The following is a 52,213-nucleotide window of genomic DNA, read 5'->3' on the forward strand; positions in this document are numbered from 1 at the left end:
GTGCGGGGGTGGATGGTGCAGGGGTGGGGGGCGTCATGCGGTCACGCTACCAGTTGCGCAGTTCGAACTGTACAGTCCACACTGCACAGGCCAGACTGCACAGCATTACCTGTGCATCTCCGTGGACCATCGAAAGGACCCTCGATGCAGCTGACCAAGCACGCCCACGCCTGCGTGGTGCTCACCCAGGACGACACCCGGATAGCCGTCGACCCCGGCACCTTCACGCCCGACGCCGCGCAGGTGGTGGCCGGGGCGGCGGCGGTGCTGATCACTCACGAGCACTTCGACCACTTCGACGAGGAGGTGATCGCCGCCGCCCTGGCGGCCCGGCCCGAGCTGCGGGTCTACGGCCCCGAGTCGGTGGTCGGGCGCTGGACGGCGGCCCGGCGCGGACAGGTGACGGCCGTCGCCGCCGGGGACGCGTTCGCCGTCGCGGGCGTCGAGGTCACCGTCCACGGCGAACTGCACGCCGCCATCCACCGCGACGTCCCGCGCGTCGCCAACGTCGGCTACCTGGTCGACGGGCGGGTCTACCACCCGGGCGACGCCTACCACGTGCCGGACGCCCCGGTCGGCACCCTGCTGCTGCCCGCCGCCGGGCCGTGGACCAGGACCGGCGACGCCGTCGACTACGTCCGGGAGGTCGCCCCCGGACGGCTGGTGCAGATCCACGAGGCGATGCTCAGCGAGATCGGCCAGCGGTCCATGGCCACCATCCTGAGCCCCGCGATGCTCAGCGACGTCCCGCTGGAGATCGTGCCGCCCGGCGACACCGTCGAGGTGTAGCGCCGCCGGGCGCCCCCGGCCCGGTCAGTGCGGGAAGGCGCGGGGCGGGCGCAGGCGGGGCAGGTCCTCGCGGAAGTCGGCGATCACGGAGGCGATCTCGCGGGTCGTGCCGGCGTTCTCCAGCCGGTCCAGGTAGAGGTGGCGGGCGGCGAGCGCCTCGACGGTGGCGCCGAAGTAGAGCGTCATCAGCGGGTTGATGAACAGCGTGCTGTCCCGCGCGCTGGAGCGCGGCGAGGTTCTCCAGTACCAGGCCGTGGCTGACGCCGTGGTGGGCGTCGATGCCGAACCCGAGGCAGGCGACCAGGCGTTGCGGCACGTTCCGGAGTCCGGCGACCGCGGCCAGCGAGGCCATGTCCTCCTCGGGGGTGCCGAGTCCGGCCTCGTCGCCGCGCATCAGGATGTCGGTGCCGCCGTCGACCAGCAGGATCGCGTCGACGCCGAGGCGTCGCACCAGTGCCCGGTACGCGGCCCGCAGCGGCTTCACCCCGGTCGAGGCGAACGCCCAGACGGTGTCCGGCAGTTGGTGGTCGCGCAGCCAGCGGGCCAGCGAGAGTTCCGGGAACTGCCGGTCGGCGCAGCGGGTGTCGGGCGTGATCCGGGCCAGGTGCGGGCCCGCCCAGGCGCTGCCGTCCAGGCCGTGGAGGTGGGTGAACGACAGGTTCGCCAGGTGCACTTCGCGCCCCGCGGCCCGCAGCGCGAGCGCGATCGGCAGCCCCGCGTACACGTCGTGGCCGCCGCCCGCGCCGGCGACCAGGATCCGCTCCGCGGCCAGCAGCCTGGTGAGCAGGGGAGGTTGGAGAAAGGCGTCGGTGGTCATCGGGTGCGGACGGTAGCAGCCGGGCCCGATCGGGCGGCAGTGGTTTTCCGCGCCGGGCGGCGGGCCCCGGGGCGGAGCGGCCTCAGTGCGGGAAGGCGCGGGGCGGGCGCTGCCGGGGCAGCGAGTCCTGGAAGCGGCTGATGGCGGAGGCGACCTGGCCGAGCAGCACGGTGTTCTCCAGCCGGTCCAGGTAGAGGTGGCGGGCGGCGAGCGCCTCGACGGTGGCGCCGAAGTAGAGCGTCATCAGCGGGTTGATGAACAGCGTGCTGTCTTCTCCAGTACCAGGCTGTGGCTGACGCCGTGGTACGCGTCGATGCCGAACCCGAGGCAGGCGACCAGGCGTTGCGGCACCTCCTGCAGCCCGGCGACCGCGGCCAGCGAGGCCATGTCCTCCTCCGGAGTGCCGAGTCCGGCCTCGTCGCCGCGCATCAGGATGTCGGTGCCGCCGTCGACCAGCAGGATCGCGTCGATGTCCAGCAGCTCGACCAGCGCCCGGTACGCGGCCCGCAGCGTCTGCACCCCGGTCGGCGGGAACGCCCAGACGGTGTCCGGCAGTTGGTGGTCGCGCAGCCAGCGGGCCAGCGAGAGTTCCGGGAAGTACCGGTCGGCGGAGCGGGTGTCGGGCGTGATCCGGGCCAGTTCGGGGGCCTCCCAGACGTCCATCCCGAGGCCGTGCAGGCTGCTGAACGAGGAGTTCGCGAAGTGCACTTCGCGCCCCGCGGCCCGCAGCGCGAGCGCGATCGGCAGCCCCGCGTACACGTCGAACCCGCCGCCCGCACCGGCGACCAGGATCCGCTCCGCGGCCAGTAGCCGGGTGAGCAGCGGGGGCTGCAGGAGACTCGTCACCAGCGGAAGGTACCAGGCGGCCCGCGTGACCGGTGCGGGACGGGCAGCGGCCGGTCGTCCGCTCCGCGCCGGGGCGCTGCGGCGGTTCGGGCCGCTCGCGGCGCCCGGCCCGGACGAGGGCGGCGGACCGTTCCGCTGCCGCGATCTCGACGAGGGCGCGGACCTGCTCGGCGCGATCGGTCCCGCAGCCGCAGCCGCAGCCGCAGCCGCCCTGCCGCGCCTGCGCGGCCGCGCTGCGGGACGTCGGCGGCGAGGGCGAGGGCGAGGCGGTGGCGGTGCCGGGCGTCCTGCTCCCGGCCCGGGAGGCGCGTCCGCGTCGTGGTGCCCTGCCCGGAGCGGATGGGCCCGCCCGGCCCGCCCCGGCCCGCCCGCCCCGCCCGGCCGGGGTGGTCTGTTCGGCCGGAGCGACCGGGACGGGGAACTGCGGCGCGCCTGCCGGGCCGAGCAGGTCGGGGCCGGGCGGGGGTCAGTGGGAGAGGACGTCCTTCAGCGCGTCCGGCGTGCGCCCGATCACGGTGTAGCCGTCGTCCGCGGTGATGATCGGCCGCTGGATCAGCTTCGGGTGCGCGGCCAGCGCCTCCACCCAGCGCGCCCGGTCGGCCTCCTCCCGGCCCCAGGAGCGCAGGTCCAGCTCCTTGGCCACGGCCTCGTCCAGGCGCGCCACGTCCCACGGCTCCAGGCCCAACCGGCCCAGCACCTCGGTGAGTTCGGCGGCCGTCGGCGGCTCGTCCAGGTAGCGGCGGACGGTGTACTCCACGCCCGCCGCGTCGAGTTCGCCCAGGGCGGTGCGGCACTTGCTGCACTGCGGGTTGATCCAGATCTCCATGGCCGTCCAGCCTACCCAGCCACCGCCCGCCGACCCGCTCGTCGGCGCGCCCCGGACCCGCCCGCCGATCCGCCCCGGACCCGCCCCGGACCCGCCCGCACGGTGACGCAGCTCACGGCACCTCCCGCACCCGGTCGGAACAGGCCGAAGGTCCCGAACCGTCGGGACCTTCGCGGGCGGTGACCCGGCCGGGCCGCACGCGACGATGGAGGGAGCGCCCTACCCGCACCGGCTGTCGAGGAGGCCAGCATGACCGCGCCGCCCGCCCCCGCCGCCGCCGACCGCGACCGGCACCGCCCCGCCGTACCGTCCGCGCCCGCCGGGCCGTCCGGTTCGTCCGGGGCGGCCGGGGCCCGGTGGGAGGCGGCGATGGCCCGGGCGCTGCGCACCCCCACCTGGGTGCGGCTGCTGCCGGTGCTGCTGGTGGTCGCCGACCTCGTCATGGAGTGGTCCATCCCGCGCTCCGTCGCGGCGGGCTTCCTGCTGACCGTGATCCCGGTGGTGGTCGCGTTCAGCAGCGGCCCCGGGCTGGTCGTCGCCGCCACCGTCGGCACCGTCGCCCTGCAGGCGCTGCTCGCGCTGCGGGCCGGACACTTCACCGAGCAGCACCACATGTGGACGTACCTGGCCACCGCGCTGGCCGGCACGCTGGGCGCCGGGCTCGCCCGGCAGCGCCGCCGCCAGACCCGCGACCTGGTCCGGGTGCGCGCCGTCGCCGACACCCTCCAGCACACCGTGCTGCGCCCCGTCCCCGCCCGCGCCGGGGGCCTGCGCACCGCGGGCCTCTACCAGCCCGCGCAGGCGGACGTCGGCATCGGCGGAGACCTGTACGAGGTGTGCGAGACGGAGCACGGCACCCGGATCCTGCTCGGCGACGTCCGCGGCAAGGGGCTGGACGCCGTGCGCACCGTCGCCGACGTGATCGGCGCGTTCCGGGTCGCCGCCCACGAGACCGCCGAACTCGGCGAACTCGCCGACAAGCTCGACCGGCACGTGCGCCGCGGCGCCGAACAGGACGGCGACCGCGAACTGTTCGTCACCGCCGTGCTGCTCCAGCACCGCCCCGGCGCCGACGAGATCGCCCTGGTCAACCGCGGGCACCTCGCCCCGCTCCTGCTCGCCCCCGGCAGCGTCGGCACCGTCCCCTGCCCCGAGGACCTCCCGCTCGGCCTCGGCCACCTCGCCGCCGGCCCCGCCGCACCGCCCGCCACCGTCCCGCTGCCGCCCGGCCGCACCCTGCTCCTGCACACCGACGGCCTCACCGAGGCCCGCGACCGCACCGGCGCCTTCTACCCGCTCGCGGCCCGCCTCGCCACCCTGCCCGCCACCGATCCGGACGCCGTCGTCACCTTCCTCGACCACGACGTCCGCCGCCACGCCGGTTCCCTGACCGACGACGTGGCGGTGCTCGCCTTCGCCACCACCTGAGCTCCGAAACCTTCCGCGCCGACCGGGCCCCGCACGGCCCGCGCGCGCCGCCGGACGGGCGTCCTAGGAGCCGTTGGTCACCGAGTTCTGGATCGCTCCCACCGTCAACTGGTGCTCGGCCAGCACCTGGTCGTAGGTGCCGTCGGCGATCAGCCGGTTCATCGCCCGCATCAGCACGTCCCGCAGCTGCGCGTCGTCCTTGCGCAGCGCGATCCCGAACGGCCGGGGCTGCAACTGCGGCCCGCCGATCTCGAAGGCGTTGCCGTTGTCGACGGTCTGCACCGCGTACGTGGCCTTCGGGTAGTCGGTGATGTACGCGTCCGCCGGGCCCTTGAGGTTCTGGATGGCGGCGTTGTCGCTGTCGGTCTCCAGCAGGGTCAGCGCCCCCTTGCCGTTGTGGTCGCAGGCCGTCCTCTGCTTGGTCACCAGGTCGTCGTGGGTGGTGCCCTTCTTGACCGTGACGGTGTGCCCGCACAGGTTGTCGATGTCGACGATGCGCTTCGGGTTGTTCTTGTCGACGGCGATGCCGATGCCCGCCATGAAGTAGTCCACGAAGTCCACGCCCGGGTTGACCTGCACGCCGTTCTTGTCGACGCCCTCCTCGCGCTCCCGGGTGTCGGTGATCCCCGACATCGCGACGTCGTACTTGCCGCCCAGCAGCCCCGGCAGCACGTTCGCGAACGGCCCGGCGTCCTGGAACTCCACCCGGACGCCCAGCAGCGCCCCCAGCTTCTCCGCCAGGTGCGGGTCCAGCCCGTCCGGCTCGTTGCGGTCGTTGCGGTACACCACCGGCGCGGCCGTGAACGAGGCGCCCACCGTCAGCACACCCGACTTCCGCACCCGCTCCGGCAGCAACGACCGCAGGTCCACGTCCTCGTGCGAGGAGTCGCCGATCCCGACGACCCCGCACCCGCTCACCAGCAACATCCCGCCCACGAAAGCGGCGAGCGCGGCGCGCCCCCGCCCGTCCATCCGAACCATGTCGTCTCTCCCCGTGGTCGACGCGGAACACGACAAGCCCAGGGACGACGGACGGCACGGCAACACGACCGCACGGAACGCGGCATGGCAATACCGAGGAAGACCCCTCGGCCGGCCGCCGTTCCGGCTAGATCGCCCCGACTATAGCCAGCATGGTCACGACAGCCTAACGCCACCCTCCAACTACCGTCAGTCAGTCCCGCCATGACGCCCGATCAGCCCTGATCGGCCCCGATTCGTCCTCACGCCCCGTCAGGCAACCGGGGCACCCGGGCGAACGCGGCCCGGATCGTCTCGGCGGGGTCGGCGACGGGGATGCCGAGGCCGTTCAGCCAGCCGACGAGGGTGCGCAGGCTGCAGTCGTTGTCGAGGGCGGTCTCGACGAGGTACTGGAGGGGGTGGTCGATCTCGTCCGGGGTTTCTTCGCCCGTGTCCGTATGGATCATCCGCAGAGCGGTGGCCGTGGTGAGCCCGGTCGGCAGGCGGTCGTGCGTGACGGGGATGCCGAGGGACGTCAGCCGCTGGGCGACCGCACCGGGCGACTCGTCCAGGCCGCGGGCGGCGAGGAGGACGCGGCAGAACGGTACGGGTCGGCCCACCTCCAGCCCCACCCAGTCCAGCAGACTGTTGCCGCCGAGGAGTTCCCGGTCGAGGGCGGTGAACTGGCGGGGTACCCGGAGGTCGGGGAGGAGGCCGTACTTCAGGAGGGACCGCAGGTGTTTCCGGAGCATCGGCAGGTCGTGGTGGATCCCGAAGAACCACGAGTACTGGGGGCCCAACGACAGGTCATCCCCCGAGCCGGCGAAGGCGAGCAGGTCCTCCGGATCGGCGTCGGCCGGAAGGTTCGACGGGACGCGAAAGCCCAGCTCCCCGAACCGCACCGCGAGTTCGGCGGGAGTGCGGCCGGTCTTCTTGGCGGCGTACAACAGATTCAGGAGCGGCAGCGGGCAGTCCTGGTCGTGCCAGGGTGCTTTCCCGTCGGCATTGACGCTCAGCAGCACCGCATCGCGGTCGGAGAGCGGTGCGAGGCGTCCAGCCGCCTGTACGCGGAGACCGTACGACTCCAATTGCTCCCGGGCAACGTGGAGGGGCAGTCCCGCGGCCCGGGCGGCCTGGACCAGCTGTCCGGGCGGAACCGGTCGGTCGCTGGGGAGGACGGCCTGCGGCCCCGACCGGAGCAGCGGGTCGTCCTGCGCGGCGACGGCGAGCCGGACCGCTTCCTCGGGGACGCGGTACCCGAGGGCTCGCAGTCGATCGGAGACTTTCCCGACGGTGCCGCCGCCGTTCTGGGACAGCACGGACAGACAGGTGGCGGACACCGGTTCGGCCAGGAAGGGGTGTGCGAACCAGGAGATGTGGCGCAGTGGCAACTGCGGCTCGGCCAGGGCCACCTCCGGCTGCCAGGACCGCAGGTCGACCTCGGCAACACCCAGTTCCACGTACCGTCGGGCCAGTGTCTCGAACGGAACTCCGAAGGCCGCGGCGTGGTCGGCCAGTTGGGGGAACTCGATTTTGTACTTCGGCCAGCGATTCGCGGGTCGGCCGATGAGCAGGTCCTGGTCGGACGGGACCGCGGCGCAGACCCGGATGGGGAACCTGAAGATGTCCGGGAGTTCGGAGGCCAGGAGCCGCAGCGCTTCCGGGGGCCGGTGGGCCAGCAGGCGCCACAGGTAGACGTGGTCGGGTGCGTAGCCGCCGGGCGCACCGGAGTTGGCGCGTCGAGAGACCAGGCGCTGGTCCCAAGGGAACCATCCGGTCTGCGAAGTGCCGAACGTCAAGCCCGTGCCCTGCAACTGCATCCCCGCGGCCGACAGGTGACCCGTGACCAGGTCGGCCACCTGGGCATTGGTATTCGCCACCAGGGACAGCCACTCGATGTCCAGCGGCGAGCCGTACTCCTCCAAGAGGGCGGGGACAGCACCCTCCAGCAGCTTCGCGAAGGTCGGCGACAGGTCGTCGAGGACCGTCGTGCGGTCGACGGACATGGTCGTCGGAGCGTTCGCCCCACGCAGGTTGACGACTGCACCGGTCAATCCGGAAGAAGTCCGCCCGAGCAGGCCCCGGCGGGTCGCGGGGCGCGTCACCAGGCCGTCGACCAGGATCCCGCCGCCGCGCTCGCACCACACGACCTGACCGTCGTCGACCGGGCCGGGGGCGTGCAGCAACATGCCGTGAGCGTCCAGCCCCAACTGTTCGGAACCGCCCCGGTGCTCCCTGGCGCGCAGCACCCCCGGCTGCCACTTCTCGCTCCGCTCCCCGTCCTCCGCCACCGTCGTGAACTCCGCGATGCCCAGCAAACGCCGCAGCACCCCCACCACCGACCAGTCCGCCCCCAGCTCCTCCCGCAGGTACAGCCGCACCCGCGTCCCGGGCTCGGCCCGGTGGCGGCCGGTGTCGACGATCCGGAAGAGGTGTTCGGGGCCGCAGATGGCGACTTCCAGGGCGGGGCCGAGGGTGCCTTCGCGGGACATGCGGGTGGTGGTGACGCGGATCTCGTCGGCGAGCATGAAGTAGCTGAGCACGCCGATGCCGAAGCGGGAGTTGAGGTGGAGCGGGATCGGCGGGTCGAGGTGTTCCCAGTCGGCGCGTTCGAGGATGAACTCGGGCTGTTCGGCGAAGCGTTCGCCCGCGCGGGAGAAGACGCCGCGGAGTTCGCCGTCGCCCATGCCGATGCCGTTGTCGGTGCAGTCGAGGTAGCGGCGGCCGTCCTCGTCGGTGCCCTGGGTGAAGCGGATCCGGCCGTCGAAGGGGAGGGCGCCGCCGCGGGTGCGGTTCAGGTAGGTGGTGCGGGCGGCGCGCAGGCGGCAGGCGTCGAGGGCGTTCTGGTAGAGCTCGCGGACGGCGAGGTCGCGGTCCTTGTAGAGCTGGACGCCCATGGCGAGGCCGAGGACGCGGTGGCCGTCGGCGCGGAAGCGGGCGTGGCTGGTGAAGACGTCGGCGGCGGCGGTGACGCGGTCGGCGGAGAGGCGGGTGGGCAGGGCGGGGACGGGGGCGTTGCGTTCGTGGACGGTGCGGCGGATCGCGTGCAACTGCTCGTCGGCGCGGACCGCGTACTCGCGCAGGGCTTCCACGACGGCCTCGTGCCGGGCCTCCGCGCGCAGCACCGGGAGGTCCCGCGGGCCGCCCCAAGTGGCGTTGTCCAGGCAGGACTTGAGTTCGGCGAGGTCGACGGGGTGCGGGGTGGCGAGGTGTTCGGCGACGATCGGCGGCAGGGCGGTGGACGGCAGGGCGAGGGTGTGGGCGAGGGAGAGCAGCAGGGCGGCGCGCTGGTCGCGGATCTGCTGGGGGCCGGGGCCGGAGCGGACGCCGTCGTCGTGGGGGAGGGCAGCGAGGTACTCGGGGTTGCCGACCTCGGGGCCGCGGCGCAGGCCGTGCAGCAGCGGGAGGATCCGGCCGGGTTTCAAGGCGTCGCCCAACTCGCCGACGGAGGGCCCGAGTTCGGCGAGCATGGTGGCGGTGCTGCCGCTGTCGGCGAACTCCCGCTGCTGGGTCAGCCAGCGGTGGAACAGCCACCAGCCGACGTCCCGGGCGGTGCCGGGGCGGCGCCGGGCGCGCTGCACCAGCTGGTCGGCGCCGCCGAGGAACGCCCGGTAGGCGGAGCGGTCCCGGTCGGCGCAGGGGGCGGGGGCGGGGTCGAGGTCTCCGGGGCGGGCGTCGAGGTGGAGTTCGACCCGCCGCAGGTAGTGCACCTGCTGCAGCAGCGGCACCAGCACCAGGACGGCGGCCTCGGCCGGGTACAGGTCCAGGGCGGGCGGCCCGCCGGACGGCCCGCCGGGCGGCCCGCCGGGTTCGCCGAGCAGCCACTCGACCTGGCGGACGAACCGTCCGGCGAACTCCGGTTCGTACCACGGGTCTTCGGCGGTCCGCCGGGTCAGCCGGTCGCGCAGGGCGGCGGCCGCGCCCGCGACGGCGGCGGCGTGCTGCCGGTGGTGCGCGGTGCTCCGGGTCGCAAGGACGTGGTCCCAGACGGGGGAGTCCCGCACCAGCGCCGTCCAGGCGTCGGCCGTGGCGTCGGCCGTGGTCTCGGCCTCGGCCGGTGGCGGTGCGGCCTGGTAGACGTTCAGCGTTCCGACGGACCCCGTCTGGACGAGCGTCCCGACCCGGGCGTTCTCGTTGCTGTTGTGCGTGTGGCTCTGTTCCAACGCTGCCGCTCCCCTCGGTACCTCCGAATGTAGAGCAGTCGGGCGGCCCTCCAGGACCGTCTTCAGGACCAGGCGGGGTCCTCGAAGGTCGGCACGGTGTCGGGCCCGCCGTCCTTGCCGGTCGGCAGCGGGCTGGGGGCGGGGCCGAAGGGGGCGGTGCTGCCGGGGTCCTCCACCCAGGCGTCGGCGACCACGGTGACGTTGCCGACGGCGCCGACGGTGACGGTCACGCCGGTGCCGTCGGGGGCGGCCGCGGACGCCTCGTCGGGGGAGTCGTCGGTGTGCAGGGTGTAGCCGCGGCCCTTCCAGTAGGCCCGGACCTGCTCCAGCAGCCGGGGCTGGTTGGCGGCCGAGACCTTGGTCAACACGTAGCGGCGGAGCGTGAGTTGGGCGGTGCCGTCGTTGTCGCGGGCGGCGTTCTCGTGCGGGACTGCGCGGAACGCGTCGTCGGCCCAGTGCACGGCGGGGGTGAGGGCGCCGGTGGTGCCGTCGACCAGCTCCTGCAGCTTGCTGCGGGCGGTGTCCAGCGCGACGACCTGCCGTCCGCCCGCCCCGCCGGACCCGCCGGAGTCGCAGCCCGCCGCGCCCAGCCCCAGCAGCAGCGCCGCAGCGGCGCCCGCCACCCGCACCCGCACCCGCACCCGTGCCCGCACCCTCATCCCGAACTCCCTCTCCGTACGCTCCCCCCGGACCCTAGACCGACCAGAACGGGTCCTGCCGCCGGGGCATGGTGTCCATCGCCCCCTCGGGCCCGATCGGGACGGTGCTGGCGCCGCCGAACGGGTAGGAGGTGCCGGGCGCGGCCAGCCCGTCGACGCGGGCGAGCAGCGTCCCGTTCCCGGCGAAGCCGATCCTGAACTCGGCCGTCCCGTGCGGGGACTTGGCGCGCAGGACGGGCAGCACCGGGTCGGCCTCGCCGTCCACCGCCCAGCCGCGTTCGTGCCAGGCGCGGGCGAGTTGGGCGAGCAGCTCGGGGTAGCGGTGCTCGGCGACCCGGGTGAGCAGGTAGCGCCGCTTCTCCAGGTGCGCGGTGCCGTCCGGTTCGCGGGTGAAGGCGTCCTCGTGGGCGACGGCGACGTACGGGCCGTCGGCCCAGTGCACCGCGGGGGTGAGTGCGGCGGGGGCGGAGTCCAGCAGCTCGTCCACCGCGGACCGGGCCGCGAGCAGCTCGGGCACCAGGTCGTCGTTCATCGGTACTCCTGTCCGGACACCCGGTCGCCGTGGCCGGAGACGATCAAGGCCATGTTGCGCAGCGAGTGCCCGTCCCGGCCGTCGCCCTGGTTCCAGTAGTCGGAGTGCGAGTCGAAGCCGAGCGGTCCGTCCGCGACGTCGAAGCGGTGCGCCCCGAACTCGCTGCTCGCCGGGTCCTGGCCGAACCACAGCTCGTGGGGGTCATCGTGCCCGGCTATCTTGTCGCCGATGAAGCCGCCCGCCACCGCGCCGAGCGGACCGGCCAGGACGCCGCCGATGCCCGCGCCGATGCCGATGCCCTTGGCCTCGTCGTGGCTGGGCAGGTGCGAGACCGGGTCGTGCTCGGCGGCGCCGACCCACACGTGGCCCGTGCCGACGCCCAGTTGGGAGGCCTGCTGGGCGCCGGTGCCGGGGGAGCCGACCAGGATGACGTCGTCCGCGGGGATGCCGCCGGGGCGCTGCGCGGCCTGGCCGACGGTGAACGAGCCGTACGAGTGCCCGAGCGCGGTCAGGTGGGCGGGCTCGCCCTCGTGCGAGGCGCGCAAACCCTGCAGGAAGCCCTGGTAGGCCTCGCCGCCCTGCTTGGCGCGGTCCTCCCCGGCCACCGCGAACATGTCGGGGCTGACGCCCTTGATCTGCGGGGTGTCGTAGCCCAGCCAGGCGATCGAGGCGGTGGAGCGGCTCGGGTCGAGGTCGTGCGCGGCCTGCCACAGGTCGCGGGCCCGGTTGGCGTCGCCGCCACCCATGTTCTTGACCTCGGTGTTCAGGCCGGGCACGTACGCGACGACGTCATCCGCGGTGTCCGGGTTGCCGTAGGCGATGGCGGCCCGGCCCTGGCCCTGGTCGCCGATGACCATCAGGTAGGCGGGCGGCTGCTTGCCCTGGTCATCGCGCAGGCGGTCCTGGATGGCCCGGAAGCCCTCCAGTTTCTTCTCGTCCCAGTCGGAGAGGTCCTGGCGGGAGGACAGGTCGGCGACCATCCGGTCGAGGTTGATCCGGTTGGCCTGGTCGCGGGCGGGCGTCGGCATGCCGTCCCGGTTGCCGAGTTCGGCGGGGTACGCCTGGAGCAGGCGCTGCTGTTCGTCCGGCGGCAGGGCCTTCCACCAGGCGTTGACCTCGGTCGGCGGGGCGTCCTTGCCGGGCATGCCCGCGTGGACCAGGTCCTCGGGGCCGCCGAAGGGGTTGAGGGCGCCGAGGACGGCGCTGTTGAGCCGCATCGCGGCGGTGCCGGGGTCGAGTCCGGCACCGGTGCGGGCGTCGTCGGTGTACCGGCGCAGGCGCTGCGCGGTGACCTGGTCGGCGTGCGCGGCCTCGGTGAGGGCGTCGGCGATCCGGTCGCGCAGGTCGGTGCCCTGCCGGGCCCGGTCGGGCGCGTCGGGGTCGTGGCGCTCGGCGGTGCTGGGCGGCGGCCAGGAGACGCCGCCGTCGTCGGCGACGGTGAAGCCGTGCGCTTCGGCGTCGGCGAGCGCGGCCCGGAGCTTGGAGCGGGCCAGCAGGAACGCCTCGGCGCCCTCCCGCAGGACGGGGGCGATCCGGGCCAGTTCCAGGTGCGCGGCGGTGAGCTTGCCGGTGGTGCGGGAGAGCGACTGCCGGCCGCGGTCGGCCGCGGTGCCGGTCCAGCCGGAGGCGCTCACCCGGCCGTCGACGCCGTTGCGCCAGGTGTCGGCGTGGCCGGAGAAGGCGGTGGCCAGCGCGGCGTACGCGTCGGCGGCGGTGAACAGCCGGTTCGGGTCGGCGTCGCGCAGGGTGGGGACGTCCATGCTCACCGCCCCGCCAGGCCGCTGGCCGCGTCCTGCTCGGCGCGGCGGTAGTTGGCCGCGGTCTGCCGCAGGTTGTCGCCCTGCCGGTCCATCTCGGCGGAGAGGTCGTCCAGCAGCCGCTTCCACTCGTCGGTGCAGGCGTCCAGTTCGCTGCCGGTGCTCCAGCCGCGCAGCCCGCCCTCGGCCTCGTCGGAGGCGCCCAGGACGCGCGACGTCCCGCCCGGCACCTGCTCGGCGACGCTGCCCGCGGTCTGCGCGGCCCCGTCCAACTCGTCCGGGTCCACCTGGAACCCGCCGCCACTGCCGCCGCTGCCGCCGTCCGGCCCCACGCTCAGCACGCCATCCCCCACCACCGATGTCGGTCCGACCACTTGAGCGCGCCATGCTAGCGAACGCACCGGCCGCAGCCACCCGCGTTCACCACATTCGCACCTGCTTCCGCCCGCCCGTCGCTTGCCCGTCCCTTGGGCGCCGCTTTACCGGACCGGGAGGTGCGTCCCCGAGCCGCGGGCCCGGGCTGACGGTGCGTCAGGACGCCCCGGACAGCGCCGGGGACGGGGCGGCGTCGGCGGCGGGCGCGGCGGCGGGCCGCAGCAGCAGGGCGACCAGGACGGCGGTGGCGGCCAGCGCCGCGGAGCCGCAGCGCAGGGCGAGGTGCAGGGCGTCGACGAACGAGGCGTCCACCGCGGCCAGGACGGGCGCCGCCGGGGCCGCCCCGGTGCCCGTTCCGGCGTGGCCGGTGAGCGCGGAGACCGCGTGCGGCACCCCGTCGGCGGGCAGGCCCTGCCGGTGCAGGGCGGCGGTCAGGGCGCCGGTCAGCCGGTTGGTCAGGACGGCGCCGAGGACGGCGATGCCCAGCACGCCGCCGAGTTCGCGCAGCGTGCTGACGGTGGCGGAGGCCATGCCGGTCTGCGCGGGGGCGACCCGTTGCAGCACCGCGATCGACACCGGCGTGAAGGTCAGGCCCATGCCGGAGCCGAGCAGCACCAGCGTCCACGCGTACGACCAGTAGTGCGCCTGCCCGGAGTACAGCGACAGCCCGCCCAGGCCGACCGCGCACAGCGCGATGCCCAGCACCAGCGGCGGGCGCGCCCCGTACCGGGCGGTCAGCCGCCCGGACAGCGGCGCCGCGAACACGATCACGGCGCTCAGCGGCAGCCCCGCGTACCCGGCGTCGGTCGGCGTCCAGCGCATCACGCCCTGCAGCATCAGCGGCAGGAAGAACATCGCGCCGAACATCCCGAAGCTCACCATCAGCCCGCTCAGCAGCGCCCCCGCCATCACCCGGTCGCGGAACAGTCGCAGCTCCAGCATCGGTTCGGCGACCCGCAGTTCGACCACCGCGAAGAGCGCCAGCAGCACCACCGCGACCGCGCCGCAGGCCAGCACCCGGGCGTCCGTCCAGCCCCGGCCCGGGCCCTCGACCAGCCCGTACACCAGCGCGCCCAGCCCGCCCGCGGACAGCAGCAGGCCCGGCAGGTCCACCCGCCGCTCGCGCGGCGCGACCTCCGGCAGCACCCGGTACGCCAGCACCAGGCCGACCAGCCCGACCGGGACGTTGATCCAGAACACGCTGGCCCAGCCGAACGCGTCCACCATCGGGCCGCCGACCACCGGCCCGACCGACAGGCCCAGCGCCGACACCCCCGACCACAGGCCGATCGCCCGGGCCCGCTCCTTCTCGTCCGTGAACACCTGCCGCAGGATCGCCAGGCTGCCCGGCGTCAGCAGCGCCGCGCCGACGCCCTGCAGCATCCGGGCCGCGACCAGGGCGCCGGTGCCGCCCGCGAGCGCGGCCGCCGCCGAGCCCAGCGTGAACAGCGCCAGCCCGATCCGGTACACCCGGGTGCGGCCGTGGCGGTCGCCGAGGGTGCCGCCGGTGAGCAGCAGGGCCGCGTAGACCAGGCTGTAGCCCTCGGCGACCCACTGCAGTCCGCTGATGCCCGCGTCCAGGTCCCGGCCGATCCGGGGGAGGGCGATGTTGACGATGACGTTGTCGAGCATCGCCATGAACATCGTGACGCAGAGCGTGGCCAGCGCCTGCCACCTGTGCCGGTCGTTCCTGGTGTCCACCGTTCCCCCTCCGGGCGTGCCGAGTGGCCCCTAACAGTGTTAGGGGCCGCGATCGCGCAGCCAGCATCGCCCTAACGGTGTTAGATTGCAAGCGCGAACCGTCCGCCGCCCCCAGGAGCACCCGTGGCCCAGCCCCCCTCGCGCACCCTCACCCGCGAGTGCATCGCCGCCGCCGCCCTGCGCGTCCTCGAACGCGAGGGCCTGGCCGGGCTCTCCATGCGCAAGGTCGCCGCCGAGGTCGGCGCCCAGGCCGCCTCGCTCTACTGGCACGTCCGCAACAAGGAGGAGATCCTCGACCTGCTGGGCGACGCGATCATCGCCGACGCCGAGGTCCCGCCCCGCACCGGCGACTGGCGCGAGCAGTACCTCGAGTACGGCCGCCGCTACCGCGCCCTGCTGCTCGCCAAGCGCGACGCCGCCAAGGTCGTCGCCGGACGCCTCTCCACCGGCCCCCGCGTCCTCGCCGTCCTGGAGGACCAGCTCGACCGCCTGCGCAGCGCGGGCTTCACCGACGCCGACGCCGCGATGGCCTCCTACCTGCTCTCCGCCTACGTCCAGGGCTTCGTCCTGCAGGAGCAGTCCCCGCTCTCCGCCGCCGAAGCCGCCGGCGCGGGCCGCGGCCGGGCCGCCCGCGCGGCGGGCGACGTCTTCCGCGCCCTCCCCGCCGAGGACTACCCCCACCTGGTCGCCCTCGCCGACGACCTCGTCGACCCCGACATGGACACCCGCTTCGAGTTCGGCCTCCAACGCATCGCGGACGGCCTCGCGGCCCTGCTGTAGCCGCGCCTCCAGGGGCTCGGGGAACGGCGAGTCCGCGCTGCTGGCGGCCGGAGCCCGTCGATGCGTCCGTGCTGCTCCGGGCCGCCGTCACAGAACCCGAAGCCGATGCCGATGCCGCGCAACGACAGCGCACCGCCGGCAGCCCCGGGCCCGCCGTTCCCCGGGCCCCTGGTTCGTCCCCCTTCGTCCGTCTACGCCCCCAGGTACGGGCTGTACAGCGCCGACAGGAACCGCGTCGCGAGCTGGTCGCGCAGCTGCGGGGGCAGCGCGTCCAGCAGGCGGTTGACGCCCGCCATGCGGGTGGCGGCCTCGGGGGAGAGGTCGAGGCCGGTGGCCGGGAGGAGGGCGGCGAAGGTCGCGTCGTCGAGGGCGGTGAGGTCGAGCCCGTCGAGCAGGCCGAGGATCTCGGTGGGCGGGGCGACCGGCCCGCGGGCGCGGACCGCGTCGACGCTCCCGCGCAGCGCGCCGAGCAGCGCGTCGACGCCCTCCCCACTGACGCCGGTGAGCGTGACGTGCAGGCTGGCGGGCAGGCCGTCGACGCTCAGCTGGGGCTGCAGGAAGAAGCCGCGGGCGCGCGACTCGTCGGCCAACTCCCAGAGGTCGACCGGGTCTTCGCCCTCGGTGCCGATCGCGACCAGCGTCGCGTCCGGGGTGCCGAGCACCCGCAGCCCGTCGATCCGCGCGACGCCCGCCACCAACCGCCGGGTGGCGTCGAGCGCCGCCCGCCCCAGCTCCCGGTAGCCGTCCGCCCCGAGGGCCTGCAGGGTGGCCCAGGCACCGGCCAGCGGGCCGGCGCCCTTGCTGCTCTGGACGGTGGAGTTGACCACGGGGTAGCCGGGCCACTGGGCGCAGGCGAAGTACGCGGCGAGCCGCATCGCCTGGTCGCGGAAGAGCAGCACGGACGCCCCCTTGGGCGCGTACCCGAACTTGTGCAGGTCGCAGGAGAGCGAGGTGACGCCGGGCACCGACAGGTCGAACGGCGGCACCTCGGCCCCGGCCTCGGCGAGCCAGGGCAGCAGCCAGCCGCCGACGCAGGCGTCGACGTGGCAGGGCAGCCCGCGTTCCGCGGCGTCCGCGGCGATCGCCGCGACCGGGTCGACCACGCCGTGCGCGTACGAGGGCGCGGAGGCGACCACCAGGACGGTCCGCTCGGTGCAGGCCGCGGCCATCGCCTCCGGCACGGCCCGGAAGGTCGCCGGGTCGACCGGCACCGCGACGACCTTCACCTTCAGGTACTTCCCGGCCTTGAAGAACGCGGCGTGCGCCGTCGCGGGCACCACGACCTCCGGTTCGGCGACCTCGGGCCGGGCGTCCCGGGCGGCCTTGACGGCGAGCAGGATCGACTCGGTGCCGCCGCTGGTGAAGATGCCGGGCGTGGCGGCGTCCCCGCCGAGCCGGGCGGCGACCGCGCCGACCACCTGCCGCTCCAGCGCGACGATGCTGGGGAAGGCCGTCGGGTCGAGCCCGTTGACCTCCAGCATGGCCAGGTAGGCGCCCTCCGCGGCGGCCCGCACCTCGGGCCGCCCGGCGTCGTAGGTGTAGGCGGTGGTGCGGCCCCCGCGGGTGGGCAGGTCGGCGGCGGTGAGGGCGCGCAGCTCGGCGAGCAGCTCCTCGGCGGGGCGCCCGGCGTCCGGGAGCGCGGACTGACGGTCCGTCATGAAGGTTCTCCAGCGAGTGAGTCGACGACAACGGCGGGGGCGGCGGCCCGGCGGCGCCCGTACGCGCGCAGGGCGGGCAGCGAGGCCAGCATCAGCAGGGCCGGGACGAGGCTGAAGCCGAGCAGGACGCCGTCCAGGGCGGCCGGGGTCTGCGCGACGGGCCGGTCGGTGGTGGAGGAGGCGAACCCGGCGGCGGCCAGCGCCAGCGAGAACAGGCCGGGTCCGGCGGCCAGGCCCGCGGTCTCGCCCGCCGTCCACAGCCCGGTGAACGCCCCGGACTGCAGCCGCCCGGTGCGGGCCGCGTCCGCGTGCACGGTGTCCGGCAGCAGCGACAGCGGCAGCACCTGCAGCGCCGCGTACGCCACGCCCAGCAGCGCGCACAGCGCCAGCACCGCCCCGACGTGCACCGCGCCCGTCCCGGCGGCGGGCCACAGCGCGGCGGAGGCCGCCGCGAACAGCGCGGTCGCCGCGCCCAGGCAGCGCAGCCGCCCCCACCGGGCCGCGGCCCGGCCCCACAGCGGCACCGCGACGGCGCTCGGCGCGACCAGGCAGACGAACAGCACCGAGGTCAGCCCGTACCCGCCCAGCCAGTACGTGGCGGTGTACGGGGCCGCGGCCAGCATGATCGCCACCGCGGCGGCCTGCAGCACGAACGCGCCCAGCAGCGCGAAGAACGCCCGGTTGCCGCGCGCGGTGCGCAGCGCCGCCCGCAGCCCGAGCGGCTCCGGCCCCGGCCGGGCGGGCACCCGGCGCGAGCCCAGCGCGGGCACCAGCAGCGTCGCCAGCAGCAGGACGGCGACCACCGCCGCCATCACCGCGTACCCGCGCCGCCCCTCCCCGGCCAGCGACACCAGCGCGGGGGCGAGGCCGCCCGCGACCAGGATGCCGACGGTCAGGCAGACGATCCGCCACACCGTGATCCGGGTGCGCACCTCGGGCCGGTCCGACATCTCGGCGGGCAGCGCCACGTACGGCACCTGGAACAGGGCGAAGGCGCTGGAGGCCAGCACGAAGGTCACCGCGACCCAGGCCGCGGCGCCGGAGCCGGTCAGCGGGGAGAGGAACATCGCGGCGAACGCCACGGGCAGCGCCAGCGCCCCGGCCAGCAGGATCCGGCTGCGGCGGCCGGTGCGCAGCGCCTCCCGGTCGCTGGCGGCGCCGACGGTCGGGTTGAACAGCGCGTCCCAGGCCTTGGGCAGGGCGACGACCAGGCCGGCCACCCCGGCGGGCACGCCCAGCGCGTCGGTCATGAAGTACAGCAGCAGCAGACCGGGGACGGTCGAGTGGATGCCCGTCCCGACCGAGCCGATCGCGTACCGGGCGAGCTGCCCCCTGCCTGTGCCGCCGTCGCCGACCCCGCCGCTCACCACCCGCCCCCGATCCCCAGCTCGCGCAGCACCAGGCCGTGCAGGTGCGCCCGGAACCGCGGCACCTGGGCGCGGATCATCGACCGGCAGAAGCCGTGCACCGTCCACAGCACCGTCCACACCGCCAGCTCGGCCCGCTCCGGCGGCACCCCGGGCAGCGCCCCGGCCAGCGCGTCGCGCACCGACTCCAGCAGCGGCCGGGCGTACTGCTCCTCCAGCCCGGCGAACTCGGCCGCGTCCGCCAGCCAGCGGCGCATCCACAGCGCGGGGACGTGCGGCTGCTCCAGGCAGAAGTCCAGGTACCGGTCGGCGAAGGCGACCGCCGCCCCCGCCGGGTCCGTCCCGGCCAGGGCCGCGAACGCCTCCAGCGCCCGGGCCACCGCGGCCCGCTCCGCCTCGTGCGCCCGCCGCATCACCTCGGCGTACAGGTCGGCCTTGCCGCCCACGTGGTACGCGACGGTGGCCACGTTCAGCCCCGCGGCGGCGGCGATCGTCCGGGTGGTCGTCCCGTCGTACCCGTGCTCGGCGAACAGCGCGGTGGCGGCCGCGACGATCCGCTCCCGGCTCAGGTCGGCCTGGCTCGGCGGCGCACCGGGCGGCGCATCGGGAAGTGGTGCCTCGGTCATGGCGGGGAGCGTACGCGCGCCCTCTCCATCAATCAACCGTTTGATTGATGACGGCTGCATGAAATCCGCAGCGTTCGCGGACGCGGACGGCCCCCGCCGCGCGACGCGACGGGGGCCGTGCCGGGACGGGCTCAGCAGTGCGAGACGGCCTCGCAGTCCTCCCAGCGGGTGCCGGTGTAGCCGTCCTGCGCGGGGACGGTCAGCGACCGGGCCTTCTGCTGGGTGGCGGCCGTTCCGGCGGCGGTTCCGGCAGCGGCGGGGCCGGTGGCGAGGCGGACGGCGATCGCGTCCAGGACCGGGCGGGGGCTGGTGCCCGCGTAGTCGTTGATCAGGACGGCGAAGACCAGGCGGCGGCCGTCCGGCGCGGTGGCGTAGCCGACCAGGTTGTCGACGCCGCCCATCGAGCCGCTCTTGGCGTGCACGTTGTTCTCGGCCGCGGTGCCGCGCATCCGGGCGGCCAGCGTGCCGCCGACCAGCCGGGTCGGGTTGCCCGCCACCGGCAGCGCCTCGTACCAGGCGCCGAACCAGGGCTTGTCCTGGGCGAGTTCGAGCAGTCCGGCCATCTTGGCGGGGGTGGTCAGGTCGTAGCGGGACAGGCCGGAGCCGTCGACCTGCCGCCCGGCGGGGGTGGACAGCCCGTTGGCCTTCAGGAAGCCCTGCACCTGGGCGACGCCGGTGGCCCAGTCGCCGCGGCCGCCCTTGACCTTGCCGATCTCCTTGGTCAGGTGCTCGGCCATGCCGTTGTTGCTGAGCTTCAGCATCGGGACGATCAACTGCGCCAGGGTCTGCGACCGGTGCGACACCAGCGGCTGCGAGGCCTCCGCCCCGCCCGCCGCCTGCACGCCCCGCATCACGCTGACGCCGTGCCGGGCCAGCGCGCCCGCGAACACCTTGCCCGCGTACGTCGACGGGTCCTCGACCGTCACCCACGAGGTCACCGGCGCGGCCCCCGCCGCGATGCTGCCCGACAGCGCCAACTCGTTGCTGCCGCGCCGCCGTTCCACGTCCACGCTCGAACCGCTGCCCGCCGCACCCGTGCTGACCTTCCCGGTGAACGCCATCGGCGCCTCCGCCGGGTCCAGGGTGACCTTCGCGGCCTCCCCGGCCGCGCCCGGCGCGACCGTCACCCGCACGGTGTCCATCAGGTACTCGGGGTCGTCGGCGACCGTCAGCCCGGATATCTGCGGGCTGTACGAGTACGGCTCGTCGTCCCAGGCCCAGCCGGGCCCGAGCGGCGTCGAGTCGTACCGGCTGCCGTCGGCCAGCACCCGGCCGGTGACGGTGGTGACCCCGGACGCGGCGACCTGCGCCGCCAGGTCGTCGAGGTCGGTGGCCAGCAGGGTCGGGTCGCCGCCGCCGCGCAGCACCAGGTCGCCGACCACGGTGCTCCCGTACCGGGTGCCGGTGCTGCGCACCTCGGTGGTGAACCGGTAGTCCGCGCCGAGCAGGTCGAGCGCCGCGGCCGAGGTCACCGTCTTCAGGGTGGACGCCGGGGTGAGCAGCGCCTGCGGCTGCCGCGCGTACAGCACCTGGCCGGTGGCGGCGTCCAGCACCTCGATGCCGGTCTGGGCGTTGGCCAGCCGGGAGTCGGCCAGCAGCGCGTCGAGGTCGGCGGTGAGCGTGGCGTCGGCCGGTGCCGGGTCGTCGGCCTGCGCGGAACCGGCGAGCAGGGAGACCGCCAGGACCGCGGCGGCGAGCGGCAGGCTGCGGCGGTGCAGGTGGTGCAGGCGGTGGCGGGACGTGCGTCCGGGCAAGGGAGCTCCAGGGTGCGGATCGGCCGGGGAACGCGTCACCCACGCCCCCGTTTTGCCATGGACATTACCATTTGACGGGGTATCAGCCGATTGCGGACCCCCGGCCCCCGTCCCTCCCTGTACACGCGCCACCGCGCCGAAAGGTCGCGCCCGCGGGCCCCGATAAACTCGGCATCCACGCGAAGGGCCGCGCGACGGCAGCCGCGCGGCAGCAACCACGCGACGGCAGCCGCACGGCAGCGACGGGCGCGACGGCGACGGCACGACGGCACGACGGCACGACGGCGACAGCGACAGCACGACGGCACGGGACGGGCAACATGGCAGCGCACGCAGGGCTGACGGTCGAACGCATCACCCGCGCCGCCGCCGAACTCGCCGACCGGGTCGGCATCGAGAAGGTCACCGTCTCCGCCCTGGCCCGGGAGTTCGGGGTCAAGGACGCCAGCTTCTACTCGCACGTCAAGAACCTGCGGGAGATCCGCACCCGGGTCGCGCTGCTCGCCTCCGACGAGATGAACCAGGCCCTCGCCGCCGCCATCGCCGGCCGCTCCGGCGCCGAGGCCCTCACCGCCTTCGCCGACGCCTACCGCGACTACGCCCTGGCCCACCCCGGCCGCTACGCCGCCACCCAACTCCCGCTCGACCAGGCCGACTTCGCCGACACCGCGGTCCTCGCCCGGAGCGTCGAACTCACCTACGCGGTCATGCGCCACTACCGCCTCGACGAGCCCGCCCTGACCGACGCGGCCCGCCTCCTGCGCAGCACCTTCCACGGCTTCGTCGCCATCGAGGCCGCGGGCGGCTTCCACCACCCCCGCGCCGCCGCCGACTCCTGGCGGCGCATCACCGCGGGGCTCCACCGCCTCCTCGCCGCCTGGCCCTCCTGACCCGCTCCGCCGACGCCGCCACGCGCGTCCCGGAATTCACAGGGGCCCCTCCGCTCCCGTTCTTCCCCACGCCCTCCGGCGCAATCGCCAGGAATGCGTATTGACGCGCTCGCGACAGGGTGGGAATCTTCAATCGCCCGCGCCTCGGCGAATGCACGGACTCCGTGCGCCAGGTGCTTTTCCGGCGACGGTCGACCGACGAGTCCCTTCGCCTGCGCTCCGCCTTTCCCGAGGGTTGGCTTCGTGCTGCCGTTTTCCGGCAGTATTTCTATTTCCGCAGGTCATAGGTGGTTCTAATGGCTCCATTTCACCCTGTTGACACGCCTGTAACGCGCAATTCATGATGGGACCGCCGCGAAGGGGAGGGAAGGAATTCTTCCGCCCCCGGTGGGGGGATCCGCCGGATTTCCCGTCCGATTCGAAGGAAAGGACAGATCATGAAGAAGATCGTCATCCGCAAGGCCGGCTCCGTCCGTCTGACCAGCGCCGCCCAGACCCTCTACGGCTGCAACTGTGCCGCCGTCTGAGGTCTGACCGCCTGGTAGCGGGGCCGGCCGCCGACCGCGGCCGGCCCCGTCCCCGCTTCCGCCCGGGAGGACGACAGATGCACCCCTCGCCCAGCAGCAGCCCGGCCCCCGCCGTCCCGGAGTCGACCCTCCCGGTCCCCGCCGCCCCGGAGTCGACCCTCCCGGCCCCCGCCGCCCCGGACCTGGACCGGCCCGTCGCGCTGCACCCCCTCGTCTACCTGGAGGAGGGCGACGAGGTGACGGTGGGCCGGGTCGACACCGACTCGTACGCGGTCCTCCCGCCCGACGGCGCCCGGCTCGTCCGCTGGCTCGCCGAGGGGCTGACTCCGCGCCAGGCCGCCGAGGCGTACCGGCGGGAGTACGGCGAAGGCGTCGACGTCGCGGACCTGCTCGCCGGGCTGGACGAACTCGGCTTCGTCCGCACCGCCGCCCCCGCCACCGCCGACGGCGCGGACGGCGCCGCGGACGGCACCGCCGCCCCGGAGCCCCCGCCGCGGCCGGTGCGCTGGCAGCGGCTCGGCCGGGCCGCGTTCAGCCCGCCCGCCTGGGCCTGCTACCTGCTGCTGGTCGGGTCCGCCGCGGTCGCCACCGTCCGGTCGCCGGACCTCGCGCCCCGCCCGTCCAACGTGTTCTTCAGCCCGTACTTCACCCTGGTCGCCCTGGTGCTGTTCGTCGGCCAGTTCCCGCTGATCCTGGTCCACGAGGGCTTCCACGCCCTCGCCGGGCGGCGCCTCGGGCTGCCCACCCGGCTGCGGATCGGCCACCGCCTGATCTTCGTCGTGCTGGAGACCTCGCTGGACGGCCTGGTCGCCGTCCCCAGGCGCCGCCGCTACCTGCCGATCCTCGCCGGGATGCTCGCCGACACCGTGCTGACCGCCGCCCTGACCCTGACCGCCGCCGCCACCCGGCACCCGGACGGCACGCTCGACGGCACCGGGAAGCTCTGCCTCGCCCTCGCCTACGCCACCCTGCTGCGCCTCGCCTGGCAGGCGTTCCTGCACCTGCGCACCGACCTGTACGTGCTGCTCGGCACCGTCCTCGGCTGCCACGACCTGCACGCCACCGCGCAGGGCGTGCTGCGCAACGCGGTGCGCCGCCGCACCGGGCGCCCGCCGCTCGACGAGTCCGGCTGGCACCCGGCCGACCGCCGCGCCGCCCGCTGGTACGCCTGGCTGATGGTGGGCGGCTACGCGTTCTCGCTGACCGTCTTCGCCGCCGGGGTGCTCCCGGCCGCCGCCCGCTTCGTCACCGGCACCGTGGACCGGCTCGGCGGCCGGGCCGCCACCGGCGAGTTCGTCGACTCCGCGGTCTTCTTCGCCCTGACGGTCCTCCAGCTCGCCGCCGTCGCGCACCTCGCCCTGCGCGACCGGCGCCGCCGCCGCGCCGCCGCCTGACCCGCCGCCCCACCCGTCCCCGCCCGCCCGCACCGCACCCCCGCCCGCCCGCACCGCACCCCGTCTGCCCGCACCGCACCGCATCCGGACGAAAGGCACCACCGCCATGGCCGACCACCGCCACCACTGGGTGCGGGCACCGCACCGCGCCGCCCGCACCCGGGCCCGCGCCGAGCTGCCGCTGCCCCCCGCCCTGGCCGCCGCCCCGGCCGCCGTCAGCGCGGACCGGCGCCTGCGCGGCCCGTACACCGCCGTCGGCACGCTGCTGCGCGCCCTGGTGCCGGACGCCCTGGAGCGCTGCCCCGAGGCCGTCCGGCGGCACGACGTGGAGATCCTCACCACCACCCCGGAGCTGCGCGGCGTCGTCCCCGCCACCCGCGAGACGCTGACCTCGCTCGCCGTCCCGAAGGAGCGCACCCGCTACTACTCGCGGCTGCGCACCCTGCGGATCGCGAACGGCCTGGTCGAGTTCCTCACCGCCTACGCCCGCGCCCTCGGCCCGGGCCCGCACACCCTGGTCGTCGAGGACGTCCACCGCGCCGACCCGACCGACGGCGAGTTCCTCGCCGTCCTGCTGCGCCGGATGGACCCGGCCCTGCTGACCGTCGTGGTCGGCACCGACGACGGCCCGCCGGACGCCGCGAGCAGCCCCGCCGAACCGCTCGCCCCCGCCCTCGCCGCGCACTGCGCCCGCACCGACGCCACCGGAGGGCCCGAACCCGTCCCCGAACGCGGCGCCGAGCTGGCCGCCCGCTACGTCCACGAGGACGGCACCACCGACGACCCGGCGGCGGCCCGCGCCCACGCCGAACTCCCCGCCCCGCAGCGGCACGCCCTGCACGACGCCCGGCGCCGCGAACTCGAAGCCCTGGACGAGCCCTCGCTGCGCCTCGGCGCCCTGCTCTGGCACGCCGAACAGGGCAGCGACGCGGCCGGCCTCGGCGCCGACCTGCTGCGCGAGGCCGCCAACCTCTGCTGCGACCTGGGCTTCTACGACGCCGTCCTGGACTACGGGACGCGCGGCGCCGCCCTGGTCGACCACGCCACCCACCCCGTCCACTGGTGGACGTTCATCGCCAAGCCCGCCACCGCCCTGGCCGCCCTGGAGCGCACCGACGGGATCCTCCCGTACTACGAGGAGGCCCGCGCCACCAGTACCGACCCCGACATCCACCTGCAGTGCGCGTACGGCACCGCGATGCTCTACACCCGCTTCCTGACCGGCGAGCACCGCGACTACCGGCTCGCCCGCGGCTGGATCAACACCGCCATCGCCCTGGCGGGCCAGCACCCCGAACCCAAGGAACGCGCCTTCCGCACCGCCTTCAACCGCAACGGCCTCGCCCTGATCGAGGTCCGCGAGGGCCGCCCCGAGGCCGCCCTCGCCCTGCTGGGCGCCTGCATCGCCGCCCTCGACGCCCTCCTCGCCCCCGGCGAACACGCCCTGCACCGCTCCGTCCTGGTCCACAACCGGGCCCAGGTGCACGCCGGACTCGGCCGCCACGAGGACGCCGTCGCCGACTACACCGCGGTGATCGCCGTCGACCCCAACTACGCCGAGTACCACTTCGACCGCGGCATCGTGCTGCGCCGCACCGGCCGCCTGGACGAGGCGCTCGCCGACTTCGAAGCCGCCGTCCGGCTCTCCCCGCCGTTCCCCGAGGCGTACTACAACCGGGCCGACGTGCGGGCCGAACTCGGCGACGTCAAGGGCGCGGTGGACGACTTCGGGTACGTCCTCGAACTCGACCCGGCGTTCGTCGACGCCCGCCTCAACCGGGCCAGCCTGCTCGCCGAACTCGACGAGACCGCCGCCGCCCGCCAGGACGTCGAAGCCGGCCTCGCCACCGCCCCCGACCACCCCCAACTCCTCGCCCTGAAAGCCCAGTTGCTCGCCGCCGAGGGCTACGCCGAGCAGGCCGCGGCCGCCTGCACCGCCGCGCTGGCCGCCGACCCGGAGTTCGCCCCCGCCTGGGCCCTGCGCGGCGAACTCGCCTACGCCGCAGGAGACTTCGACGCCGCCGCGGCCGACCTGGAACGCGCCGTCGCCCTCGACGACGACCCCGGCATCCGCTTCAACCTGGCCGTCGCCTACCACGACTGCGCCCGCGACACCGAAGCCGTCGCCCTGCTCGACGCCGTCGTCACCGAGACCGCCGACCCCGCCGCCCACCTCCAACGCGCCAAGTCCCTGCACCGCCTGGCCCGTTCCGCCAACGCCGAGACCGGCCTCCTGCTCGCCGCCGTCACCGACCTCGTCCTCGCCGCGGGCGCCGACGACCCCGAACTCGCCGCCGAAGCCGGCCAGTTGCTCGCCGAACTGCGCACCTGACCCCGAACGCCCGAATGACCCCGAACGACCCCGAACGCCCGAACGACCCCGAACGCCCGAACGACCCCGAACGCCCGAGCTGCTCCGAACGCCCGAGCGGCCCGGACCGCACCACGTGCGGTCCGGGCCCCTGGCGCGCCTACCAGCCCATCTACCAGCCCGCCTACCAGTCCGGCTACCCGGCCGACTCCCGGACCGGGACGTCCGCCGTTCCGGCCGGAGCCGACGGCGCCTGCTCCGGCGCCGGTCGCAGCGGCCACCAGAGCGATCGGCCGAGCAGCGCCGCCACCGCCGGGACGACCACCAGCGAGAGCAGCAGCGCGGAGAGCAGGATCCCGAGCGTCAGCGCGAAGGCGATCTGCTCGCTGCCGGGCGTGGTGGCCAGGCTGGCGAACGAACCGCCCAGCACCAGCCCGGCGGTGGCGACGGCGGGCGCGGTGTGCCGGACGGCGCGGGCCACGGCGGCCCGGGCCGGGCCGGGGCGGCGCATCTCCTCGCGGATCCGGTCGGTGATCAGGATGTTGTAGTCGGTGCCCAGCGCCACCACGAACAGGAACAGCACCAGCGGCAGGGTGAAGGCGACGCCGGGCCGGTCCAGCAGGTGCTGGAACACCAGGGTGGCGCTGCCCAGCGTGGCGGCGAACCCGAGCCCGACCGAGAGCAGCAGCGCCGCCGGGGCGAGCAGGCTGCGCAGGAGCAGCAGCAGGATCAGCGCGATCAGCGCGGCCGCGACCGGGAACACCACCAGCAGGTCGCGGTCGACCGCGTCCGCCACGTCGGCGAACACCGCCGCGGTACCGCCGACGTGGGCGCTCGTCCCGGCGGGGGAGTGGGCGGCGACGGCGGCCCGCAGCGGGCCGGACACCAGGGCGCGGGCCTGCTCGCCCTGCGGGTCGGCGGTGGGGTAGACGTCGATCCGGACGGCCCGGCCGTCCGCGCTGCCCACCGGGTCGGCGACCTGCCCGACGCCCGGCACGTCGCCGAGCGCCCGGGCCAGGCCGGAGAAGGCGGCGGGGTCGACGGCGCCGCCCCCGTCGGCGGTGGCGTACACGGTGGCCGGGTCGGACACGCCCGCCGGCAGGGAACGGGAGATCTCGGCGGCGGTGGCGGCCGCGGGCGTCCCGGAGGAGCCGCCGAGGCCGTAGTCCATCCGCATCCCGACCAGGCCCGCGGCCAGCGCGCCGAGCAGCGCGACGGAGGCCAGCAGCGCGGCCGCGGGACGGCTGGCCACCAGCTCGCCGAGGCGCGCCGCGACGCCCGGGCGCGGCTCCCGCCGCAGCGCGCGCGAGGGCCAGAACATGCCGCGCCCGCAGGCACCGAGCAGCGCGGGCATCAGGGTCAGGCTGCCCAGCAGCATCACCAGCACGGCGACGGCGATCGCCGGGCCGAGCGAGCGGAACTGGCCGAACCCGGCGACGCCCAGGGTGGCGAACGCGGCGACGATGGTCAGCGCGGCCGAGGTGATCGCGGTGCCGACCCGCCCGGACACCTCGGCGGCGACCGAGCGGGCGGGCGCGTCCGGGCGGGCCCGCAGCACCTCGCGGAACCGGAACAGCAGGAACAGCAGGTAGTCGACGCCGATGCCGAGCAGCACCACCGAGATCAGGCCCGGGGTGGAGGCGTCCAGCCGCAGGCCGGTGAGCTCGGCCAGGCCCGCCACCGCGCCGCCCGCCGCGCCGCCGATCAGGGTCACCGCGAGCAGCGGCAGCACGGCGGCCAGGACGCTGCGGAACACCAGCACGTTGAGCAGCACGATCAGTCCGACGACCAGGGCGCCGCCGACGGCGGACGCCGTCCGGTTCGCGTCGGCGCCGTCCGCGGCCTCGGCCAGGTTGCCGGTGAAGCCGGTGCGCATCCCGGCCGCGGCGAACCGCTCCCGGGCGGAGTCCCGGAACGCCCGGTAGACGTCCTGCACGCCCTCGTCGGCGGCGTTTCCGGCCAGTTCGACGGCCAGCAGTTCGAAGCCGCCGTCCGGGGCGACCATCGCGGGCGCCACCTGCGGGGTCTGCGAGCGGTCGGTCACCAGGAAGGCCGGCTCGTCGCCCTTGCGCGGCATCACCACCCGCTGCCGGGCCAGCCCGGCCGCCTCGGCGTCGATCCGCTGCCGGTCGGCGTCCGTCAGCGCGGCGCCGTCGGCGCGGGCGACCAGCACCGTGACGGTGGTGGCGTCGGGCCGCAGCCCGAAGTGCTCCTCGGCGATCCGCAGCGCCGCCGCCGAGTCGTAGCGCGCGGGCAGGAAGTCCGCGGTGCTGCTCCCGGTGACCCGGGCGAACAGCACCGGGGAGACCCCGGCCAGCGCGACCCCGAGCACCGCCCACAGGGCGATCACCTTCCAGGCGTGTCTGGTGGAGAATCCGGTCAGTGCGCGGATCACGGTCGCCCTCCGTCTGCGTGGCTGCTGGTGGACGGCGGTCGCCGCCCGATGACAGACCATCAGCCCGGGTGCCCCCGCGGCGTCGGGGCGACGGACGATCCGCACCGGGGCCCGCGGGCCCCCACCGCCCCCGCACCCGGGACCACGCTCCCAGGACCGCTCGCCCCGGGAGGGGACGTCCGCCCCGTCGGGCCGGTGCCAGAATGAGGGCATCGGGGCTGGTCAGTGGCAGCGCGGCCGCACCCGGGGACACCGGCGGGACACCAGCGGGACACGGGGGACGGACATGGGACGACCACAGCAGGAGCCGGGCACCGCGGCGGCGCGGGACGGCGTGCCGTGGACCCACGCCGACGCCCTGGTGGCGGTGGCCGCGGGCGTGCTCGACGCGGTCGGCAACCTGCTGTTCGGCGCGCTGGACGGCGAACGGGGGCCGGGTCTGCCCGTCTTCCTGCTCGCGCTGCTGGCCGCCCTCCCGCTGCTGGCCCGGCGCAGCCGCCCGGTGCCGGCGCTCGCCGCGGTGCTGGTGCCGAGTGCCGCCGCCGACCTGCTCGGCCCCGGGACGCCGCACTTCGGGGTGGTCCTGACGGTCGCGCTGTACTCGGTGGCCCGGGTGAGCAGCCCCGCCACGACCGCCGCGGCCGTCCTGGCCACCTCGGTGGCGACCGTCCTCGGCCAGGGCCACTTCCGGGTACCGGCCTGGGACGTGGCGGTGTCCGCCCCGTGCTCCGCGCTGCTGGTCGCCGCCGCCGGACTCGCGGTCGCCCGCTGGCAGCGCGAGGTCGCGGCCAACCGGCAGCTGCTCGCCGACCGCGCGGTGGCCGAGGAGCGCCGCCGGATCGCCCGGGAGCTGCACGACGTCGTCGCCCACCACATCACCACCATGCAGCTGATGGCGGGCGGCGCCCGCGCCAACCTCGCCGACCCCGAGGTGGTCCGGGACGCCCTGGTCACCCTGGAGTCCTCCGGCCGCCTCGCGCTGCGCGAGATGCGCCAACTCCTCGACGTCCTACGGGCCGGCGACGAACCGGACGCCGTCCCGCCCGCCCCGCAACCGGGCGCCGACGACCTGCCCCGCCTGCTGGAGGAGTCCCGCCGGGCCGGGCTGCCCGCCGACCTCACCGTGCGCGGCGAGGCCCGCCCGCTGCCGCCCGCCCTCGGCCTGACGGTGTTCCGGATCGTCCAGGAGGCCCTGACCAACGCCCGCAAGCACGCCGGCCCGGCCCGCGCCACCGTCCACCTCACCTACCGCCCCGACCTGCTCACCGTGCACGTCCGCAACGACGGCCCCGCCCCCGCCCCCACCCGCCCCCCGGCCGACCGCGGCGGCCACGGCCTGATCGGCATGCGCGAACGCGCCGCCCTCCACGGCGGCACCCTCACCGCCACCCCCCACCCCGACGGCGGCTTCGCCGTCCACGCCGAACTCCCGCTCCCCGCCGACGAATCCGCCGAGCAGTCGGCCCAACTGCCCTCCTCACCCCCTCAATCGCCCGGCCCGTCCCCCCAACTCCCTTCCCCCTCCGGTGCGTCCACCAGCCCCTCCACGGAGGCCCTCCGATGACCCCGATCCGCATCCTGGTCGCCGACGACCAGCCGCTGGTGCGCCGCGGCCTCTGCCTGATCCTCTCGCCCGACCCCGCCTTCACGGTCGTCGGCGAGGCCGGGAACGGCGCCGAAGCCGTCGAACTCGCCCGCCGGCTGCGCCCCGACGTGGTGGTGATGGACATCCGGATGCCCGTCCTCGACGGCGTCGACGCGACCCGCGAACTCGCCCGGGCCCTCCCGGACTGCCGGGTCCTCGCGCTCAGCACCTTCGACCTCGACGAGTACGTGGTCGCCGCGCTCCGGGCCGGTGCCTGCGGCTTCCTCCCCAAGGACGTCTCGCCGGAGGAGCTCGCCGCGGCGATCCGCACCGTCCGCACCGGCGAGGCGGTGGTCGCCCCGCGCCTGCTGACCCGCCTGATCTCCACCTACGTCCGCACCCCCGCCCCCGCGACCCCGCATCCGGCCCCCGCCTCCGCCTCCGCCGATCTCACCCCCCGCGAGACCGAGGTCTGGCGCCTGATCGCGACCGGTCTCGACAACGACGCCATCGCGGGCGCCCTCGACCTCAGCCGTTCCACCGTCAAGAACCACATCACCTCCCTCTTCGCGAAGCTCGACGTCCGCGACCGGGCCCAGGCCGTGATCGCCGCCTACGAGTCCGGCCTGGTCGCCGCGGGGGCCGCGGGCGGCGGGTGAGCGCGGTCAGGGTCAGCCAGGCGTTGCCCCGGAACTCCCTGACCGGGGCGGGAACACCAGGGGTCGGGCCGGCCGTGGGGCCGGACGACCCCGTACGGGCCGGGCCGGAACGAGACCGGCCGACCCGAGCGCGCCCCCACGAAGACCGTCCCCTGATGGCAAGGCTCACCCGACCCCGTGGAGTCCCCCGTGCACAGGCCCTCCCGTCGTACCGTCCTCGGCGCCGCCCTCACCGCCGCCGCCACGCTGCCCCGCACCAGCGAGCTCTTTCAACGGCGACCCGGACGAGTGGTGAGCCGACTGCCGTTGACGGGCGTTCGGTCTGCTGGATCTCGCCAGCAGGCCGAATACCGTGCGCCCGCACTGTCACCTGATCGGTGGCCGAGTTGAAAGAGCTCAGTGCCTCGGCCGCGACCCTGAGCGTCTCCAGCTGGCAGCAGCGCTGGGCGCCCTCGGCGGCCGTCGACGGCCTCGCCGCGTTCGAGACCGTCGAGGACGACCGCGCCGACTCCCACCCGGCCGGTGCCCCGCACATCCGCGTCGAGGGCGACAACTTCCGCTGGAACATGCACACGGTCGACCGCGACACCTCCACCGACCGCCAGCGCCACGAGGTCACTGGCAGGCGCACGCCCGCCGGCGGCGCCGCCAACGGCACCACGGTCGACCGCCCGATGGACATCACCGTCAACGGCACCCGGATCGCCGCCGGGCGCTCTTTCCTCCCCACCGGGAACTGGGACACCTGGGCGACCGCCTCGCTCCCGATCACCCTCAAGGCCGGGACCAACACCGTCCGCGCCACCTCCACCACCGCCGACGGCGGCCCCAACCTCGACCGGATCACCGTCCGCTGACGGTGGGGGCACCGGGACCTCGCCGTCGTACGCGGGGCCCGGTGCCCCCTCACAGCTCCGGCCGCGCCGGCCGGTCTCGCCGTCCAGGGCGGCGAGACCGGCCCGTACGGCCTTCGGGCCTTCGAGCGCGTCCTCCTCCGGTCCCGCCGCCGCCCCGGAAGAACTGCGCTTCGTCCTACGGGACCTGGGCGTCCGTCGGCTGATCGCCACGTGCGCCGCCCGGCGAGCAGATCGGGTTCCTTCCCCGGAGAGCCGCCCCGTTGCAGGGGCGCTTCCGGGAGTCGGGGCCCGGACGGGGCGAGATCCGACGCATCGAGGTGGCCGCCGTGAACGACCTGCCCTTCCCGCGCGCCCACCGAGCCGGCCGATTCGGACGCCGTCACTGCCCCCGATGCGGAGCATCCAATTCCCCTTCGGGCAGAACTCTGGCCGTCCCCGCACCTGTTGATGGACACTCAGATCGTCGCGCGTGGTGCAGCAGGCCGCACCGCCGGTCGGTCCCTGCACGGCTGGTCCCAGAAATGTTAGCGCTAACATTCGCTGGGCCGGTTGTCGTCGGTGCCGGAGTCGTCCGTCCCGTACCGATGGTCCCAAGGGCGGAGGGAAGCCGGATCGGTTCGGTCGGCGCCCGTCGCGAGGCGGCGGCCGGGAGCGCCGACACTGCAGTGCCGGAGGTCCGCTTCCCGGCTGTGCCCGTCGACGCCGTCCCTTCCCATCCCGATCCGACAAAGGGCTTGAACATTGACATTCGCACTTCGGCGGTGGTCGCAGCGCTTCCTCGCCTTGACGGTAAGCCTTCTCTGCACGATGGCGTTCCTCCCGAGCGCTGCCCGGGCGGACAACCCGATCGTGCAGCACATTTACACCGCCGACCCGGCGCCGCTGGTCTACAACGGCCGGGTCTACCTGTACACCGGGCACGACGAGGACAACTCGACGACTTTCAGGATGCGCGACTGGCGGGTGTGGTCCTCGTCGGACATGGTGAACTGGACCGATCACGGCTCGCCGATGAGCCTGGCGACCTTCAGCTGGGCCGGCGCGGACGCCTGGGCGGGACAGGCCGTCTACCGCAACGGCAAGTTCTACTGGTACGTGCCGGTGCGAATGACCAATGGATCGCAAGCCATCGGAGTCGCGGTCTCGGACAGCCCCACCGGGCCGTTCCGTGACGCGCTCGGCCATCCACTGGTCCAGAACTCCGAAATCGATCCCACCGTCTTCATCGACGACGACGGGCAGGCCTACCTGTACTACGGGAACCCGAGGCTGTGGTACGTGCGGCTCAACGCCGACATGGTCTCGTACTCCGGCAGCCCGACGCAGATACCGCTGACCACCGCGGGATTCGGCACCCGCACGGGAGATGCGAACCGGCCCACCCTGTACGAGGAAGGGCCCTGGTTCTACAAGCGAAACGGCCTCTACTACATGGTGTTCGCGGCGAAATGCTGCTCCGAGTTCATCGCCTACTCCACCTCGCCCGGCCCGACCGGACCCTGGACGTACCGCGGCACCATCATGCCCACGCAAGGCAGCAGCTTCACCAACCACGTCGGCATCGTCGACTTCAACGGCGGCTCGTACTTCTTCTACCACAACGGCGCTCTGCCGGGCGGCAGTGGCTACACCCGGTCGGTCGCGGTGGAGAAGTTCAGCTACAACGCCGACGGCACCATCCCGACGATCAACATGACGACGGCGGGGGTGCCGCAGGCCGGCACGCTCAACCCCTACGTCCGCCAGGAGGCCGAGACCGTCGCGTGGGGCAGCGGCATCGAAACCGAACCCTCCAGCGAGGGCGGAATGAACATCGGCTGGATCGAGAACGGCGATTACACCAAGGTCAAGGGCGTGGCGTTCGGCACCGGTGCCGGCTCGTTCACCGCCAGGGTGGCCTCGGGCGCCGGCGGCGGCCGGGTCGAGCTGCACCTGGACAGCGCCACCGGGCCGACGGTCGGGACCTGCACCGTGCCGGGCACCGGAGGCTGGCAGACCTGGAGCACGGTCTCGTGCCCCGTCACCGGTGCGACCGGGACCCACGACCTGTACCTGCGCTTCGCCGGTGGCAGCGGGTACCTGTTCAACGTGAACTGGTGGCAGTTCACCTCCGGCCAGTCCGCCTTCTCGTCGACCGCCGTCGCCCAGCACAGCGGGTACTGCCTGGACGACCCCGACCTGAGCACCGCCGACGGCACCCAGTACCAGCAGTACACCTGCGGCACCGGTGAGGAACAGCGGTTCGACTTCAGCCCGGTGCAGGGGGTGGCGGACACCTACTCCCTGGTGAACCACTACAGCGGCAAGTGCCTCGACGTCGGCGGCGCCTCCACCGCCGACGGGGCGGCGGTCGAGCAGTGGACCTGCCACGGCGGCACGAACCAGCAGTTCACGCTGCGGCAGACCGCCGCCGGCGACTACCAGCTCGTCGCGGTGCACAGCGGCAAGTGCGTGGACGTCAGCGGGATCTCCACCGCCGTCGGAGCACCGGTCCACCAGTGGACGTGCGACCCCGCCAGTGCCCTGGCCACCAAGAAGAACCAGGTCTGGCGCCTGACCGGCAAGAACTGAACCACCACGGGGCCGGGCCCGGGCCGGCAACTCGGCGCCCGGCCCCGTCCGGAGTCGTCCACCGGCTGTTCGAGTCCGTCCACGGCCCCCTCGGAGGGCGGTCCGGACTCGAACAGCACGGCGGACGCACCACGGAGGCGCCGGGGCACGGGCCGGCCGGCGGATCCCGGCCATGACCCGCACGATCCGGCACAGCCGCACCACCGGCCGACCCGTCACCCGCTCACTGACCGCCCACGACCACCGGCCGGCTCCGGAACCGCTCCACCACCGGCGGGGCCGGTCGCCGGGTGCGGTCCCGCTGCGCGGGAGACCTCCCGGTCGTCGTGCGGGTCACTTCGCGAGGAAGGCCAGCAGCGCCGCGTTCACCTCTTCGGCGTGGGTCCACAGCAGGTCGTGCGGGGCGCCCTCGATCTCCACGTACCCGGCGGATGGCAGCGCGCGGTGGAACGGCCTGCCGGAGTTGTCGACGGGCAGGATGCGGTCGCCGGTCCCGTGCAGGATCAGCGCGGGCACGTCGATGCGCAGGATGTCGGCCGGGCGCCGGGGCGCCGATGAGGTGCGGTGAGAAGTGTCGAGCGGTGACGAGCGCACCATGGTGGCTGCTCTCGCCGGTTGCCACGCAGGGTTGCCGGGAGAGCCGCGGCCGCCTCCCGGCCTTCGGGCGGACGCCGACACCCACGGCTGGATGCGCCAGGTGCTGCAAGGCCCCTGTCCGCAGTGCACTGGCGGCGGATCGGGAGGCCGCCCGGTTCGGGCGACCCCCGGGACGCCGCAGCACACCGGGGCGGGGCGTGGCCGGCCACGAAGACGGGGTGCTCCCGTGCCGAGCCGGGAGCCCCCCGACCTTTGGGTCAGGTGCGGATCGGCGGAGTGTCGGCCAGATGGCCGACCAGGAACCAGACCTGGGCCTCACCGGTGCGGATGATCTGGGAGACCAGCAGGTCGTCGGTCCCGTCGTCACCGAGTTCGGCGGCGCGAGTGGCCGCGTCGCGCGCGTCGACGAGGATCGACTCGTGCGCCTCCAGCAGCCGCGCGAGCATCGCCGGAACCTCCTCCACGCCGTCCGGTGGACGCGGCACAGAGGTGAGTTCGGCGACGTGCCGCGGATCCCCGACGGCCACTCCTCCGAGGCTCTGGACCCGTTCGGCCAGCGCGTCCACCAGCGCCAGCTGCTGCGCCGCATGCTCGTCGAACAGCTGGTGCAGCTGGGAGAAGGTCGCGCCGCGCACCGTCCAGTGGTGCTTCTTGTAGAGCGAGTAGAGGATCTGGGTGTCTGCCAGGAGCTGATTCAGCCGGTGGCAGGAGTGCGCCCGGGAATCGGAGGAGAGTCCCAGCGGGAGCTGCCTGACGGTACCGAAGCGCTGGATCTCACCGCCGTCCTGGTACGGCAGCGGGTGGCCGGTGCGTTCGTCGCAGGGCTCGGCAGGGCTTGTCGAGGTCATGGGAGTCCTCACTCTCGGTCGGCGACCGCGCAGGGGCAGCAGGGTGGAGCACTGATCGGGAGCGGACGGGTGCGTTCACCGTCCTGAATCGCGTGTCCGCCGGTCGGGCCCGCTCCGCCGGGAGGAGGCGGAGCGGGCCCACGGTGCGGTTACTTGGCCAGGAAGGCGAGGAGGGCGTCGGTGACCTCCTGGGCGTGGGTCCACAGCAGGCCGTGCGGGGCGCCGTCCACGACGACGTAGTCGGCCTCCGGGAGGGCCTGGTGGAAGAGCTCGCCGGTGGCCTCGATGGGCAGGATGCGGTCGGCGGTGCCGTGCAGGATCAGCGCGGGGACGTCGATCTTGGCGATGTCGGCGCGGAAGTCGGTGGTCCAGGTCGCCACGCACGCCAGGGAGGCGTACCAGGAGGCGCCGGCGGCGACGTTCCAGCTGTTGCGGACGGCCTCCTCGCTGATGCGGGTGCCGAGGTTCTCGTCGAGGTTGTAGAAGTCCTGGTAGAAGGCGGTGAAGTAGGCGTAGCGGTCGGCGGTGACGGCCTGCGCGATACCGCTGAAGACGGTGCCGTCGACGCCGCCGGGGTTGTCGTCGGTCTTGAGCAGGAACGGCTCCAGCGAGGCGAGGAAGGCCGCCTTGGCGATGCGCGCCGAGCCGTGGGTGCCCAGGTAGCGGCCGACTTCGCCGGTGCCCATCGAGAAGCCGACGAGGACGGCGTCGGTGAGGTCGAGGGTGGTCAGGACGGTGTCGAGGTCGGCGGCGAAGGTGTCGTAGTCGTAGCCGGTGGTGGGCTGGCTGGAGCGGCCGAAGCCGCGCCGGTCGTAGGTGATGACGCGGTAGCCGGCCTTGAGCAGGGCGGCGGACTGCTTCTCCCAGGAGTGGCCGTCGAGCGGGTAGCCGTGGATGAGCACGACCGGCTGCCCGGTGCCGTGGTCCTCGTAGTACAGCTCGATGTCGGTGGAGTTCTCCTGGCCGACGGTGATGAACGCCATGGCGGTTACTGCCTTTCGGTGAGGTCGTGGTGCGAGGAGGAGGTTCGGGGCGGGCTCAGCGGACGGTTCGGGCGGCGTCCTCGACGATGCGGGTGACGGCGTCGGGACGGGAGACGGAGACCGCGTGGGAGGCGGCGATCTCGGTGGTGCGGGCGTGGGCGCGGTCGGACATGAAGCGCTGGGCGGCCACCGGGATGTTCAGGTCCTCGGTGGTGACCAGGGACCAGGAGGGGATGGTCTTCCAGGCGGCCCGGGTGGACTTCTCCTCCAGTGCGGCGGCGGCGACGGGGCGCTGTCCCGCCGCCATGAGCCGGGCCTTGTCCGCCGGTACGTCGGCGGCGAACTGGCCGCGGAACTTCTCCGCCTTGATGTAGACGTCGGTTCCCCGACTGCCGTCCGGCAGGGTGTAGTCGACGGACTCGATCGCCTGGCCGAGGGTGCTGCCGGGGAACTTGTTGGTCAGCCCGAGCGAGCTCTCGCCGGTGTCGGGCAGGAAGGCGGCGATGTAGACCAGCGCCTTCACCTTGCCCTCCAGACCCGCGGCGGCCTGGCTGATGACGGTGCCGCCGTAGGAGTGGCCGACCAGGACCACGGGCCCGTCGATGTGGTCGACGACGCTGCGCAGGTAGGCGGCGTCGGTCGCCGGACCGCGCAGCGGGTTGGCCACGGCCACCACCGGGTAGCCCGCACGCTGCAGCCGCGTGACGACACCGTCCCAGCTCGCGGCGTCGGCGAACGCCCCGTGCTCCAGCACGATCGTCGGCCGTTCCGGGCGGAGGGGCGCCGCACCGGCCGCACCGGGCAGGGTGACGGCGACCGCGGCCAGCCCCACGGCCGAGGTGACACCGAGCAGGGCGGATCGGCGGTTGAGAAGGGTGGTGCGCATGCGTGAACGTCCTTGTTTCCTCGGCCGTCGGCCCTGGTCGGGCCCGGCGGAATGGGGCGGTGCGTTCGAGGGACGAAGCACCGAGTTCCTTGACAGGAAGATGAGTGGGCGTGTTCGGCCCGCGCCGGCTGACGGGCGCGGACCGGAGAGTGGCGAGTGGTGCGTCGCAGCGACGGGAAGGGCGGATGTCCGGCTGCGGCCCCGCTCGGGCACCGTCGACCCCGGCCGGCGGGGCGGGGTGTCCTACGTCCTGTCCTACGACGGAAGGAGCGGCTCGGTTCACCCCGGGAACGGCGGCGTTCCGTCGCAGGCGGCGAACGCCGGTGCGGGGCGGCGACTCTCAGTCCGCGGCGGTCAGGACTCCGTAGACCCGCCTCAGGTAGTCGTGGGTGCGCTCCGAGCCCAGGAGGCCGTCGCCCAGCCGGTTCATCGTGTACGCGAAGGTGACGCGCCGGTCGAGGTCCATCACGACGATCGACCCGCCCCGGCCGACCCAGAAGCAGACCCTCCCGCCGGGCAGGTGCGGCATCGTCCGCGCATCGGCCAGCGCGAAGCCCACGCCCCAGCGCACGGGAACGCCCAGGAACAGGTCGACTCCGTCGGACTGTACGTCGAGGACCTTGTCGACCGTGTCCGCGGAGAGGAGCCGGCGGCCGTTCACCCGGCCGCGCCGTGAGATCACGGAGAGGGCCCGGGCCATGCCCCGTGCGTTGCCGTGCCCGTTGACGGCTCCGAGTTCGGCACGGCGCCACTGCGGGGTGTCGACGTGCTCGTCCCGGGCGGGGCTGCCGAGCAGCGTCTTCGTGAAAACGCCCTCCGGGTCCAGGCCGGCGGGTGTCCCGGAGAGCGGCGGAGGGGCCACCAGTTCGGCGATGCGCGGCCAGTCGACCCGCCGCGCACCGATCTGGACGTCGGCCTGGGACGGGTCGGCGATCTCCGCGTCGACGAAGGCGGCCAGGGTCCGGCCAGTGACCCGCCGGACGAGCTCTCCTATCAGCTGCCCCTGCGTCTGCACGTGGTAGCCCGAGGCGCTGCCCGGCTCCCACCAGGGCGCCTGCGCGGCCAGCCGGGCGCTCGCGGTGGGCCAGTCGTACAGGTCGTCCACGGTGAAGGGCTGCTCCCAGCCCGGGAGTCCCGCGGTGTGGGCCAGGACGTGCCGCACCTCGACGTCCTGCTTGCCCTGTGCGGCGAACTCGGGCCAGTAGTGCGCGACCGGGCGGTGAAGGTCCAGTGCGCCCCGGTCGACGAGGACGAGGGCCGCCAGACTGCTGAGGGTCTTGGTGGTCGACCACAGGTTGACCAGCGTGTCCCGGTGCCACGCGACGGTCCTCGCCGTGTCGGTGTACCCGCCCCACAGGTCGACCTCCAGCACTCCGTCCACATCGACGGCGATCGATGCCCCCAGTTCCTCGCCGGACTCCAGGTGCGCCGCCAGCGCCGCTCGGACCGGTTCGAACCGGGCCGTGTTCCTTCCCTCGACCGTGACCAAGACACTTCCTCACTCGTGACGACGACCGTTCCCTCACACCACGGCGGGGACTTGACACCGGTTCACACCGCGCCGCGAACGGACGACGCCGCGCCGCGGGCGCCGCCCGACTACGACGACCCTCGAATTCCCTGCTTCTCCAGTGCTCTGCGCAACGCCCGCACGGCGTAGAAAGCACGGCTCTTGACGGTGCCCGGCGGTATCCCGAGGTGCTCGGCGGCCTGGTTGACGCTGTACTCCAGGGAGTACATGAGACGGATGACGGTCTGCTGTTGCTCGTTCAGCTCGCCCAGGGCCTGCAACACCACGTGGGAGTCGATCGTGGAATCCGTGCTGTCGCAGGAGGCATCCAGCTTCTCGACGGGCACGAGTTCCAACGGCCTCGTCCGGCGAGCCCGGTGATGGTCGATGACGAGGTTCCTGACCACGGTGAACAACCACGGCCTGAGGCGTTCGTTGCCGCCGCCCAGGGACCCGGCGTGCTTCCAGGCACGGGCGGCGGTCTCCTGGAGGATGTCCTCGCCCTTGTGCCAGTCGCCGTCCAACAGGCGCGTGGCGTAGCGGACGAGCAGCGGGCCGTACCGGTCGTAGATGTCCCTGGTGAAGGCGTCGCAGTCCAGGTCGGGTGCGGGGTTCCGGGCATCCGACCGGGCCGGGGCGGGGTCAGTGGTTTCGGGTTCCGTGAGCCCGTTCATGAGAGGCGCCCCATCCTGTTCGAGTCTTCCGTGGTGTGCTCGGTCGCAGGTGCGCGGAACAGCCGCACACGTGCTTCCTGCGAGGGGGAACGCCGGCTTCTCAGGAGGCGAGGAAGTCGAGCAGGGCGGCGTTGACCTCGGTCGCGTGGGTGAGCAGCAGCCCGTGCGGAGCACCGTCGATCTCGACGTACCGCGCGTCGGGCAGGCGGCGGCGGAACTCGCGCGCCGTGGCGTCGATCGGCAGGATGCGGTCGGCGGTCCCGTGCAGGATCAGCGACGGCACGTCGATGCGCTCCACGTCGGCCCGGAAGTCGGTCAGCCACGTCGGGACGCACGCGTGCGCCGCCACGGGGGCCGAGCCGGCGGCGGTGGTCCAGTTCGCCCGCACCGCGGCCTCGCTGAGCCGCGACCCGAGCGTCTCGTCGGAGTTGAAGAAGTCGACGAAGAAGCTTTCGTACCAGGCGTGGCGGTCGGCCCGTGCCTGTTCCGCGATGCCGTCGAAGACGCTCTGCGGCACACCGGCGGGGTTGTCCGGCGTCTGCAACAGGAACGGCTGGAGCGAACCCAGGAACGCCGCCTTCGCCACCCGCTGCGAGCCGTAGGTGCCGAGGTAGCGGGCGACCTCGCCCGAGCCCATCGAGAACCCGACGAGCACCACGTCACGCAGGTCCAGCTGCGTCAGCACCGTGTCCAGGTCGGCGGCGAAGGTGTCGTAGTCGTAGCCCGTCACGGTCCTGCTCGACCGGCCGAAGCCACGGCGGTCGTAGGTGATGACGCGGTAGCCGGCCCCGACCAGCGCACCGGTCTGCTTCTCCCACGACCGCCCGTCCAGCGGGTAACCGTGGATCAGGACGACCGGCTGCCCCGACCCGTGGTCCTCGTAGGAGAGCTCGATGTCGGTCGAGCCCTCGGCGCCGACGGTGACGGTACCCATGGTGTGCCTTCCCGCCCGTCCGCCGTGTGCGGACCGGGCATGGCACAAACCTAGGAAACGCGCAGGTCGGACCGCGTCCGTCAGGCTACGTCTCCGGCGTACGTCATGATGCTGCGCCGTCGGGGTACGTCACCGTGCCACCCAGTACCGCGGCGAGCTCGCCGCGGGACACCACCCCCAGTTTGGGGAACATCCGCTGGAGGTGGGTGCTCACCGTCCGGGGCGAGACGTACAACCGCTCGCCGATCTCCCGGTTCGTCAGACCCTGCGCGGCGAGCTGCGCGACGTGCAGTTCGGTCGAGGTCAGCCGGTCGACCACGGCCGGGTCCTGACGGGGGGACGACGTCCCCGCTGCGCGCAGCTCCTGCCGGGTCCGCTCCGCCCACGCCGACGCGCCGAGGGCGTCGAAGACCTCGCGTGCGGCCTGCAGGACGACGCGGGACTCCGCCGGCCTCCGGTGGCGCCGCAGCCACTCGCCCAGGGCCAGGTGCGCCCGCGCCCGCTCGAACGGCCAGTCGGTGGGGACGGCGTCGAGGGCCGCCCGGTAGAGCGGCTCGGCGTCGTCCTGCGGGCTCAGCAGGGCCCGGCTCATGCGCAACCCGCAGAGCAGGGCGGGCGAAGGGGTCGTCTCCCCGAGCAGGACCAGCTCCTTCACGACGCCGCGCACCGCCTCCGCGGATTCGCTGCGCACGGCCGCCTCGACCAGCTCCGCGACCGCGTAGAAGCGCAGCCAGGGGTGGAAGGCGGGGTCGGCCGGGTCGAAGACCCGGTGCAGGTGGCCGAACGCGTCGCCGTAGCGGCCCTCGCAGAGCGCCGCCTGCCCGCGGGCCGTCTGCAGGATGGCCAGCACCGGGCGCCCTCCGCTGGGCAGGGCCGCGCGCTCGGCCTCCGCCGCCCACGCCTCCGCCGCCGGGTCACCGCCGACGGCGGCCAGCTGCGCGCGGATGGCGTTCACCATCGCGTGCACGAGGGGCTGACCGGTCTCCAGGGCCAGTGACGCGGCCTCCTCCGCGGCGAGGAGACCGGCGCGCACGTCACCCAGCCGTGCGGCGCTCCCCGCCTGGACGCAGAGGGCGCGGGCCAGCATCGACAGCCTGCCCTGCGCCCGTAGGGCGTCCAGCGACCGCGCCGTCAACCGGCTCGCCAGGGCGGGCGCGCCCACCGTCACGGCGGCGGCGCCCAGGAGCTGGTCCCCCTCCGCGTTCTCGGACGCGCGCCGCAGCTGACCCGCCAGCCCTTCCATGACCGCCCCTCCCCGGTCGACCGGCGCCGAGTACGCCCGCAGGGCGACCAGGTCGGCGTCGTCGGCGTCCACGGGCATCCGGTCGGCGGCGGCGGCGACGCGCTCGCGGGCGGCCGGTCCCGGCTCGCCCCAGAAGCACTGCAGGACCGCGCCCCACAGCATGCGCAGCCCCAGTGTCGGCTCGCCCCCGGCGGCGATCTCGACCGCCAGCTCGGCCAGTTCGGCGGTCGCGGCGCCCTCGCCCCGCGTTCCCTCGGCCAGCGCGATGCTGACCCAGGCCGCGCGGCCGCGGTCCCGGACGGAGAGGTCCAGGTAGCGTGCCTGGGCCAGCAGGTGCGCCGCGACGTCCCCTTGGCCCGACTCCAGCGCGAGTTCCGCCGCCCGCAGCAGCCGGTCCGCCCGCGCGGACGGGTCCTTCGTCAGCTCCGCCGCCCGCCTCAGCGCGGCGAGGGCAGCGGCGACACCGCCCCGCCGGAGGGCCCTGTCGGCCGTGGAGTCCAGATCCCGCGCCACCCGTTCGTCGAAACCGGCGGTGGCGGCGGCGCGGTGCCACGCCTGCCGGTCGGGCTGCCCGTGGAGCGCGGCGGCCAGAGCGGCGTGTGCGGCCTGTCGTTCCGCGGCGGTGGCGGCGTGGTACATCGCCGAGCGGATGAGCGGGTGCCTGAGGGCCAGCCCGGCATCCACCAGACCGGCGTCGACCGCTGCGTCGAAGGCGGCGACGTCGACCGCCGTCCCGAGCATCCGGGTCGCCGCGGCGAGGCATTCGTCCATCGTCCCGTCGCCGTTGAGGGCCGCGAGGAGCAGGACCGCCCGGGTGTCGGCCGGAAGGCAGGAGATCCGCGCCGTGAAGGTCCGCTCCAGCCGCGCGGTCAGCGGCAGCGGACCCGGGTTGAGCGCGTACGCCCCGCCGACCGCCTGCAGCGCCACCGGCAGCTCGGTCAGCGCCAGCGGGTTCCCGGCAGCCTCCTCCAGCAGCCGCCGCCTGACCTGCGGTCCCAGGCCGGGGGCCACCGCGTCCAGCACCTCGCCCGACACCTCGTCCGTCAGCGGACCCAGGTGCAGCACGGGCAGACCGGCGCTGCTGAGGCGGTCGTCGAGGCTGCGGGTGACGGCGACCAGGACGAGGGGGTCGGACTCGATCCGCCGCGCCACGAACCCGAGCACGTCGAGGCTGGCACGGTCCATCCAGTGGGCGTCCTCGAGGACCACCAGGAGCGGTGCCTTCGCCGCGGCGTCCGTCAGCAGGGTCAGCGCGGCCAGGCCGACGAGGTACAGATCGGGGACGGCCTCGTCGACGAGCCCGACGGCCGCGAGCAGCGCGGTGCGCTGACGCCCCGGCAAGTCGTCGATCCTGTCCCGCAGTTGGTGGACCAGCTGGTGCAGAGCGGCACAGGGCAGGTTCTCCTCCGACTGGACCCCCACCGCAGTGACCACCTGGGTCCCGCCGCGCGCTGCCGCTGCCGCGGCCTCCGCGACCAGCGCCGACTTGCCGATCCCCGGCGCGCCGACGATCACCGTAGCGCCACCCGAGCCGCTGGCACCCTGCTCGACCAGGGCGGCCAGCGCGCGACGCTCCGTCTCCCGACCCAGGAGCGCCCGCCGCTGCATGTCCCACTCCGTTTCTCCGTGCCGTCCCCGCCACCCGAGGGCTCCGTGCCCGCGCGGGACCGGGCGACCCGGCGGAATGCCACTGGCAGGCGACCCGGAGGCCGAGTCGAGGCCGTCGGCACCATGGTATGCAGGCGCGCTCACCGCGCCGCCGCCGGGATGCACCGGAGCCAGGGCGTGCCCGCCGTTCGGAGAACGGCCGCCGCCGAGGAGGAGAAGCCAGGTCAAAGGGGTCGCCCCCCACGACGTCCCCCGGCGTCCGGAGGACGTCGTCACCCACCGGGCGGGCAGCGCCGTGGGCCAGTGCGTCCTTCCTGGCATCGAATGCAGCACCGCGCACAGCCCCTCCCGCCGGTGGCCGTGCGGCGTCTCCGGGGCTCAGGCTCCCCTGCCGGGGCCGCCGGAAGACCACGGACCCGTGCGTCCACCGGCGGCCTGTTCGAGACCGGGCCGGGGCTGGACGCCCTCGCCGAACGCATGCGGTTCCGCAAGACCTTCGTCCCACCCGACCTCGCCGTGCCGTCCGCCTACGTACCCGCGCTGCGGTTGACGGCGCAGACGCTTCCCGGCCGCTCGACGGAGCTGGTCATGCGAGGCCGGGACGGACCCGAACCCAGTGAACCGATTCCGGACCCGGTCCCACGGCGGCACGGCACCTCTCGTGGTCGTCAGAAGCGGAGGGCGAGGCCACCGGACTGCAGAGCTCGACCAGCAGGACGTCCCGACGCCCGCCCGAGGGAGTGGCAGCGCCGGTAGAAGATCGAACCTACTGAGTCGGCAGCCGCGAGCGATGGCTACTGGGAGTAGCGATATGGCGTGCTGCCCAGTGCGGTCAAGGGCGGGCAGGCGTCACCGCGAGCCCCAGAGGTACTGCAGCCGACCCCTCTCTACGCGTTTCCGCAGGTCAAGACCCTGCCTGACCTGCGGAAGCGGCGAGAGACCAACCTGCGTTCCCGCAGGTCAGCGGAGGTCCTACAGGTCGTAGTACAGCTCGAACTCGTGCGGGTGCGGCCGCAGCGCGATCGGGGCGATCTCGTGGGTGCGCTTGTAGTCGATCCAGGTCTCGATCAGGTCGGTGGTGAAGACGCCGCCCGCGAGGAGGTACTCGTGGTCGGCCTCCAGGGCGTCGAGGACGGCGCCGAGGGAGGCGGGGACCTGGGGGACGGCGGCGTGCTCGTCGGGGGCCAGTTCGTAGAGGTCCTTGTCGACGGGCTCCAGCGGTTCGATCTTGTTCTTGATGCCGTCGAGGCCGGCCATCAGCATGGCGGAGAAGGCCAGGTACGGGTTGGAGGCCGGGTCGGGGGCGCGGAACTCGATGCGCTTGGCCTTGGCGTTGGAGCCGGTGATCGGGATGCGGATCGCGGCGGAGCGGTTGCGCTGGGAGTAGACCAGGTTGACCGGGGCCTCGAAGCCGGGGACGAGGCGGTGGTACGAGTTGACCGAGGGGTTGGTGAAGGCGAGCAGCGAGGGGGCGTGCTTGAGGATGCCGCCGATGTAGTAGCGGGCGGTGTCGGAGAGGCCCGCGTAGCCCTGCTCGTCGTAGAAGAGCGGCGAGCCGCCGGTCCACAGCGACTGGTGGACGTGCATGCCGGAGCCGTTGTCGCCGAAGATCGGCTTGGGCATGAAGGTGGCGGTCTTGCCCGCCCGCCAGGCGACGTTCTTGATGATGTACTTGAACAGCATCAGGTCGTCGGCGGCGTGCAGCAGGGTGTTGAACTTGTAGTTGATCTCGGCCTGTCCGGCGGTGCCGACCTCGTGGTGCTGGCGCTCGACCTCCAGCCCGGCCTTGGCGAGTTCGAGGGACATCTCGGCGCGCAGGTCGGCGAAGTGGTCGACCGGCGGGACGGGGAAGTAGCCGCCCTTGTACTTGACCTTGTAGCCGCGCACGTCGCCCTCGGCGGAGCCGCTGTTCCAGGCGCCGGCCACCGAGTCGATGTGGTAGTAGGAGGCGTTGGCGGAGGTCTCGAAGCGCACCGAGTCGAAGACGTAGAACTCGGCCTCGGGCCCGAAGTAGGCGGTCTCGGCGATGCCGGAGGAGGCCAGGTACGCCTCGGCCTTGCGGGCGACGTTGCGCGGGTCGCGGCTGTACGCCTCGCCGGTGATCGGGTCCTGGATGAAGAAGTTGATGTTGAGGTGCTTCTCGGTGCGGAACGGGTCCAGCCGGGCGGTGGCGAGGTCGGGCACCAGGGCCATGTCGGACTCGTGGATGGCCTGGAAGCCGCGGATCGAGGAGCCGTCGAACATCAGGGTCTCGGACGGGTCGAAGGTGGCGGCCGGGACCGAGAAGTGCTGCAGCACGCCCGGCAGGTCGCAGAACCGGACGTCGACGAACTTGACGTCGTTGTCCGCGATGTACTGCTTCACCTCGTCGGCGTTGGTGAACATCCGTACTCCTCCTCGGCGTGCACGGTCTGAGTCTCCGTCGGGGGCGACTGGAGCCCCGGTGCAGGGGGCTCACGATAGGAACGGCCCGTTTCCGGCTCGTGACTCGCTTGTTTCCCACATGTTAACCAGGTCACTGGAACGGCTGGCAAAGCAGGATGCTTCCGGGCAAAATCCCTGCCCCGCTACGCCGCTGGCCATTCAGAGGTCTAGACCATTCGTGGCAGTCGGCCGAACCGGGTTCACCCCGGCGGGGAGGCCCCCCGGCGTGCCGCCGCCCGGGGGCGCCACCGGCCCCGGCCGTAAGCCCGGTTAGGGTGGATTCGTGGACACCAGAGAAGCACTCGGATCGTGGATCGACGGCCCGAAGGCGGCCGCCGAGAAGATGGGCGCCGACTTCGGCTACCGCGGCGAGCGCCTCGGCCTCCCGCAGACCGGTCCCGGCTCGATGGCCGGCCCCGGCCGCCGGATCGGCGCGCTGTTCGTCGACGGCTGGCTGGTCAGCCTGGTCGCGTACGGCCTGCTCGCCCGGGGGGAGCAGAGCTCCGCCAACCTGTGGACCACCCCGCTGTTCTACGCGGTGACGGTGCTCTTCCTGGCCACCACCGGCACCACCATCGGCAAGCGCCTGTTCGGCCTGCGGGTGGTCCGGCTGGACGGCACCCGCGCCACCATCCCGCAGGTGCTGCTGCGCACCCTGCTGCTCTGCCTGGTCATCCCGGCCGCGGTCTGGGACCGCGACGCCCGCGGCCTGCACGACAAGGCCGTCGGCACCGTCGAGGTCCGGATCTAGGCATCGACCCCGGCGCCACCGCCGAGCCCGGAACGCCGAACGGCTGCCGGAACGCCGAACGGCCGCCGGAACGTCGAACGGCCCCGCTCGTCGAGGAGGAACCTCGCGGGCGGGGCCGTGGTGTGGGAACGGGGGGAGTCGCGCCTCAGCGCGCGCCGCCCTTGGGCATCCGGGCGCCCTTCGGCATCGGGCCCTTGGGGATCGGCGCCTTGGAGAGCAGGTCGCCGAGCGCGCGCAGCCGGTCGTTGGTCTCGGTGACCTGGGCGGCGCTGATCGACCGGGGCAGGCGCATCAGGTGGATCTGCAGCTTCTTGAGCGGGATCTCGCCCTCGCCGTTGCCGACCACGATGTCGTGCACCGGGATGTCGCCGACGACCCGGGACATCTTCTTCTTCTCGGACGCCAGCAGCGGCCGCACCCGGTTCGGGTTGCCCTCGCCGATCAGCGCGATGCCGGCCCGGCCGACCGCTCGGTAGACCGCGTCCTGGTTGCGGGTGACCGCGACCGGGGTCTGGTTCGAGCTCCAGCCGCGCCGGATGTTGCCCAGCACCGCCGCGACCGCGCCCGGCTGGCCCTCCATCTGCCCGAACGCGGCCCGCTCGGCCCGGCGGCCGAACACGATCGCGACCGCCAGCACCGCCACCACGAAACCGAGGATGCCCAGGTAGATCGGGTGGTCCAGTGCGAAGCCGATGGCGAGGAACACGCCGAAGGTCAGCAGGCCGACGCCGGCGATGATCAGGCCGATCTTGGTGTCGACCTGCTTGGTCATAACGTATGCCTGGCGGATCTGTGCGAGCCGCCCAGGGGTATCGGATTTTTGCCTCGCCATACCGCTCATGGTACGTGGCGGCACAGGTGATCTTCCAAGGCGGTGCCGGTTCGTGACCCTCGGCTTTCCCCGACGGCGCCCGCTCCGGACCCCGGGCCGGGTCCGAGCCGGGTCCCGGCCCGGCCCCATCGCGCCCCCGGCCGCCGCCGGGCCCTCAGGCGCTGTGCTCGAACGCCCGTACGGCCTGCTCGCGTTCGCCCGCCAGCCGCCGGTTCTCGCACACCGCCGCCCACGCGTTGCGGCGCGCGCCGCGGATCAACAGCACCTGCTCGGCCCGCCGCAGCGCGGTACGGATTCCGGTACGCATCAACACCCACTCCTCGACCCGGGTACCGCTCCAGCGTCCCGGACGCCCGTTACCGTACGGTGACCCGGCCGTCAATGCCACGTGAAACGTCGGCCGCTAGCCCGTACGGCCCCCGGACGCGCCGGAGGGGCGGGCCCGCGCAGGGCCCGCCCCTCGACCCCGTCAGGGCGTGCGGCCTCAGACCGCGGCCGCCCGCTCCCGGTGCTCCAGCGCCTGCCGGTACAGCCGCCCGGCCCGGTACGAGGAGCGCACCAGCGGGCCGGACATCACTCCGGCGAAGCCCAGCTCCTCGGCCTCCTGCTGGAGCTCGACGAACTCCTGCGGCTTCACCCAGCGCTCCACCGGGTGGTGGCGCAGCGAGGGCCGCAGGTACTGGGTGATGGTGATCAGCTCGCACCCGGCGTCCACCAGGTCGGCCAGCGCCTCGCTGACCTCCTCGCGGGTCTCGCCCATGCCCAGGATCAGGTTGGACTTGGTGACCAGCCCGGCCGCCCGGGCCTGGGTGATCACGTCCAGCGAGCGCTCGTAGCGGAACGCGGGGCGGATCCGCTTGAAGATCCGCGGCACCGTCTCGACGTTGTGCGCGAGCACCTCGGGGCGGGCGGAGAAGACCTCGGCGAGCTGCTCGGGGACGGCGTTGAAGTCCGGGATCAGCAGCTCCACGCCCGTGCGCCCGGCCTCGCGGGCGGCGGTCATCGCGTGCACCTGGCGGACGGTCTCGGCGTACAGCCAGGAGCCGCCGTCCGCCAGGTCGTCACGGGCGACGCCGGTGATGGTGGCGTAGTTCAGGTCCATCGTGACGATGGACTCGGCGACCCGGCGCGGCTCGTCCCGGTCGAACTCGGCGGGCTTGCCGGTGTCGATCTGGCAGAAGTCGCAGCGGCGGGTGCACTGGTCGCCGCCGATCAGGAAGGTCGCCTCGCGGTCCTCCCAGCACTCGAAGATGTTGGGGCAGCCGGCCTCCTGGCAGACCGTGTGCAGCCCCTCCTTCTTCACCAGGGACTGCAGGGCGTTGTACTCCGGCCCCATCTTCGCCCTGGTCTTGATCCACTCGGGCTTCCGCTCGATGGGGGTCTCGCTGTTGCGGACCTCCAGCCGGAGGAGCTTCCTGCCGTCGGGTGCGACAGCGGACACGTGCGACTCCTAGAACTAGACGGGGTACCCCTCAGGGTACGCCTGCACTTCAACGGCCTGCGCCCGGCCCCGGGCTTGCCTTCGAAAGGCAACGCTCGGCGTGGCGCGAGGAATTCCGTCAGCCGACCGCGGCGACGGGCTCGGGCAGCTCGGCGAACACCTCGGCGAGCTTCCGTTCGACCACGTCCACCGCCGCCCCCACCGGGAACGGCCGGGCCAGCTCGCCGCTCAGCGAGGCGACCCCGGCGTCCCGGATGCCGCACGGGACGATCTTGTCGAAGTACGTCATGTCGGGGTCGCAGTTCAGCGCGAAGCCGTGCATGGTCACGCCGCGGGCCACCCGCACGCCGATCGCCGCGAGCTTGCGGTCGTCGCCGCGCTGGCCCGCGTTGGACGGGGCGTACTCGGGGCCGGCCAGCCGCGGGTCGATGCCCAGCGGCAGGCCCATCCGCAGGGTCAGCTTGCCGATCTCCACCACCTGCGCGGGGTCGACCACCGCACCGGGGATCTCCGCCCCCAGCTTCCACACCCCGCTGCGGCCCTCGATCCGGGTGGTCCGCACGCCGAACTCGGTGCAGGCCCGGATCAGCGCCTCCTCCAGCCGCCGCACGTACGCGACCACGTCGATCGGGTCCGGCAGCTTCACGATCGGGTAGCCGACCAGCTGGCCCGGGCCGTGCCAGGTGATCTCGCCGCCGCGGTTGACCTCCACCACCGGGGTGCCGTCCAGCGGCAGGTCCTCGGGGTTGGTGCGCTTGCCCATGGTGTACACCGGGTCGTGCTCCAGCAGCAGCACGGTGTCCGGGATCTCGTCCGCGACCCGCAGCGCGTGCAGCCGCTGCTGCTCCGCCCACGCCTCCTGGTAGGGGACGGTCCGCTCGCCGATGCCCATCCGCACGAACCGCACGTTCTCGCTCACCACGCCACTCCCTGCCGGCCGACCAGCCCAACCCGGCCACTGTACGCCCGCCGCCGGCAGGGGCCGCAGGGCCGCCTCAGCCGCCCGCCAACAGCTGGAGCCGCAGCGCGAGTTGGAGTTCCAGCGCCCGCTCCGGCTGGTTCCAGTCCCGGCCCAGCAGCACCTCCACCCGGTCCAGCCGCTGCACCACCGTGTTCACGTGCACGTGCAGCAGCTCCTTGGCCCGGGTCAGGCCGCCGCCGCAGTCGAAGTAGGCCCGCAGGGTGCGCACCAGCTCGGTGCCGCGCTTGGCGTCGTAGTCCAGCAGCGGGCCCAGGGTGGCCCGGACGAAGCCGTCCACGTCGTGGCCGTCGCCCAGCAGCACCCCCAGGAAGCCGAGGTCGGCGGCGCACGCCCCGTCCCCGTCCCGGCCCAGCACCCGCAGGGCCCGGACGCAGCGCACCCCCTCCGCGTACGCGGCGGCCAGCGCGACCGGGCCGCTCGCCGCCCGCCCGGCGCCGACCGTGACCGGCGAGCCCACCAGCCGGGCCAGCCGCTCGGCGGCCAGCGCGGCCACCGCGCCGTCGCCGTCGCCCTCGTGCGGGACGAGCAGCACCACGCCCTCGCCGAACTCGGCGCTGATCCCGCGCGAGCCGAACAGGTAGCGGGCCGCGGCCCCGGCCAGCCGCTCCCGGGACGCGGGGTCCTCGGCGACGGCGAACAGGGCCAGGTGCGGCCGGTTCAGGTCGACGCCCAGGCGGCGGCCGCGGGCGGTCAGCCCGGCCGGATCGCGGCCGGGGGCGGTGAGCAGGTCGGCGAGCAGCTCGCCGCGGACCCGGTTCTCGGTCTCGGCGACCGAGCGGCGCAGCAGGAGCAGCAGCGCGGTGACGATGCTCGCGCGCTCGAACACCCGCCGGTCGGCGTCGTCCAGCTCGGGCCGCCCGTGCAGCACCAGCGCGCCCAGCAGCTCCTGCCCGGCCAGCACCGCGCACACCCACTCGCCGCCGTGCCGCACCGCGTGGCCCTCGGCGCGGGAGGCGAGGACCGCGTCGGCCAGGCCCGCGGGGGCGCCGCCGGGGCCGGTGAGCGGGGCGCCCTCGGCGTCGTGGACGGAGGCGCCGCCGTCGAGCAGCGCGGCCACCTCGGCGGCCACGTCGGCGACCTCGGCGCCGCGCAGCACCAGGTCGGTGAGCCGGTCGTGGGCCTGCTCGGCGCGCTGCACGGCGGCGGCGTGGGCGCCGATGACGGCGTTGGCGCCGGCGAGCTCGGCGAGCGCGGCCCGGGTGTCGGCCAGCGACTTGGCGGTGTCCAGGGCGATCGCGGCGTGCGCGGCCAGCGTGCACAGCAGCGCGACCTCGTCGGGGGAGAAGGCCCGCGGCGAGCGGTCGGCCGCGAACAGCACGCCGATCACGCTGCCGCCCAGCAGCAGCGGCACCCCGATGATCGCGACCAGGCCCTCGTCCAGCACGCCCGCGTCGATCTGCCCGGTGTGCCGGAAGCGCTCGTCGACCCGGTAGTCGTGGGTGGCGTAGGGGCGGGCGGTCTGCGCGACCAGGCCGCCGAGGCCGTCGCCGAGGCTGAGCCGCAGGGTCTGGAAGATCGGCGAGACGGAGCCGTCGGTGACCCGCATGTACGTGTCCCCGGCCCGCTCGTCGGGCAGCGTCAGGTAGGCGGTGTCGGTGCCGAGCAGCATCCGGGCCCGCCGGACGATGGCCTGCAGCACGGCGTCCAGGTCGCGGGAGGCGGCCAGGTCGCCCGCGGTGTCGAACAGGGCGGTCAGCTCGGCCTCGCGCCTGCGGTGCTGGCGCATCGTGCGGTGCACCCGCAGGGCCTGCCAGGTGGCGTCGTCGATCTCGGTCAGGACCTCGGCGGGCGCGCCCCGGCGGCGCGCCTCGGCGAGGACCTCGCCGAAGTCCTCGGTCGCGGCGCCGGTGGCCAGCAGGTCGAGGAGTCTGCGCAGCGCCGGCGCGGCGGTGGTGTGGCGGTCCATCGCGGTCTTCCCTTGTTCCTAGTGCCCCCGTGCCCCCGGTGCCCCGCCCGCCGGAGCGGACCGGGGCCGCGCCCTCCCCGGGCGGCGGTCGCCGCCCTGCTGCGCGGCCCCGATCCTGCCGGAAGCGCCCGCGCACCGACAGCCTCCTTCACGGAGTCCACCCGAGCGGGGCGCCGCGGCTCAGTGCGCCGTCCAGCCGCCGTCCACCGGCAGGCTCGCGCCGGTCACGTACGAGGCGCCCGGCGAGCACAGCCAGAGCGCCAGCTGCGCGACCTCGTCCGGTTCGATCAGCCGCTTCACGGCGGTGCGGTCGAGCATGATCCGCTCGACCACCTCGTCCTCGTGGATGCCGTGCGCCAGCGCCTGC

Annotated in this window: 37 protein-coding genes and 4 pseudogenes; 11 read left to right on the forward strand and 30 right to left on the reverse strand. The window is 74.2% G+C overall.

Annotation, left to right across the window (positions count from 1 at the left end):
• Nucleotides 1-144 precede the first annotated feature (144 nt).
• Entirely contained in the window at nt 145-789 is a 645-nt protein-coding gene (locus tag OO57_RS22335; RefSeq protein WP_033254377.1) for an MBL fold metallo-hydrolase, read from the forward strand.
• 24 nt (nt 790-813) lie between these two features.
• Here the strand turns inward: OO57_RS22335 and OO57_RS38565 are convergent.
• The 3 genes and pseudogenes from OO57_RS38565 to OO57_RS22350 all read right to left on the reverse strand — a co-directional run bounded on the left by OO57_RS38565 (nt 814) and on the right by OO57_RS22350 (nt 3,278).
• Nucleotides 814-1,606, reverse strand: a pseudogene (locus OO57_RS38565) (DUF1152 domain-containing protein).
• Nucleotides 1,607-1,688: 82 nt separating this feature from the next.
• Nucleotides 1,689-2,452, reverse strand: a pseudogene (locus tag OO57_RS38570) (DUF1152 domain-containing protein).
• Between the two features lie 466 nt (nt 2,453-2,918).
• Nucleotides 2,919-3,278, reverse strand: coding sequence for an arsenate reductase family protein (locus tag OO57_RS22350; protein WP_033254378.1), 360 nt, complete (start codon nt 3,276-3,278; stop codon nt 2,919-2,921).
• A 249-nt stretch (nt 3,279-3,527) separates the two neighbouring features.
• Between OO57_RS22350 and OO57_RS22355 the strand changes: the two genes are divergently transcribed.
• Nucleotides 3,528-4,706: a PP2C family protein-serine/threonine phosphatase gene (locus tag OO57_RS22355; protein WP_081973873.1), complete on the forward strand. Its 1,179-nt coding sequence runs from the start codon at nt 3,528-3,530 to the stop codon at nt 4,704-4,706.
• A gap of 63 nt (nt 4,707-4,769) precedes the next feature.
• Here the strand turns inward: OO57_RS22355 and OO57_RS22360 are convergent, their stop codons facing one another.
• The 7 genes from OO57_RS22360 to OO57_RS22390 form a co-directional block, all read right to left on the reverse strand.
• On the reverse strand, nt 4,770-5,687 hold the full coding sequence (locus OO57_RS22360; protein WP_033254379.1) for an ABC transporter substrate-binding protein: 918 nt from the start codon (nt 5,685-5,687) through the stop codon (nt 4,770-4,772).
• Nucleotides 5,688-5,929: 242 nt separating this feature from the next.
• Nucleotides 5,930-9,829, reverse strand: a complete 3,900-nt coding sequence (locus OO57_RS22365; protein ID WP_033254380.1) for a hypothetical protein — start codon at nt 9,827-9,829, stop codon at nt 5,930-5,932.
• Between the two features lie 62 nt (nt 9,830-9,891).
• Nucleotides 9,892-10,488 (reverse strand): hypothetical protein, encoded by a 597-nt coding sequence (locus OO57_RS44025; RefSeq protein WP_158715190.1) that lies wholly within the window; start codon nt 10,486-10,488, stop codon nt 9,892-9,894.
• A 34-nt stretch (nt 10,489-10,522) separates the two neighbouring features.
• Nucleotides 10,523-11,020: a hypothetical protein gene (locus tag OO57_RS22375; protein WP_033254382.1), complete on the reverse strand. Its 498-nt coding sequence runs from the start codon at nt 11,018-11,020 to the stop codon at nt 10,523-10,525.
• Nucleotides 11,017-12,780 (reverse strand): alpha/beta hydrolase, encoded by a 1,764-nt coding sequence (locus OO57_RS22380; protein WP_051778090.1) that lies wholly within the window; start codon nt 12,778-12,780, stop codon nt 11,017-11,019. The genes OO57_RS22375 and OO57_RS22380 overlap by 4 nt, the downstream gene beginning before the upstream one ends.
• A 2-nt stretch (nt 12,781-12,782) precedes the next feature.
• Entirely contained in the window at nt 12,783-13,118 is a 336-nt protein-coding gene (locus tag OO57_RS22385) for a WXG100 family type VII secretion target (protein WP_033254383.1), read from the reverse strand.
• A gap of 190 nt (nt 13,119-13,308) precedes the next feature.
• Nucleotides 13,309-14,853, reverse strand: coding sequence for an MFS transporter (locus tag OO57_RS22390; RefSeq protein ID WP_033254384.1), 1,545 nt, complete (start codon nt 14,851-14,853; stop codon nt 13,309-13,311).
• A 123-nt stretch (nt 14,854-14,976) separates the two neighbouring features.
• Between OO57_RS22390 and OO57_RS22395 the strand changes: the two genes are divergently transcribed.
• Nucleotides 14,977-15,633 (forward strand): TetR/AcrR family transcriptional regulator, encoded by a 657-nt coding sequence (locus tag OO57_RS22395; RefSeq protein WP_051778091.1) that lies wholly within the window; start codon nt 14,977-14,979, stop codon nt 15,631-15,633.
• Nucleotides 15,634-15,824: 191 nt separating this feature from the next.
• Here the strand turns inward: OO57_RS22395 and OO57_RS22400 are convergent, their stop codons facing one another.
• From OO57_RS22400 to dacB, 4 genes are all read right to left on the reverse strand, one after another.
• Complete coding sequence (locus OO57_RS22400) at nt 15,825-17,291, reverse strand: pyridoxal phosphate-dependent decarboxylase family protein (RefSeq protein ID WP_033254385.1); 1,467 nt, start codon at nt 17,289-17,291, stop codon at nt 15,825-15,827.
• Nucleotides 17,288-18,658: an MFS transporter gene (locus OO57_RS22405; protein WP_033254407.1), complete on the reverse strand. Its 1,371-nt coding sequence runs from the start codon at nt 18,656-18,658 to the stop codon at nt 17,288-17,290. The genes OO57_RS22400 and OO57_RS22405 overlap by 4 nt, the downstream gene beginning before the upstream one ends.
• Entirely contained in the window at nt 18,655-19,284 is a 630-nt protein-coding gene (locus tag OO57_RS22410; RefSeq protein WP_051778093.1) for a TetR/AcrR family transcriptional regulator, read from the reverse strand. The genes OO57_RS22405 and OO57_RS22410 overlap by 4 nt, the downstream gene beginning before the upstream one ends.
• Before the next feature lie 131 nt (nt 19,285-19,415).
• Complete coding sequence (gene dacB, locus OO57_RS22415) at nt 19,416-21,038, reverse strand: D-alanyl-D-alanine carboxypeptidase/D-alanyl-D-alanine-endopeptidase (RefSeq protein ID WP_051778094.1); 1,623 nt, start codon at nt 21,036-21,038, stop codon at nt 19,416-19,418.
• 320 nt (nt 21,039-21,358) lie between these two features.
• Here dacB and OO57_RS22420 point away from each other — a divergent pair, with 320 nt between their 5' ends.
• The 3 genes from OO57_RS22420 to OO57_RS22430 all read left to right on the forward strand — a co-directional run bounded on the left by OO57_RS22420 (nt 21,359) and on the right by OO57_RS22430 (nt 26,181).
• Nucleotides 21,359-21,928 carry a TetR/AcrR family transcriptional regulator gene (locus OO57_RS22420; RefSeq protein WP_033254386.1) on the forward strand — a complete coding sequence of 190 codons (570 nt, stop codon included), beginning with the start codon at nt 21,359-21,361 and terminating at the stop codon, nt 21,926-21,928.
• A gap of 604 nt (nt 21,929-22,532) precedes the next feature.
• A complete protein-coding gene (locus tag OO57_RS22425) occupies nt 22,533-23,849 on the forward strand; it encodes a hypothetical protein (protein WP_033254387.1) in 1,317 nt (438 codons plus the stop codon).
• Nucleotides 23,850-23,955: 106 nt separating this feature from the next.
• Nucleotides 23,956-26,181 carry a tetratricopeptide repeat protein gene (locus tag OO57_RS22430; RefSeq protein ID WP_051778095.1) on the forward strand — a complete coding sequence of 742 codons (2,226 nt, stop codon included), beginning with the start codon at nt 23,956-23,958 and terminating at the stop codon, nt 26,179-26,181.
• Nucleotides 26,182-26,356: 175 nt separating this feature from the next.
• Here the strand turns inward: OO57_RS22430 and OO57_RS22435 are convergent, their stop codons facing one another.
• Nucleotides 26,357-28,555, reverse strand: coding sequence for an MMPL family transporter (locus OO57_RS22435; protein ID WP_051778096.1), 2,199 nt, complete (start codon nt 28,553-28,555; stop codon nt 26,357-26,359).
• A gap of 286 nt (nt 28,556-28,841) precedes the next feature.
• Here OO57_RS22435 and OO57_RS22440 point away from each other — a divergent pair, with 286 nt between their 5' ends.
• From OO57_RS22440 to OO57_RS22455, 4 genes and pseudogenes are all read left to right on the forward strand, one after another.
• Nucleotides 28,842-30,119 (forward strand): sensor histidine kinase, encoded by a 1,278-nt coding sequence (locus tag OO57_RS22440; RefSeq protein ID WP_081973876.1) that lies wholly within the window; start codon nt 28,842-28,844, stop codon nt 30,117-30,119.
• On the forward strand, nt 30,116-30,799 hold the full coding sequence (locus tag OO57_RS22445; protein ID WP_033254388.1) for a response regulator: 684 nt from the start codon (nt 30,116-30,118) through the stop codon (nt 30,797-30,799). The genes OO57_RS22440 and OO57_RS22445 overlap by 4 nt, the downstream gene beginning before the upstream one ends.
• A 377-nt stretch (nt 30,800-31,176) precedes the next feature.
• Nucleotides 31,177-31,440, forward strand: a pseudogene (locus tag OO57_RS44030) (Tat pathway signal sequence domain protein); the annotation flags it as partial.
• A gap of 1,065 nt (nt 31,441-32,505) precedes the next feature.
• A complete protein-coding gene (locus OO57_RS22455; RefSeq protein ID WP_234337459.1) occupies nt 32,506-34,227 on the forward strand; it encodes a family 43 glycosylhydrolase in 1,722 nt (573 codons plus the stop codon).
• A 333-nt stretch (nt 34,228-34,560) separates the two neighbouring features.
• Here OO57_RS22455 and OO57_RS22460 read toward each other — a convergent pair.
• The 9 genes and pseudogenes from OO57_RS22460 to glnA form a co-directional block, all read right to left on the reverse strand.
• Nucleotides 34,561-34,764 (reverse strand): annotated as a pseudogene (locus OO57_RS22460) (alpha/beta fold hydrolase); the annotation flags it as partial.
• A gap of 317 nt (nt 34,765-35,081) precedes the next feature.
• Nucleotides 35,082-35,672: a Dps family protein gene (locus tag OO57_RS22465; protein ID WP_033254391.1), complete on the reverse strand. Its 591-nt coding sequence runs from the start codon at nt 35,670-35,672 to the stop codon at nt 35,082-35,084.
• A gap of 149 nt (nt 35,673-35,821) precedes the next feature.
• Nucleotides 35,822-36,655: an alpha/beta fold hydrolase gene (locus OO57_RS22470; protein WP_033254392.1), complete on the reverse strand. Its 834-nt coding sequence runs from the start codon at nt 36,653-36,655 to the stop codon at nt 35,822-35,824.
• 55 nt (nt 36,656-36,710) lie between these two features.
• On the reverse strand, nt 36,711-37,541 hold the full coding sequence (locus tag OO57_RS22475; RefSeq protein WP_033254393.1) for an alpha/beta fold hydrolase: 831 nt from the start codon (nt 37,539-37,541) through the stop codon (nt 36,711-36,713).
• Between the two features lie 340 nt (nt 37,542-37,881).
• Nucleotides 37,882-39,030, reverse strand: coding sequence for an EstA family serine hydrolase (locus OO57_RS22480; RefSeq protein ID WP_033254394.1), 1,149 nt, complete (start codon nt 39,028-39,030; stop codon nt 37,882-37,884).
• Between the two features lie 110 nt (nt 39,031-39,140).
• Nucleotides 39,141-39,725, reverse strand: a complete 585-nt coding sequence (locus tag OO57_RS22485) for a sigma-70 family RNA polymerase sigma factor (RefSeq protein ID WP_033254395.1) — start codon at nt 39,723-39,725, stop codon at nt 39,141-39,143.
• 100 nt (nt 39,726-39,825) lie between these two features.
• On the reverse strand, nt 39,826-40,659 hold the full coding sequence (locus OO57_RS22490; protein ID WP_033254396.1) for an alpha/beta fold hydrolase: 834 nt from the start codon (nt 40,657-40,659) through the stop codon (nt 39,826-39,828).
• A 103-nt stretch (nt 40,660-40,762) separates the two neighbouring features.
• Nucleotides 40,763-43,510 (reverse strand): AAA family ATPase, encoded by a 2,748-nt coding sequence (locus OO57_RS22495; protein ID WP_033254397.1) that lies wholly within the window; start codon nt 43,508-43,510, stop codon nt 40,763-40,765.
• A gap of 972 nt (nt 43,511-44,482) precedes the next feature.
• The gene (gene glnA / locus OO57_RS22500) at nt 44,483-45,895 is read right to left on the reverse strand and encodes a type I glutamate--ammonia ligase (protein WP_033254398.1); all 1,413 of its coding nucleotides are present in this window, start codon (nt 45,893-45,895) and stop codon (nt 44,483-44,485) included.
• A 322-nt stretch (nt 45,896-46,217) separates the two neighbouring features.
• Here glnA and OO57_RS22505 point away from each other — a divergent pair, with 322 nt between their 5' ends.
• Entirely contained in the window at nt 46,218-46,685 is a 468-nt protein-coding gene (locus tag OO57_RS22505) for an RDD family protein (protein ID WP_033254399.1), read from the forward strand.
• A 145-nt stretch (nt 46,686-46,830) separates the two neighbouring features.
• Here the strand turns inward: OO57_RS22505 and OO57_RS22510 are convergent, their stop codons facing one another.
• The 6 genes from OO57_RS22510 to OO57_RS22530 form a co-directional block, all read right to left on the reverse strand.
• Nucleotides 46,831-47,517: a DUF4191 domain-containing protein gene (locus tag OO57_RS22510; protein ID WP_033254400.1), complete on the reverse strand. Its 687-nt coding sequence runs from the start codon at nt 47,515-47,517 to the stop codon at nt 46,831-46,833.
• Between the two features lie 154 nt (nt 47,518-47,671).
• A complete protein-coding gene (locus OO57_RS44850) occupies nt 47,672-47,824 on the reverse strand; it encodes a hypothetical protein (protein ID WP_199811302.1) in 153 nt (50 codons plus the stop codon).
• 177 nt (nt 47,825-48,001) lie between these two features.
• The gene (locus OO57_RS22515; RefSeq protein ID WP_033254401.1) at nt 48,002-48,958 is read right to left on the reverse strand and encodes a lipoyl synthase; all 957 of its coding nucleotides are present in this window, start codon (nt 48,956-48,958) and stop codon (nt 48,002-48,004) included.
• A 118-nt stretch (nt 48,959-49,076) separates the two neighbouring features.
• Nucleotides 49,077-49,850, reverse strand: coding sequence for a lipoyl(octanoyl) transferase LipB (gene lipB / locus OO57_RS22520; protein WP_033254414.1), 774 nt, complete (start codon nt 49,848-49,850; stop codon nt 49,077-49,079).
• 103 nt (nt 49,851-49,953) lie between these two features.
• Nucleotides 49,954-51,846, reverse strand: coding sequence for a helix-turn-helix domain-containing protein (locus tag OO57_RS22525; RefSeq protein ID WP_033254402.1), 1,893 nt, complete (start codon nt 51,844-51,846; stop codon nt 49,954-49,956).
• Between the two features lie 180 nt (nt 51,847-52,026).
• Nucleotides 52,027-52,213: SDR family oxidoreductase (locus OO57_RS22530; RefSeq protein ID WP_033254403.1), on the reverse strand; the 187-nt coding region annotated here is incomplete at its 5' end.

Source organism: Kitasatospora phosalacinea (assembly GCF_000717185.1).
Lineage (GTDB): Bacteria > Actinomycetota > Actinomycetes > Streptomycetales > Streptomycetaceae > Kitasatospora > Kitasatospora phosalacinea_A.

Coding starts and splice junctions, on each gene's coding strand:
- OO57_RS22335 (WP_033254377.1), top strand. CDS start 145: ATGCAGCTGACCAAGCACGCCCACGCCTGCGTGGTGCTCACCCAGGAC.
- OO57_RS22350 (WP_033254378.1), bottom strand. CDS start 3,278: ATGGAGATCTGGATCAACCCGCAGTGCAGCAAGTGCCGCACCGCCCTG.
- OO57_RS22355 (WP_081973873.1), top strand. CDS start 3,528: ATGACCGCGCCGCCCGCCCCCGCCGCCGCCGACCGCGACCGGCACCGC.
- OO57_RS22360 (WP_033254379.1), bottom strand. CDS start 5,687: ATGGTTCGGATGGACGGGCGGGGGCGCGCCGCGCTCGCCGCTTTCGTG.
- OO57_RS44025 (WP_158715190.1), bottom strand. CDS start 10,488: ATGAGGGTGCGGGCACGGGTGCGGGTGCGGGTGCGGGTGGCGGGCGCC.
- OO57_RS22375 (WP_033254382.1), bottom strand. CDS start 11,020: ATGAACGACGACCTGGTGCCCGAGCTGCTCGCGGCCCGGTCCGCGGTG.
- OO57_RS22380 (WP_051778090.1), bottom strand. CDS start 12,780: ATGGACGTCCCCACCCTGCGCGACGCCGACCCGAACCGGCTGTTCACC.
- OO57_RS22400 (WP_033254385.1), bottom strand. CDS start 17,291: ATGACGGACCGTCAGTCCGCGCTCCCGGACGCCGGGCGCCCCGCCGAG.
- OO57_RS22410 (WP_051778093.1), bottom strand. CDS start 19,284: ATGACCGAGGCACCACTTCCCGATGCGCCGCCCGGTGCGCCGCCGAGC.
- OO57_RS22420 (WP_033254386.1), top strand. CDS start 21,359: ATGGCAGCGCACGCAGGGCTGACGGTCGAACGCATCACCCGCGCCGCC.
- OO57_RS22425 (WP_033254387.1), top strand. CDS start 22,533: ATGCACCCCTCGCCCAGCAGCAGCCCGGCCCCCGCCGTCCCGGAGTCG.
- OO57_RS22430 (WP_051778095.1), top strand. CDS start 23,956: ATGGCCGACCACCGCCACCACTGGGTGCGGGCACCGCACCGCGCCGCC.
- OO57_RS22440 (WP_081973876.1), top strand. CDS start 28,842: ATGGGACGACCACAGCAGGAGCCGGGCACCGCGGCGGCGCGGGACGGC.
- OO57_RS22445 (WP_033254388.1), top strand. CDS start 30,116: ATGACCCCGATCCGCATCCTGGTCGCCGACGACCAGCCGCTGGTGCGC.
- OO57_RS22465 (WP_033254391.1), bottom strand. CDS start 35,672: ATGACCTCGACAAGCCCTGCCGAGCCCTGCGACGAACGCACCGGCCAC.
- OO57_RS22470 (WP_033254392.1), bottom strand. CDS start 36,655: ATGGCGTTCATCACCGTCGGCCAGGAGAACTCCACCGACATCGAGCTG.
- OO57_RS22475 (WP_033254393.1), bottom strand. CDS start 37,541: ATGCGCACCACCCTTCTCAACCGCCGATCCGCCCTGCTCGGTGTCACC.
- OO57_RS22485 (WP_033254395.1), bottom strand. CDS start 39,725: ATGAACGGGCTCACGGAACCCGAAACCACTGACCCCGCCCCGGCCCGG.
- OO57_RS22490 (WP_033254396.1), bottom strand. CDS start 40,659: ATGGGTACCGTCACCGTCGGCGCCGAGGGCTCGACCGACATCGAGCTC.
- OO57_RS22495 (WP_033254397.1), bottom strand. CDS start 43,510: ATGCAGCGGCGGGCGCTCCTGGGTCGGGAGACGGAGCGTCGCGCGCTG.
- glnA (WP_033254398.1), bottom strand. CDS start 45,895: ATGTTCACCAACGCCGACGAGGTGAAGCAGTACATCGCGGACAACGAC.
- OO57_RS22510 (WP_033254400.1), bottom strand. CDS start 47,517: ATGGCGAGGCAAAAATCCGATACCCCTGGGCGGCTCGCACAGATCCGC.
- OO57_RS44850 (WP_199811302.1), bottom strand. CDS start 47,824: ATGCGTACCGGAATCCGTACCGCGCTGCGGCGGGCCGAGCAGGTGCTG.
- lipB (WP_033254414.1), bottom strand. CDS start 49,850: ATGGGCATCGGCGAGCGGACCGTCCCCTACCAGGAGGCGTGGGCGGAG.
- OO57_RS22525 (WP_033254402.1), bottom strand. CDS start 51,846: ATGGACCGCCACACCACCGCCGCGCCGGCGCTGCGCAGACTCCTCGAC.